Annotated in this window: 63 protein-coding genes (2 of these 63 only partly in view); 51 read left to right on the top strand and 12 right to left on the bottom strand. The window is 43.2% G+C overall.

The features are described 5' to 3' along the window. Positions 1–517 carry the beginning of a molybdopterin molybdotransferase MoeA gene (locus YH65_RS09960; protein WP_046551733.1) on the bottom strand. The gene continues 701 nt to the left of window position 1, outside the view, so the window shows 517 of its 1,218 coding nt (coding positions 1–517); the start codon lies at positions 515–517; its stop codon lies off the left edge, out of view. A 107-nt stretch (positions 518–624) separates the two neighbouring features. Between YH65_RS09960 and YH65_RS09955 the strand changes: the two genes are divergently transcribed. The 10 genes from YH65_RS09955 to YH65_RS09910 all read left to right on the top strand — a co-directional run bounded on the left by YH65_RS09955 (position 625) and on the right by YH65_RS09910 (position 8,418). After that, complete coding sequence (locus tag YH65_RS09955; protein WP_046551732.1) at positions 625–1,050, top strand: hypothetical protein; 426 nt, start codon at positions 625–627, stop codon at positions 1,048–1,050. Further along, a complete protein-coding gene (locus tag YH65_RS09950) occupies positions 1,034–1,702 on the top strand; it encodes a 16S rRNA (uracil(1498)-N(3))-methyltransferase (protein WP_046551731.1) in 669 nt (222 codons plus the stop codon). Before YH65_RS09955 ends, YH65_RS09950 begins: the two co-directional genes overlap by 17 nt. A 252-nt stretch (positions 1,703–1,954) precedes the next feature. Then, positions 1,955–2,155 (top strand): 50S ribosomal protein L31, encoded by a 201-nt coding sequence (gene rpmE / locus YH65_RS09945; RefSeq protein ID WP_011979913.1) that lies wholly within the window; start codon positions 1,955–1,957, stop codon positions 2,153–2,155. Between the two features lie 88 nt (positions 2,156–2,243). Further along, positions 2,244–3,056 carry a 16S rRNA (cytidine(1402)-2'-O)-methyltransferase gene (gene rsmI, locus YH65_RS09940; RefSeq protein WP_046551730.1) on the top strand — a complete coding sequence of 271 codons (813 nt, stop codon included), beginning with the start codon at positions 2,244–2,246 and terminating at the stop codon, positions 3,054–3,056. Positions 3,057–3,095: 39 nt separating this feature from the next. Further along, positions 3,096–3,782 (top strand): 23S rRNA (guanosine(2251)-2'-O)-methyltransferase RlmB, encoded by a 687-nt coding sequence (gene rlmB / locus YH65_RS09935; RefSeq protein WP_046552155.1) that lies wholly within the window; start codon positions 3,096–3,098, stop codon positions 3,780–3,782. Next, a complete protein-coding gene (locus YH65_RS09930; protein WP_046551729.1) occupies positions 3,769–4,287 on the top strand; it encodes a response regulator in 519 nt (172 codons plus the stop codon). The genes rlmB and YH65_RS09930 overlap by 14 nt, the downstream gene beginning before the upstream one ends. Before the next feature lie 15 nt (positions 4,288–4,302). Beyond that, positions 4,303–5,538, top strand: coding sequence for an LL-diaminopimelate aminotransferase (locus YH65_RS09925; RefSeq protein ID WP_046551728.1), 1,236 nt, complete (start codon positions 4,303–4,305; stop codon positions 5,536–5,538). A gap of 13 nt (positions 5,539–5,551) precedes the next feature. Further along, a complete protein-coding gene (locus YH65_RS09920) occupies positions 5,552–6,829 on the top strand; it encodes a homoserine dehydrogenase (protein ID WP_046551727.1) in 1,278 nt (425 codons plus the stop codon). Between the two features lie 47 nt (positions 6,830–6,876). Beyond that, the gene (locus YH65_RS09915; protein ID WP_046551726.1) at positions 6,877–7,887 is read left to right on the top strand and encodes a hypothetical protein; all 1,011 of its coding nucleotides are present in this window, start codon (positions 6,877–6,879) and stop codon (positions 7,885–7,887) included. 30 nt (positions 7,888–7,917) lie between these two features. After that, positions 7,918–8,418: a YajQ family cyclic di-GMP-binding protein gene (locus YH65_RS09910; RefSeq protein ID WP_046551725.1), complete on the top strand. Its 501-nt coding sequence runs from the start codon at positions 7,918–7,920 to the stop codon at positions 8,416–8,418. A gap of 52 nt (positions 8,419–8,470) precedes the next feature. On the opposite strand, the gene YH65_RS09905 is transcribed toward YH65_RS09910, so the two are convergent. Continuing rightward, positions 8,471–8,716, bottom strand: a complete 246-nt coding sequence (locus tag YH65_RS09905; protein ID WP_046551724.1) for a hypothetical protein — start codon at positions 8,714–8,716, stop codon at positions 8,471–8,473. Between the two features lie 131 nt (positions 8,717–8,847). Between YH65_RS09905 and YH65_RS09900 the strand changes: the two genes are divergently transcribed. The 3 genes from YH65_RS09900 (at position 8,848) to YH65_RS09890 (ending at position 13,382) form a co-directional block, all read left to right on the top strand. After that, positions 8,848–10,959: a molybdopterin oxidoreductase family protein gene (locus YH65_RS09900; protein ID WP_046551723.1), complete on the top strand. Its 2,112-nt coding sequence runs from the start codon at positions 8,848–8,850 to the stop codon at positions 10,957–10,959. 396 nt (positions 10,960–11,355) lie between these two features. Next, positions 11,356–12,957, top strand: coding sequence for an SIR2 family protein (locus YH65_RS09895; protein ID WP_052746179.1), 1,602 nt, complete (start codon positions 11,356–11,358; stop codon positions 12,955–12,957). Then, on the top strand, positions 12,954–13,382 hold the full coding sequence (locus YH65_RS09890) for a nucleoside 2-deoxyribosyltransferase (protein ID WP_046551722.1): 429 nt from the start codon (positions 12,954–12,956) through the stop codon (positions 13,380–13,382). Before YH65_RS09895 ends, YH65_RS09890 begins: the two co-directional genes overlap by 4 nt. 61 nt (positions 13,383–13,443) lie before the next feature. Here the strand turns inward: YH65_RS09890 and YH65_RS09885 are convergent, their stop codons facing one another. Beyond that, positions 13,444–14,418, bottom strand: coding sequence for a 5'-nucleotidase (locus tag YH65_RS09885; RefSeq protein ID WP_046551721.1), 975 nt, complete (start codon positions 14,416–14,418; stop codon positions 13,444–13,446). A gap of 279 nt (positions 14,419–14,697) precedes the next feature. On the opposite strand from YH65_RS09885, the gene YH65_RS09880 reads away from it, so the two are divergent. The 7 genes from YH65_RS09880 (at position 14,698) to purF (ending at position 20,083) form a co-directional block, all read left to right on the top strand. Continuing rightward, complete coding sequence (locus tag YH65_RS09880; protein ID WP_046551720.1) at positions 14,698–15,210, top strand: ORF6N domain-containing protein; 513 nt, start codon at positions 14,698–14,700, stop codon at positions 15,208–15,210. Continuing rightward, positions 15,203–15,544, top strand: a complete 342-nt coding sequence (locus YH65_RS09875) for a YraN family protein (RefSeq protein ID WP_011979924.1) — start codon at positions 15,203–15,205, stop codon at positions 15,542–15,544. Before YH65_RS09880 ends, YH65_RS09875 begins: the two co-directional genes overlap by 8 nt. A gap of 34 nt (positions 15,545–15,578) precedes the next feature. Further along, on the top strand, positions 15,579–16,361 hold the full coding sequence (locus YH65_RS09870) for a phytanoyl-CoA dioxygenase family protein (protein ID WP_046551719.1): 783 nt from the start codon (positions 15,579–15,581) through the stop codon (positions 16,359–16,361). A 119-nt stretch (positions 16,362–16,480) separates the two neighbouring features. Further along, positions 16,481–16,798 (top strand): thioredoxin, encoded by a 318-nt coding sequence (trxA, locus tag YH65_RS09865; RefSeq protein ID WP_011979926.1) that lies wholly within the window; start codon positions 16,481–16,483, stop codon positions 16,796–16,798. Positions 16,799–16,944: 146 nt separating this feature from the next. Further along, the gene (gene trxB, locus YH65_RS09860; RefSeq protein WP_046551718.1) at positions 16,945–17,886 is read left to right on the top strand and encodes a thioredoxin-disulfide reductase; all 942 of its coding nucleotides are present in this window, start codon (positions 16,945–16,947) and stop codon (positions 17,884–17,886) included. A gap of 10 nt (positions 17,887–17,896) precedes the next feature. Continuing rightward, entirely contained in the window at positions 17,897–18,664 is a 768-nt protein-coding gene (gene dapB / locus YH65_RS09855; protein WP_046551717.1) for a 4-hydroxy-tetrahydrodipicolinate reductase, read from the top strand. A gap of 48 nt (positions 18,665–18,712) precedes the next feature. Continuing rightward, positions 18,713–20,083 carry an amidophosphoribosyltransferase gene (gene purF / locus YH65_RS09850; protein WP_046551716.1) on the top strand — a complete coding sequence of 457 codons (1,371 nt, stop codon included), beginning with the start codon at positions 18,713–18,715 and terminating at the stop codon, positions 20,081–20,083. Positions 20,084–20,137: 54 nt separating this feature from the next. Here purF and hisIE read toward each other — a convergent pair whose 3' ends face one another. From hisIE to YH65_RS09825, 5 genes are all read right to left on the bottom strand, one after another. Continuing rightward, a complete protein-coding gene (gene hisIE / locus YH65_RS09845; protein WP_046551715.1) occupies positions 20,138–20,818 on the bottom strand; it encodes a bifunctional phosphoribosyl-AMP cyclohydrolase/phosphoribosyl-ATP diphosphatase HisIE in 681 nt (226 codons plus the stop codon). A 79-nt stretch (positions 20,819–20,897) separates the two neighbouring features. Continuing rightward, positions 20,898–21,986, bottom strand: coding sequence for a prohibitin family protein (locus YH65_RS09840; RefSeq protein ID WP_046551714.1), 1,089 nt, complete (start codon positions 21,984–21,986; stop codon positions 20,898–20,900). 33 nt (positions 21,987–22,019) lie between these two features. Then, on the bottom strand, positions 22,020–22,934 hold the full coding sequence (locus tag YH65_RS09835; protein WP_046551713.1) for a branched-chain amino acid transaminase: 915 nt from the start codon (positions 22,932–22,934) through the stop codon (positions 22,020–22,022). A gap of 74 nt (positions 22,935–23,008) precedes the next feature. Next, a complete protein-coding gene (locus YH65_RS09830; RefSeq protein WP_046551712.1) occupies positions 23,009–23,197 on the bottom strand; it encodes a hypothetical protein in 189 nt (62 codons plus the stop codon). Positions 23,198–23,199: 2 nt separating this feature from the next. Beyond that, positions 23,200–23,583: a hypothetical protein gene (locus tag YH65_RS09825; RefSeq protein WP_046551711.1), complete on the bottom strand. Its 384-nt coding sequence runs from the start codon at positions 23,581–23,583 to the stop codon at positions 23,200–23,202. Between the two features lie 177 nt (positions 23,584–23,760). Here YH65_RS09825 and YH65_RS09820 point away from each other — a divergent pair, with 177 nt between their 5' ends. The 11 genes from YH65_RS09820 to YH65_RS09775 all read left to right on the top strand — a co-directional run bounded on the left by YH65_RS09820 (position 23,761) and on the right by YH65_RS09775 (position 34,603). Continuing rightward, entirely contained in the window at positions 23,761–24,126 is a 366-nt protein-coding gene (locus YH65_RS09820; RefSeq protein ID WP_046551710.1) for a hypothetical protein, read from the top strand. 189 nt (positions 24,127–24,315) lie between these two features. Next, positions 24,316–24,666, top strand: coding sequence for a hypothetical protein (locus YH65_RS09815; RefSeq protein ID WP_046551709.1), 351 nt, complete (start codon positions 24,316–24,318; stop codon positions 24,664–24,666). A gap of 131 nt (positions 24,667–24,797) precedes the next feature. Next, positions 24,798–25,469, top strand: a complete 672-nt coding sequence (locus tag YH65_RS09810; protein WP_046551708.1) for a c-type cytochrome — start codon at positions 24,798–24,800, stop codon at positions 25,467–25,469. Further along, on the top strand, positions 25,459–26,904 hold the full coding sequence (locus YH65_RS09805) for a cbb3-type cytochrome c oxidase subunit I (RefSeq protein ID WP_046551707.1): 1,446 nt from the start codon (positions 25,459–25,461) through the stop codon (positions 26,902–26,904). Before YH65_RS09810 ends, YH65_RS09805 begins: the two co-directional genes overlap by 11 nt. A 51-nt stretch (positions 26,905–26,955) precedes the next feature. Beyond that, positions 26,956–27,117, top strand: a complete 162-nt coding sequence (locus YH65_RS11505) for a hypothetical protein (protein ID WP_154806496.1) — start codon at positions 26,956–26,958, stop codon at positions 27,115–27,117. A gap of 116 nt (positions 27,118–27,233) precedes the next feature. Further along, positions 27,234–28,988, top strand: a complete 1,755-nt coding sequence (locus YH65_RS09800) for a nitrite reductase (protein ID WP_046551706.1) — start codon at positions 27,234–27,236, stop codon at positions 28,986–28,988. A gap of 83 nt (positions 28,989–29,071) precedes the next feature. Then, on the top strand, positions 29,072–30,193 hold the full coding sequence (locus YH65_RS09795; protein WP_046551705.1) for a multiheme c-type cytochrome: 1,122 nt from the start codon (positions 29,072–29,074) through the stop codon (positions 30,191–30,193). Between the two features lie 29 nt (positions 30,194–30,222). Next, positions 30,223–31,548 carry an NAD-binding protein gene (locus YH65_RS09790; protein ID WP_046551704.1) on the top strand — a complete coding sequence of 442 codons (1,326 nt, stop codon included), beginning with the start codon at positions 30,223–30,225 and terminating at the stop codon, positions 31,546–31,548. Then, positions 31,530–32,984: a TrkH family potassium uptake protein gene (locus YH65_RS09785; protein WP_046551703.1), complete on the top strand. Its 1,455-nt coding sequence runs from the start codon at positions 31,530–31,532 to the stop codon at positions 32,982–32,984. The genes YH65_RS09790 and YH65_RS09785 overlap by 19 nt, the downstream gene beginning before the upstream one ends. Before the next feature lie 98 nt (positions 32,985–33,082). Then, positions 33,083–34,183 (top strand): cytochrome D1 domain-containing protein, encoded by a 1,101-nt coding sequence (locus tag YH65_RS09780; RefSeq protein ID WP_046551702.1) that lies wholly within the window; start codon positions 33,083–33,085, stop codon positions 34,181–34,183. Then, a complete protein-coding gene (locus YH65_RS09775) occupies positions 34,184–34,603 on the top strand; it encodes a thioredoxin family protein (RefSeq protein ID WP_052746178.1) in 420 nt (139 codons plus the stop codon). Here the strand turns inward: YH65_RS09775 and YH65_RS09770 are convergent. Together YH65_RS09770 and YH65_RS09765 are read right to left on the bottom strand one after the other, a co-directional pair. Further along, positions 34,598–35,539, bottom strand: a complete 942-nt coding sequence (locus YH65_RS09770; protein ID WP_245609196.1) for a glycosyl transferase — start codon at positions 35,537–35,539, stop codon at positions 34,598–34,600. The two genes, YH65_RS09775 and YH65_RS09770, sit on opposite strands and share 6 nt — an antisense overlap. Further along, positions 35,505–36,518 carry a ribonucleotide-diphosphate reductase subunit beta gene (locus YH65_RS09765; RefSeq protein WP_046551700.1) on the bottom strand — a complete coding sequence of 338 codons (1,014 nt, stop codon included), beginning with the start codon at positions 36,516–36,518 and terminating at the stop codon, positions 35,505–35,507. Before YH65_RS09765 ends, YH65_RS09770 begins: the two co-directional genes overlap by 35 nt. Positions 36,519–36,641: 123 nt before the next feature. On the opposite strand from YH65_RS09765, the gene YH65_RS09760 reads away from it, so the two are divergent. The 12 genes from YH65_RS09760 (at position 36,642) to YH65_RS09710 (ending at position 47,962) form a co-directional block, all read left to right on the top strand. Continuing rightward, on the top strand, positions 36,642–37,673 hold the full coding sequence (locus tag YH65_RS09760) for a type I glyceraldehyde-3-phosphate dehydrogenase (protein WP_046551699.1): 1,032 nt from the start codon (positions 36,642–36,644) through the stop codon (positions 37,671–37,673). Positions 37,674–37,815: 142 nt separating this feature from the next. Further along, the gene (locus YH65_RS09755) at positions 37,816–39,912 is read left to right on the top strand and encodes a ribonucleoside triphosphate reductase (RefSeq protein ID WP_046551698.1); all 2,097 of its coding nucleotides are present in this window, start codon (positions 37,816–37,818) and stop codon (positions 39,910–39,912) included. Beyond that, positions 39,912–40,244 (top strand): prenylated flavin chaperone LpdD, encoded by a 333-nt coding sequence (lpdD, locus tag YH65_RS09750; protein ID WP_046551697.1) that lies wholly within the window; start codon positions 39,912–39,914, stop codon positions 40,242–40,244. Before YH65_RS09755 ends, lpdD begins: the two co-directional genes overlap by 1 nt. Continuing rightward, positions 40,241–40,414, top strand: coding sequence for an anaerobic ribonucleoside-triphosphate reductase (gene nrdD / locus YH65_RS11500; RefSeq protein WP_046551696.1), 174 nt, complete (start codon positions 40,241–40,243; stop codon positions 40,412–40,414). Before lpdD ends, nrdD begins: the two co-directional genes overlap by 4 nt. Then, positions 40,383–41,081 carry an anaerobic ribonucleoside-triphosphate reductase activating protein gene (locus YH65_RS09740; protein ID WP_425427556.1) on the top strand — a complete coding sequence of 233 codons (699 nt, stop codon included), beginning with the start codon at positions 40,383–40,385 and terminating at the stop codon, positions 41,079–41,081. The genes nrdD and YH65_RS09740 overlap by 32 nt, the downstream gene beginning before the upstream one ends. A gap of 205 nt (positions 41,082–41,286) precedes the next feature. Next, the gene (locus YH65_RS09735; RefSeq protein WP_046551694.1) at positions 41,287–43,170 is read left to right on the top strand and encodes a proton-conducting transporter transmembrane domain-containing protein; all 1,884 of its coding nucleotides are present in this window, start codon (positions 41,287–41,289) and stop codon (positions 43,168–43,170) included. Continuing rightward, a complete protein-coding gene (locus YH65_RS11675) occupies positions 43,167–43,307 on the top strand; it encodes a hypothetical protein (RefSeq protein WP_245609195.1) in 141 nt (46 codons plus the stop codon). Before YH65_RS09735 ends, YH65_RS11675 begins: the two co-directional genes overlap by 4 nt. Beyond that, positions 43,307–44,086 carry a respiratory chain complex I subunit 1 family protein gene (locus tag YH65_RS09730; protein ID WP_245609194.1) on the top strand — a complete coding sequence of 260 codons (780 nt, stop codon included), beginning with the start codon at positions 43,307–43,309 and terminating at the stop codon, positions 44,084–44,086. The genes YH65_RS11675 and YH65_RS09730 overlap by 1 nt, the downstream gene beginning before the upstream one ends. A 3-nt stretch (positions 44,087–44,089) precedes the next feature. After that, entirely contained in the window at positions 44,090–44,683 is a 594-nt protein-coding gene (locus YH65_RS09725; protein WP_046551693.1) for a hydrogenase, read from the top strand. After that, complete coding sequence (locus YH65_RS09720; protein WP_084722067.1) at positions 44,680–46,095, top strand: proton-conducting transporter transmembrane domain-containing protein; 1,416 nt, start codon at positions 44,680–44,682, stop codon at positions 46,093–46,095. Before YH65_RS09725 ends, YH65_RS09720 begins: the two co-directional genes overlap by 4 nt. After that, the gene (locus YH65_RS09715) at positions 46,092–47,459 is read left to right on the top strand and encodes a hydrogenase large subunit (RefSeq protein WP_046551692.1); all 1,368 of its coding nucleotides are present in this window, start codon (positions 46,092–46,094) and stop codon (positions 47,457–47,459) included. Before YH65_RS09720 ends, YH65_RS09715 begins: the two co-directional genes overlap by 4 nt. Beyond that, positions 47,456–47,962, top strand: coding sequence for an NADH-quinone oxidoreductase subunit B family protein (locus tag YH65_RS09710; RefSeq protein ID WP_046551691.1), 507 nt, complete (start codon positions 47,456–47,458; stop codon positions 47,960–47,962). The genes YH65_RS09715 and YH65_RS09710 overlap by 4 nt, the downstream gene beginning before the upstream one ends. Positions 47,963–47,967: 5 nt before the next feature. On the opposite strand, the gene YH65_RS09705 is transcribed toward YH65_RS09710, so the two are convergent. Further along, on the bottom strand, positions 47,968–49,368 hold the full coding sequence (locus YH65_RS09705; protein WP_179944234.1) for a chloride channel protein: 1,401 nt from the start codon (positions 49,366–49,368) through the stop codon (positions 47,968–47,970). A 161-nt stretch (positions 49,369–49,529) separates the two neighbouring features. On the opposite strand from YH65_RS09705, the gene YH65_RS09700 reads away from it, so the two are divergent. Further along, positions 49,530–50,345 carry an SDR family oxidoreductase gene (locus YH65_RS09700; protein WP_084722103.1) on the top strand — a complete coding sequence of 272 codons (816 nt, stop codon included), beginning with the start codon at positions 49,530–49,532 and terminating at the stop codon, positions 50,343–50,345. 13 nt (positions 50,346–50,358) lie between these two features. Then, the gene (locus YH65_RS09695) at positions 50,359–51,273 is read left to right on the top strand and encodes a helix-turn-helix transcriptional regulator (RefSeq protein WP_046551690.1); all 915 of its coding nucleotides are present in this window, start codon (positions 50,359–50,361) and stop codon (positions 51,271–51,273) included. Positions 51,274–51,279: 6 nt separating this feature from the next. Here YH65_RS09695 and YH65_RS09690 read toward each other — a convergent pair whose 3' ends face one another. After that, positions 51,280–51,615, bottom strand: coding sequence for a c-type cytochrome (locus tag YH65_RS09690; RefSeq protein ID WP_046551689.1), 336 nt, complete (start codon positions 51,613–51,615; stop codon positions 51,280–51,282). Between the two features lie 253 nt (positions 51,616–51,868). On the opposite strand from YH65_RS09690, the gene YH65_RS09685 reads away from it, so the two are divergent. The 6 genes from YH65_RS09685 to YH65_RS09660 form a co-directional block, all read left to right on the top strand. Then, complete coding sequence (locus tag YH65_RS09685) at positions 51,869–52,681, top strand: SDR family oxidoreductase (protein ID WP_046551688.1); 813 nt, start codon at positions 51,869–51,871, stop codon at positions 52,679–52,681. 13 nt (positions 52,682–52,694) lie between these two features. Further along, positions 52,695–53,777: a cytochrome-c peroxidase gene (locus YH65_RS09680; protein ID WP_046551687.1), complete on the top strand. Its 1,083-nt coding sequence runs from the start codon at positions 52,695–52,697 to the stop codon at positions 53,775–53,777. A 128-nt stretch (positions 53,778–53,905) separates the two neighbouring features. After that, entirely contained in the window at positions 53,906–54,490 is a 585-nt protein-coding gene (locus YH65_RS09675; RefSeq protein ID WP_046551686.1) for a TetR/AcrR family transcriptional regulator, read from the top strand. After that, positions 54,487–55,734, top strand: coding sequence for a TolC family protein (locus tag YH65_RS09670; RefSeq protein ID WP_046551685.1), 1,248 nt, complete (start codon positions 54,487–54,489; stop codon positions 55,732–55,734). Before YH65_RS09675 ends, YH65_RS09670 begins: the two co-directional genes overlap by 4 nt. A gap of 78 nt (positions 55,735–55,812) precedes the next feature. After that, a complete protein-coding gene (locus YH65_RS09665) occupies positions 55,813–56,532 on the top strand; it encodes an efflux RND transporter periplasmic adaptor subunit (protein WP_046551684.1) in 720 nt (239 codons plus the stop codon). A gap of 9 nt (positions 56,533–56,541) precedes the next feature. After that, on the top strand, positions 56,542–56,689 hold the 5' portion of the coding sequence (locus tag YH65_RS09660) for an efflux RND transporter permease subunit (RefSeq protein WP_046551683.1). 2,903 nt of this gene lie beyond the right edge of the window; the window shows 148 of its 3,051 coding nt (coding positions 1–148); it begins with the start codon at positions 56,542–56,544; its stop codon lies beyond the right edge, outside the window.

Raw genomic sequence — 56,689 nt, 5'->3', positions numbered from 1 at the left:
CGACCCGCACCTTTCGTTTGACCTTGATATGGCTCATCCCCTGGGAAGCAAGCATGGCAACAGTATAGGCCGTCACCTTTTCGCCTTTTTCAAGAAAGACCGTGCCGCTTTTAATATCTTCCCCCGCCCAGCGTATAAAGGCGTCTTTCTTGATGGATACAGGAAGAATGATCTTGTCCTCATAGACCTGAACCTCTTCTATGGGAACGATGGCGTTACACCCTTTGGGAATGGGAGCACCTGTCATGATCTTCATGGCCGAACCCTCATGCAGTTCATTCCTCGGGTCGTCTCCTGCATAGATATGTTCGGTGCAGGGTACGGAAGTGCCGGCATCACTCTGCTTGACCGCATAGCCGTCCATGGCAGAGTTGTCAAAACGCGGTAGGTCAAACTGTGCGATCAAGTCTTCTCCAATGACACGGCCTACTGCCTCTTCAATGGGGATCCATTCGTCATCAACAACAGGGGTGTTTTGATAGACGATATCCAAGGCTTCGGAAATGCTAATAGCCATTAGTTTACCTTTATATGATAAGATTGTTTCTACTTGGAGTGATTATATCAAAATAGGGTATAATCCACTTTTAATTTACGGGTGACATGGCCCCAACAGGAGTTTTTATGGTAGAACAGGTCATTATTTCGCACAGTATACTGGTCAAGATATTTCTGGTTTTTTTGCTTGCAGGATTTTTTATTCCGAAAATGACGGCAAAAGATCCTTTGAAGTTCAGGAAGGCCAGCTTCATCTATACGATGATCTTCCAGGCGCTCGCTTCAATGATCGCATTTACCGGTCTGGTGGCAATGGTAATGGGTGATTATGGATTCAGTTTGAGTATCGTTCTTATGATCCTCATCTGGGGTGCGATGATGTTCATCGAGATCAAAAAGTACAAAGTGATCAAAGTGACAGATGTTCAGGACCCGGCGAAACATGCGTTGCTCAAGAGCCTTTTCATCAAAATTTCATCGGTACAGGTCCTTCTTGTCGTTGCTATGGTCGTACTTAAAATAATGGAAGCCAAGGGTGCAGTATCTTTATAACGAAGAGGCCGGAAGACCACAGCTGATACTGGAGGGTGATGCACACCGTTACCTGTTTAAAGTACGCCGTCACAAGGCTGATGATATCCTTTACCTGCGTAACCTCAAAGATGGCCTGCTCTACCGCTATACGGTCACACATATAGACAAACGCTCCGCGATCCTCGCGTTGCAGGAGAGCAGTCTACTTGAAGTCAAGGCATCAAAGCCACTGCATATCGGATGGTGTGTTATCGACCCCAAAAATATTGAGAAAGTACTGCCATCACTGAATGAAATGGGAGTGGAGAAGATCACTTTTATCTACTGCAAACGTTCCCAAAAAAGTTTCAAGCCTGACTTCAAACGTCTGGAAAAGATACTCCTGAATTCATCACAGCAGTCGGGAAGATCAGTTATGATGCAACTTGAGCTGGCTGAAGACCTGGAAAGTTTTCTTAAAGAGTATCCTCAGAGCAAAATGCTGAACTTCTCTGAAAACAATTTTATTTCAGAGGGTGAAGTGGAGACGATAGTGATAGGCTGTGAAGGCGGATTTCATGAGGGTGAAGTTGCACTTTTTGCCCCGGAGAATATCGTTGGGTTCGATACACCGCTTATCTTGAAGAGTGAAAGTGCTGTCTGTGCGGTGGCATCAAAACTGCTTTTATGATTCTTTAAAATTTTTTCGATATAATTCTGCCCTAAAGTTGTCTCGGCAAAGACCGTTGCAGCGACCCCTGTGAATACAGCGGAAGAACCGGGATCCGGTTAGAACAGGTTAGTTGCCTGTCATTAAAAGGACGCAATCGAGCAAAGCTCTCATTTGCTACGCTAACGCTGAGTTTGCTTCAGCAGCAGGCTCAAGCAACTAGTTGCTTTGTTTTTTACGCCTTACTTAAAAAAACTATGAAAAGGTCTCAAAATGAGAAAAGGTATTCACCCTGAATATATGGAATGTAAAGTAACTTGTGCTTGCGGGAACAAGTTTGAAGTAAGATCAAACAAGCCCGAAATGAGCATCGATATCTGTAACGAGTGTCACCCGTTCTTCACAGGTTCTGAGAAGATCCTTGATGCTGCAGGTAGAGTTGACAAATTTAAGAAAAAATACAACCTCGGTTAATTTTTCTTATGTACCGCTCCGCGATCTGCGGGGCACAAAACCCACGTTCACAGAACGTCTCTTTCTTTCAAACTTTTAAAGTAATACAATGCTCACATTTATTCCAACACCTATCGGAAATCCACAGGATATCACACTTCGCGCGATGAAGCTTTTTGAAAAAGCCGAACTTTTCCTGTGTGAAGATACACGCCAGACCAAACGGCTTTTGAAACTGCTTGAAGAGCGGTTCGGTATGGTGTATCCCGATGCCCAGTTCCACTCTTTCAATGAGCATAACGGAGAAGAAAGACTTGCACAGTTTGGTGATATCTTGGAGAGTAAAGAGGTAGTGTATGTCTCCGATGCAGGTATGCCTGTCATCTCTGATCCGGGGCAGATACTGGTAGCCTATTGCCAGCAGAACGGGATAGCATATGATGTACTTCCCGGCGCCTCTGCGGTTACGACTGCCTATGCAGCTTCGGGTTTTGAAGAGGGAAAGTTCCTCTTTTACGCTTTTTTGCCACACAAGGGAAAAGAGCGGAATACCGCATTGAGTGAAGCGATGAACAACGGATACAATACCGTACTCTATGAAGCCCCACACCGTTTGGCAAAACTGCTTGACGAGATCGTGGAGATGGATGCAGAACGTGAACTTTTTCTGGCAAAAGAGATCAGTAAAAAGTATCAGCATTACTATAGAGGCAATGCCAAATCCCTCAGAGATGACTTTCAAGAGATGACGATACGCGGTGAATGGGTCGTGGTCATCAAAGCAAAAAAAAGCCTGCACAAGTCTCTCAGTTTCGATGAGGTTCTCACGCTTGATCTACCACCGAAGGTCAAGGCAAAACTGCTGGCACAGCTCAGTGACAGACCTGTTAAAGAGTGGTATGAAACCTTAATTAAACATTAGAAAACCACCCTCAAGTAAAAATTGGATAAAATCTATCCTATGATTATTTATGGAAAGCAGGTGTGCCTCTATGCACTGGAGAAGCACCCCGATACAGTCAGCACTGTTTATGTCGCTAAAAAAGGGATCTTGCCGCAAAAGCTTTTTCACCAGTTCCACGACAAGATAAAGTTCCTCGAAGAGAAATGGGCACAATCCATGAGCAAAGGCGGAAATCATCAGGGTTTGCTTCTGGAGATCTCCGAGCTTGAACAGCCTTTCCTTTCAGACGTGAAACGGGAGGATTTCATTGTGATCCTTGACGGACTTACTGATGTAGGGAATATCGGTGCCATTGTGCGCAGTGCTTATGCGCTGGGAGCAGATGCCGTGATAGCAACGGGGGTCAAACAGTTGAATTTTGAAGCGATAGCCCGGACCAGCTCCGGAGCGCTGCTGGATATGCCTTTTCTGCTGATACCGAACATCCTCGATGTCTGCAATGAGCTTCATCAGGTGGGCTTCAAGCTTTACGGTGCGGCTATGGAAGGTGAAGCAGTACAGTCAATGGAGTTCGAGCGCAAACGCGCATTAATACTGGGCAGTGAAGGCAAAGGGCTTTCCAAAAAGGCACAGGGAAAGATAGACCATCTCATTTCAATAGAGATGAAACATGCATTCGACTCGCTGAATGTCAGTGCGGCAGCAGCAATTTTAATACACAGGATGGGTTATGCAGTTAAATGATTTGCTTGAAGAGAACAGCATAAAAACGATCAGCCAGAGAACGAAGATCTCTGAAGAGAATCTGGAGTACCTGTTGAACAATGATTTTAGCACTATTAAAAAAGTCAAGACTTTGGGATTCATCTCGATCCTGGAGAGAGAATACGGCATTGATCTGAACAAACTCAGAGAAGATGCCCTGGACTATTATGATCAGCATCGTACAGAAGAGAGTGTGACGATGGGACTGCCAATCATGGAAGAGAAGAGAGGAAGATCGAAATGGCTTTGGCTGATCGTTCCTCTTCTGCTGGGATATGCGTCATGGTTCTTTTTTATGAAATACGACCGGTCACAACTCAAAGAGCTACTGCCTTTCAATGAAGCCAAGAGTGTGAAGACGAGCATTTCCAAAAACAAGGTAGAGGATATTGAAGAACTCAGTATCCAAAATGTACTTGCCGCAGATAAGAATGAGACAGGTACGGCACAAAACGATCATGAAATAGACAGTTCAGAAAATTAAGTAAGAGAGAAAAACATGTTTGAAGAAATACAGTTTGAAAAGATAAACAGATTGCCCAAATACCTCTTTGCGGAGATCAATGATCTGAAAATGGACCTCAGACGCAAAGGGCAGGATATCATCGATTTTTCTATGGGAAATCCTGATGCAGATACACCGCAGCCGATCATAGACAAGCTCTGCGAAGTGGCGAACCGCTCCAAGACACACGGCTACAGTGCCAGTAAAGGAATCTACAAACTCCGTTTGGCAATGAGTGACTGGTATAAAAGAAAATACAATGCAGACCTTGATCCTGATACAGAGATCGTTGCGACCATGGGAAGCAAAGAGGGATATGTGCACCTTGTGCAGGCGATCTCCAATCCCGGAGATGTGGCTATCGTGCCTGACCCTACCTATCCTATCCACTCGCAGGCATTCATACTGGCAGGTGCGAATGTTGAGAAGATGAAGCTGGTCTTTGATGAAGAGACCTTTGAAGTGGACGAGGAGCGTTTCCTTTCCGATCTGGAAGAGGCATTGGACAACTCCGTGCCGCAGGCCAAGTTCCTAGTAGTGAATTTCCCGCACAACCCGACAACGGCGACGGTAACGCCGCAGTTCTATGAAAAGCTGGTCGCTCTGGCAAAAAAGAAACGTTTTTATATTATTTCCGATATCGCCTATGCCGATATCACCTTTGACGGGTACAAGACACCCTCCATTATGGAAGTTGAGGGTGCCAAAGATGTGGCTGTGGAAGCCTATACGATGTCAAAATCCTACAATATGGCGGGATGGCGGGTTGGTTTCGTGGTCGGGAACAAGAAGCTTATCGGTGCACTGCAGGCGATCAAGTCCTGGCTGGATTACGGTATGTTCACGCCTATTCAAGTCGCTGCGACCGTCGCACTCAATGAACATCATGATGTACCTGAGAACCAGATCATCCCTCTTTATGAGAAAAGGCGTGACGTGATGATCAAAGCCTTTACCAATGCAGGCTGGCCACTGGCAAAACCGAATGCTTCTATGTTCATCTGGGGAAAGATCCCTGAAGTGGCACGGGATATGGGTTCCCTTGAATTCTCCAAACAGTTGCTGCTCCATGCCGGTGTGGCTGTGAGTCCCGGTATCGGATTTGGAAAGTACGGTGACGAATATGTGCGTATTGCATTGATCGAAAATGAAAAGCGTATCCGTCAGGCGGCAAAAAATATCAAGAAGTTCCTGAAAGAACTTGAGGATAAAAAGAAAAAAATTCAATAAAAGAAGTTGAAATATGGTTAAAATAGGAATTTTGGGCGTAGGCACTGTGGGTGAAAGTGTTGCGAAGATACTTGAAGAGAACGGTGACATTATCGAAGCAAGAGCCGGCAAAAAGATCGTCGTCAAGTCAGGTGTGGTTAGAGACCTGAGCAAGAAGAGAGAAGTCGATATCGTATTGAGCGACAATCCTTCGGATGTGGTGGATGATCCCGAGATCGATATCGTTGTGGAATTGATGGGGGGAGTGGAAGAACCCTATGCACTGGTTAAAAGAGCATTGGAAAACGGTAAAGCGGTGGTGACGGCGAACAAAGCCCTCCTTGCCTACCATCGTTACGAGCTTCAGGAGATCGCAGGAGACATCCCTTTGATGTACGAAGCGAGTACTGCCGGGGGTATCCCGGTGATTGGTGCTCTGAGAACCGGTCTTTCTGCCAACCATATCGAATCTATTCAGGGGATCATGAACGGTACCTGTAACTATATGCTCACCAAAATGATCAACGAAGGCGCACAGTATGACGAGATCCTCAAAGAGGCACAGGACCTGGGGTATGCTGAAGCGGACCCGACCTTCGACGTAGGCGGCTTCGACGCTTCGCACAAACTGCTGATCCTCGCTTCCATTGCGTATGGCCTGGATGCCAAGCCGGAAGATATCCTCATAGAAGGTATCGAGAACATCACGCAGACAGATGTAGCCTTTGCCAAAGAATTCGGTTACGAGATTAAACTGCTTGGCATTGCCAAAAAAGTGCAAGATGAAAACGGTGAAAGCGGTGTGGAGCTGCGTGTGCATGCAACGATGATACCACAGGAGAGCATGATTGCCAAAGTGGACGGTGTGATGAATGCTGTGACCGTTGTCGGTGACCGTGTGGGTGAAACGATGTATTACGGGCCGGGAGCCGGCGGCGATGCCACCGCTTCCGCGGTCATTGCCGACATCGTCGACATCGTGCGAGGGAACCAGGGGCCTATGCTCGGATATAAAAAAGGGTTGGAGAGTGGCCTCAGACTCTTGAGCAAAGATGAGATCGTAACACAGTACTACATCCGACTGGAGGTGGATGACCAGAGCGGTGTGTTGGCTGCCATTACCTCCACCTTGGGTGAATTCGGTATCTCCATAGAGTCCATGCTGCAGAAACCGACCCACAACGAAGAGATCGCAAAACTTCTTTTCACAACGCACAAGACACAGGAGAGCAAGATGCAGGATGCGATCAAAGCGCTTGGCAAACTCGATGTGGTACATGGTGAGATTGCGATGATGAGGATTGAGAAGTAAAATAAAATAGTACTCTGTAGCTTTAAAGTGAAAGAAAGGTTTATGTTGTGGCAATTTTTAAATGCAGTGGATGTGGACATATTCAGGAAACATCCAATGACTATATAGGTAGGCGTGCACAATGTCCAAAATGTCAAGAACAGACTATTGTCCAAAATACAGTAAACTATATCAAAAAGCTAACAGAAAAATATCTCTTGCAAAGTAAACAGTTAACTGAACTAAAAAAAGAACTTCAAAATATAAATGGTTTACAGAATCAAGTTGATATACTTGAGGTATATGATGCTTTACCTATTGATAATTTAGATATTCACAATACAGATCTCTTTTCACAAAAAGAGCATTATGCTCCTATAATTAAGTGGTTTAAGAATAAAAATATCACAGCTGAAATTGATTCTGGGATGATGGATACTACAGGATTTTTTGATGAAATTGCTATTGGTATTGGAGATGATTTTAATACAATCGGTCCAATCATTAGTCAAATAAAATATATACAAAGTAAAAAATATGATACAGTCAAACTAGCACTATCTAAAAAGAGTGATAAAGAGATTCAGGCAATCGTAAAATTTTGTAACATGCTATATACATATTCTTTTGTTACACGATATCATTTTCAAAAAAAAGAAAAAGTAATTTATATGACCTTGCAGGAAATTCCTAAAATAAAAAGTTTTTTTAATGGTCTGTGGATGGAATGGTTTGTTTTGATAAAGATTCTAAATCTGTTTTTAGAAAAAAATATAACACCGGCGATAGCAAGAAGTGTGAATATAATTTTTCCAAATAATGACAAAAATGAATTAGATATTTTTTTCATTAATAATCATAATGATCCTGTATGTATAGAGTGTAAAACAGGTGAATTCAGACAGGATTTAAACAAATATTTTTCATTAAGAAAAAAACTTGATATCAAAAAAGAAAATTTTATTCTTTGTATATTTGGGTTAAGTGATGAACAGGCTAAAGGATTAACAAGTATGTATGAAATAACACTTGTAAATGAATTGTCACTTATCTCTTATTTAAAGAATCAATTGGTATGATCATTAAAGTATACAAAAAGGAAAACTAAAATGGCAAAAGAGCACTATTTCGATATATCTGCCAAGCTGGACATGATGGAAATGAAAAATGCTATCGAGCAGGCAAAAAAAGAGGTGAGTACACGTTTCGATTTCAAGGGAATAATGACCGAGATAGAGTTGAATGAAAAAGCGAAAGTACTGAATCTCTCCAGTTCCAGTGACAGTAAGATAGATGCACTCAAAGATATCGTGATGAGCAAGATGATAAAGCGTGGGCTTTCCACCAAGTCACTTGATGAGGTAAAAACAGAAGGGATCAGCGGCGGAAATGTGAAGGTGGTTTACCGTATCGTTGACAGCATTGAAAAAGATGAGGCAAAGAAGATCGTCAAGGCGATTAAGGATGCCAAGTTGAAGGTTACGCCTTCCATTCAGGGTGATGAGATACGTGTCAGTGGAAAAAAGATCGATGATCTTCAGGCTGTGATCGCCTTGGTCAAGCAAATGGAGGATCTCAAAGCACCATTGACTTTTGGGAACTTCAAGTAGGGTGCGCAATTGCGCACCATTTTTCTGCACTCCAAATCAGTTGAACGGCTGATTAGCCACAGTGTCCCCCGCCGCAGCATCCTGAGTGGGCTTTTGGTGTGTCTGCTACGAAGATATCGAAATGCTGTCCGTCCTCTTCGAGTCTGAAGTTGTGTTTGTTGCAAAATTCTTCATTCATATGCTTTACCATGTCCATGGCTTCTATGAGGGCATCGTCTTTATTGTCGAACGATATATTGTTCGTGAAATCGCTTTTTTGGAAACATCCACACTCTTTTTCTACAGTAATTGTAAACATGTTTATCCTTTTTGATATAATAGTTCCCAACAATAACCCAAAGGGCTTAAATAAACGTTAATTTAAGTCTAAATAGGATAAATTTAATCTTATTTATTAAAAAAGAAGCATTTTGACTGTAAAGGCGTACGATGACAAAGAAATATGAACGGGAAGAGATAGAGAGTGTCTGTACCTATTGTGGTGTCGGGTGCGACATTACCGGTGTGGTGGAGAACAACAAGATCGTCAAGATATTTGCACAGAAGGATGGGGTGGTTTCTGAAGGAAAACTCTGTATTAAAGGCAAGTACGGGTATGACTTTGTCGATGCAAAGGACCGGATACGTGAACCGCGTATCAAAAAGACTTTTTTGGAAAAAAATCCTCATATCCAGAAGCAGTTTTCTTCAAAACTTTCCGAATTCGATACCAATTATATGACCTGCGATCTGGATACGGCAACCACGATCGCTGCCATGAAACTTTCTGAGATCAAAGAGAAGTACGGCAGTGACAGTTTCTGTGCTATAGGAGGTGCGAGAACATCATGTGAATCTGCTTATGCCTTCCAGAAGTTCTGTCGTGAGACCATGGACTCTCCGCATGTGGACAACTGTGCGAGAGTCTGTCATTCTCCAAGCCTCAAAGGGATGAGGGCAACCATAGGGGAGGGGGCTGCGACCAATCCTTACAACGATATCTATGAGTGTGAATATATGATCGTGATCGGTTCCAACACGATGGAAGCACATCCGATCATCGCGAACCGTATTGTCGATATGGCAAAAAAACACAATAATCTGGCTGTCATTGATGTGCGTGAAACAAAATTGGCACGCTTGGCCAAACACAACTGCGTCATTCCTTATGAAGCGAATCTTCTTATACTCAATATGATGGCTTATGTGATCATCGATGAAGAGCTGTACGACGAAAGTTTCATCAATAACCGCACCAAAGGTTTTGAGGAATTCAAAGAGAAGATACTGAATGATCCGTATGCCGATCCCTCTTTCTTTAAAGAGGTCGAAGGGTATGAGTATCTTGCAAAAACGATCCCCAATATCGCAAGAGAGTATGCGGTCAAAAAATCGATGATTTTCTGGGGTCTGGGTATCACCGAGCATCTGGACGGTTCCTATGCTGTTATGGCGATCACCCACCTGGCGCTGATGACGGGAAATGTGGGAAAGACCGGTGCAGGACTTATGCCGCTTCGTGGACAGAATAATGTACAGGGTGCCTGCGATATGGGATGTCTGCCATACTTTGCACCGGATTATCAGAAGCCAAAAGTAGAAGGACTGATGACACCGCAGCTTGTGGATGCGATGATAGAAGGACGTATTAAGGGGCTGCTCAACATGGGAGAGGATATCACCCATATCCACCCCAATGTCAACAAGACCGAAAAGGCGATCGGAGAGCTTGAGTTCCTGATGGTACAGGAGCTTTTCATGAACGATATTGCCCAGCGTGCCGACATGGTCATCGGTGTGCGTTCGGCCTACGAGAAGACAGGTGTCTATGTCAATGCAATGCGCCGTCTGCACCTCTCACAGCCACTGGTTAAATCTGATCTTCCTGATGACTGGGAAGTGCTTACACAAATGGCACAGAAACTTGGGGACAGAGAGAACTTCAACTTCAAAACATCCGAAGATGTCTGGAACGAGGTAAGGGAAGTGGCACCACGCAGATTCAGCGGTGCAGACTACTACAGGCTGGCACGTCACAGAAAAAGAGGGATGCAGTGGCCGATCTACCATGAGGATACCCCCGTACTTCATCTGCTTGATTTCCGTACGGATGACGGACTTGGAAAGTATGTCTACAAGCAGTATGAACCAAGGGGCATGGTCCAGGAGATCATGGAAAAGAGATTTTATAATGACTCTCTTGAAGGGTATTACCTGACAACGGGCCGTACACTGGCACACTACAACAATGCCGCCCAGACCAAAAGAAGCTCCAAGCTCGACACTAAGTATGATGAGGATGTGCTGCTCGCATCACTTGAAGATGAGGAGAGGTTCGGAGATAAAGTGATCCTCAAAAGCGAATATGGAGAAAGTGAGGCACTGACGGTAAAATATACCGAAAAGGTAAAGGCAAAGACACTTTTCTGCACCTTTCACCATGCCAAAAGCCGTATCAATGCGCTTTTTGGGGATGAGTGTGATGAGCTTATTATGACAGCAAGATTCAAATCGGTTAAGGTGGATGTGATCCCTGTAGGGGATGAGATCGCTTGCGGATAATCTGAAAGGTCACAGTTTGTGACCTTATAAAACCTCCTATATAGAACATTTTATAAGGTTTTTTATAGAAGGGTATATGTTTATGACTCGCAAATGTCGCTACAGCGGATAACCTTATAAAATATGTTAGATTATGAGGTTTTTATTTTTCATTATGTCCTATGTAATTTGCTGATATCATACTGAATGATAATTTGTACGCCCATCAGAACAGGAAAATAAAATTAAACTCCCAGAAGAATTGATAGAGCTTTATACACAAACTATACATATCGTAGATGGATTTATGAAGTGGCTCACTTTTTATGCAATGGATACAGTCTAATATCAGAATAAGTGATCAAAAGAAAATACTTAGTATAGTCTTTCCCTAAAGATAAAAGGATTCAAAGAATTATGGAACATATATTAAAAGAAAATAATAAAGCGATTGTTCACTTAAGACAACAGTTTAAGAATAAAAATCTTGGGCTTGTGTTCGGGGCAGGAGCCTCTATGAATTTAGGTTTTCCATCATGGGTAAAGCTTATTAAAGATATTGCAGAACATCCCATGGTTGATGGTATAACACTATATGAATCTCTAAAAGAATCCGTTCCCCAATCAAGTATAACAGATATATTATTCCAGCATTTTAAACTAAAAAGAATAAAGGAATTTGAGGGAGAAGATGAATATTTTATAAAAAAAAGATTACTGTCGGATTGGCGAGGTATTATTTATTTGTCTCTATATCGTGATGCTCTTGAAAGTAGAAAAGATAAGATAGCTTCACATCCTTATCTTAATGATTTTATTCCTATGATTCAAAACTCAGAAATAACGATAAATTATAATTTTGATGATACGTTAGAGTTTATACTTTCCGAGCATCATCAAGGAGACATGCAGAAACCATATCAAGTCTTATGGGAATCCCATAGTCAATACAAGATAGACTCTCCTGTCATATACCATCCTAATGGTTTTTTGCCAGAAGATGAAAATAGCCAACAAAGTGAAGAATTAATATTTTCAGACGAATCATTCTCTGACCAATTACTAGATAGCATGTCAGGGAAATCCAATATGATTTTAAATCAATTTACTAAGAAAACTTGTATATTAGTTGGCTTATCACTAGAGGATGCAACGCTCAAACATTTATTACGGCAAAGTGCTATTTTGTCACCGGGTAATTATCATTATTACATACGATATACAAATGAAGATTTAAGTAATGAGGAGAAGGAAGCAATATTCAATTCTAATTTCACTACATATAACTTAGTTACATTGTTTTTTAACGATAGTGGAATTAGTAAATTTGCTAAACTAATTACACAAGAATCAGAAGAATTCCAATCATTTGCCAGAGAATTAGGGATACCTGTTAAGTTTATAAATTATTTTGTAGGCTCTGTTGCTGTTGGAAAGTCTTCTATACTATCACATTTTGGTAGTTTTCATATTTTAGAGGAATGGATAGATAAACGACCACCAGAGCTAGTAAAACCATTTAGTGATTTAGATATAGAGGAAAAGAAACAGGTTGAAGAATGGATTAACGGACAATTTTGCAAAAAAAATAAATGGTTAACTGAGCAAAAGGAAGGTTTCTTCTTGGTAGACAGGAGCCCTTTAGACCCCATTAGTTTTACCACCGATAAGGAGGAAGAAAAGAAACGAGCAGAAAGTATGTTGAAGGGGATTAGCAATGGAGAAGGACTAATGGTAGTTCCTGGTAATGTTGTTTTCTTAGAGAGTGATGTAAAAGAACAAAAAGGCAGATTGCTTGCAAAAAGAAAAGCTTCATGGACAGAAGAATTTTTGAGTGAGTTGAATATAAAAACTAAAAAACTCTACGCAGAGAATTACTCAACATGTATAGTAAATAGCCGAAGCTCTCTACATGACACAATTAAAAATACAGCTAAAGTACTTTTCTGCGATGACTACAATGAAAAAAATCTTCATAATAACTTAGAAAAATTAGCAAAAGACGGGATTAGTTTATGAAAAAAAAAATATATTTAGCAGCACCATTATTTAATGAGCAGGAAAGAATATACAATAAGTCTATAAAAAATTTATTGACCTCTCGTTATGAAGTTTATTTACCTCAAGAAGATGGACTATTACTTAAAAACTTACTTGATCAAGGAGTAGCATTAAGTATTGCGGAAAGAAAGATTTTTTCTGCAGATATTGCAGCTATGGAAAATTGTGATATATTGCTCGCCATTTTAGATGGTGCCCATATTGATGAAGGTGTTGCATTTGAAATTGGATACATGTATGCTTTAGATAAAAAATGTATAGGGATACAAACTGATATAAGAAGGCAACTACCATCAGGGAATAATCCTATGATTAGTATGTCATTAGATAAAATTTTTGACAATGCAGAAGATGTTGTACATTGGCTGGAAGGTCTAGCCTAGCTACCAATTTAAAGCTGTGACAAAACTATTATGAATTTAGGGTTCAGTTCAAGAAAAATTGTTAATGTTTTTTCTTTTTCTTAATCATTTTCGTAAGTGGTGAACCACTTGGGTATAGGACTTTAGCAGATGGTACATCTCCTGCTGCAGGATCCAAATGAGAGTCTTGATCATCGAAAAATATGTGGGGTTTAAATGCTTTTAAAAAACGGCTTTTTTGCAAACCTCCTAGAAAAAATGCTTCATCAACATATACATTCCAGCTTCTAAGTGTTTTGATAACTCTCATTTCGGCAGGACTATTCCGTGCTGTCATGATAGCGATTTTAATAGGGGAAAACTCTATTCTTCCAGGTAATCGCTCTTGAACTTTTGCCAACTTCATTAAAAGTTTAGCATGTGGTCCTTTTCTCAGAGGTATATCTTGTGACTTATCCTCATTCTCATGGAAAGCAGGCAACCCCTTAGTCTGATTTACTATTTCACTATCTTCACTAAAAATTACTGCATCTGCATCAAATGCAAAACGAACTTGATCCTCTGCTAGATGCTTATTTATTTTTGGTGGAGCTTTTACAATTGCAGAGGCACATACATTACTATCAATAACCCTTTGTGCATCCTTTTCACTTGTTGTTAAAAATAAATCTACATAAAAGGCATCCAAGTAATCTACATTTGATTCCCCTGCAGTAAAAGCCGATCTGGATATCTTCAATTTTCTTCTTCGTATTTCATTCAGAACTCTATACCCTGTTTCTGGACTATTTCTTGACATAACCACAACCTCTACTATAGGAGGTTCACCTTCTTTTTGATATTTATTCAAATTTAATAATGCTTTAACAAGGGGCATACCAGTACCATCGTCAAGTGGATCATTTTCATGCTTGAGCATATAATTTCTATATTTTTCAATAGCTGTATCGGGATCTTTTTTTATTTTTTTACGAAAATTGCTATCTGCTTTTGAAAGATCGAATAATGCGGTTGCAGATATCCCAATTACAAGAGATTCTGATAGATCGAGAGGCATTTGATTCCTTTAGTACGATATTTTAATATTAATAGTATAGCAAGAATGTCTTATTTATAAAACCTCATAAAATATATAATTTTATAAGGTTTTCTCTTTTCATTTCAGACGTTTAGAATGAAATTCTTAGTCAGAGATTATTAAAAAGATGTCATGACCGTAGGGAATCTACACTTGCAAATATAATTGTAATGCTTGAAAAGTATTACAATATGACATATTTTTAACCCCTTCCTCTTTTTCCCTCTATACTTCTAATATAAACTGGCAGGAGTACCCATGAATGAACTCACTATACCTATACATGATAAAATATACACACTACGTGGAAAGCAGATCATGCTTGATGAAGATTTAGCGGAATTGTATCAGATAGAAACAAGAATTTTAAATCAGGCTGTTAAGCGTAACATAGAAAGATTTCCAGAAGATTTTATGTTTCAACTTACAGAAGAAGAGTATGGAAACTTGAAATCACAATTTGTGATATCAAGTTTGGAAAAGCATGGAGGTAGACGAAAATTACCATTTGTTTTTACCGAAAACGGTGTTTATATGCTCTCTGCGGTACTTAAAAGTCAAGTAGCTATAGATGTGAGTATAGAGATTATGCGTACCTTTACGAAACTCAGAGAATTTACTTTACACTACAATGCTTTGGGTAAAAAAATTATAGAACTTGAACGTAAAAATGATAAACAGTTCAAAAAAGTATTTGATATCTTAGATACTCTTATGAACGATACACAAAGAACAGATGAAAAAGTTATGGGATTTATAAAAGATGCGTGAACTCCCCAAAATTTTTGGTGATAAAAGTGAGGATCTGGCTACCCTGTTCCTGGAGCAGGAAGGCTTTATTGTCATCGAACGGAATTACTTCGCCAGAAAACTAGGTGAGATCGACATCATCGCCCAGAAAGATGAGGTACTGCATTTCATTGAAGTGAAGTCGGGGAAAGCGGACTTTGACCCTGTCTATAATGTGACGCCTGACAAGCTCAGAAAAGTGATTAACTCTGCACACTACTATATGAAAAGTAAAAAGATCGATGTTTCTTTTTCCGTAGATGCACTCATTATCCGTGGTGATGAAGTTGAATTCATTGAGAATGTTACGCTATAATCATTGCAAATAATAAATATTTAAAGAGTGAATGATGAGATTGACAGAAGAAGTGCTTCAGAATTTTGAAGCAAATGGCTTTTTGCTATTGCCCCAATTTGCAGACCATGAGCTCTGTGATACGATACGAGATATTGCTCTGGCACACCTGAAGCATAAAGTACCACCGATCGAAACAGAATTGGAGTATGTCGGCAAGACCAAAGAGGAGCGTAAGCTTATCTCGGACGGGAAAGCACATCTCTTTGAAGGACAGGTGACGGTTCGCCGCCTCAGACAGGTATATCACCGCGATATTGTATTCAAGCACTGGATGGAGAATGAAAAGATACGTCCGGTTCTGAAGCAGATACTCGGAGAAAATCCGACCATTACCATTGCCCATCATAATTCCATTATGACTAAAATGCCGCATACCTCTACCGAGACCAGATGGCATCAGGATTTCCGCTACTGGCACTTTGAAAATGACAATCTTGTGAGTGTATGGCTGGCTCTTGATGAAGAGAATGGAGAGAATGGCGTGCTTGAATTTATTCCGGGGAGCCATAAAATGGATTTTGCTCCGTCACAATTCGATGAGAAAGACTACTTCTCCGACAGTTGTGAAGAGAACCGGAAGGCCATTACGGGGAAAGTGTGTTACCCGCTGCAGAAAGGGGATGTAGTCCTTTTTCACTGCAAATTGTTACATAGAGCCAACAGGAACAGTACGGATGAACCGAAGATATCCTTTGTCTATACCGTCAAAGGGTGCAGCAATAAAGCGATAGAAGGCACACGCTCTTCGGAATTTGAAGAAGTACCGCTGGATTAAAAAATGTTCCCAAAGGTAATTTGGCTCAAAAAGTTGACAAAATAATAAATATAAGCTATAACCCATTAATGAATTTAAGATATAATCTTTCAATCAAACCAAAATAAAAGGATTTAAACATGGCAAAATATGTAGAATTGACAAGCGAAAACTTTGACGCGACAGTAGCTGAAGGTGTAACAATGGTAGACTTCTGGGCTCCATGGTGCGGACCTTGTAGAATGATCGCTCCTGTTGTTGAGGAATTGGCAGAAGAGTACGAAGGCAAGGCGACTATCGCTAAAGTGAACACTGACGAGCAGCAGGAACTTGCTGTTAAATACGGTATCAGATCTATCCCTGCGATCCTTTTCTTCAAGAACGGTGAAGTAGCGGACCAAATGGTAGGTGCCGCTTCCAAAGATGCATTTGCAGAAAAAATCAACGCACTGCTGTAAGCTGTGCTGTAACTGCAGGAGGTTTTCCTCCTGTACTCCCTCTTAAACCAAACCAAACTCCTTTTAAAAATTATTAACCAAGTATTTAAAGTGTATAATTTCAGTAATTATTTGTTTAAAAATTTTAACTTTTTCAAGGATTCAGTATGTTAGATTGTGCAATTATCGGTGGTGGGCCTGCTGGGCTTACGGCAGGACTCTATGCGACCAGAGGCGGGCTGAAGAATGTAACCATGTTCGAAATGGGAATGCCGGGCGGACAGATCACGCAGAGTTCGGAGATAGAGAACTATCCGGGATTTTTCGAGCATGACAAAACAGGTATGGATTTTATGGATACCTGGCAGAAACAGTGTTTTCATTTTGGTCTCAAGCATGAAATGAAAAAAGTAGAACGCATAGCAAAAACAGGTGAACATTTTACCATTATACTTGAGGGCGGAGAGCAGGTAGAAGCAAAAACGACTGTTGTCTGTACGGGGTCAGTACCTAAACGTGCGGGATTCAAAGGTGAAGATGAGTTTTTTGGTAAAGGTGTGAGTACCTGTGCAACCTGCGACGGATTCTTTTATAAAGACAAACCTGTTACCGTACTGGGTGGGGGGGATACCGCGCTGGAAGAGGCACTATATCTTTCCAACATCTGTTCTGATGTCTATGTAGTACACAGAAGAGATGCATTCAGGGCAGCACCTCCAACGATGGAGAGAGTCGAGAAAAAAGAGAATATTCATCTTGTGACCGATTCTGTTATTGAAGAGGCGTATGGTGATGCGATGGGACTTCAGGGTGTAAAGATCAAGAATATAAAAACAGATGAGATCACAGATATGAAGAATACAGGACTCTTTGTGTTTGTCGGGCATGATGTACGAAATGAAGTACTGCAAGATGAGAACGGCGGATTCATCTGTGAAATGAACGACTGGGGTCAGGTAATTGTTGATCTGAGTATGAGGACATCGGTAGAAGGGCTTTATGCCGCAGGCGATCTTCGTGTCGAGGCACCAAAGCAGGTCGTGGTTGCAGCCGGTGACGGTGCGACAGCTGCATTGCAGGTAATTTCATATATTCAAGAACAGGCATAAGGATAACAGTATGACAAAAGTAGGAATCGTCGGTAGTACAGGAAGAATGGGTGCGCATCTGATCAAGAATGTGCTTGAAGAAGAGGGGCTGGAGCTTGCTGCGCTGCATGTGTTCGATGAGCTGACGGTAGATGTCCCCGATGAAGTGCTCATCACCAATTCCATGAGTGAAGTACTTAAGGCCTCTAATGTCGTGATAGACTTCTCGGCCCCTGTCGCCACACAGGAGCTTTGTGAAGAAGCGCTGAAGAATCCTACGGCGCTTGTCATTGCAACGACCGGCTTTACGGCACATCAGCAAAATCTTCTGACTGAAGCGGCCAAAGAGATGCCGGTACTCTACTCTTCCAATATGTCTGCGGGCATCGCTCTTTTAAAGCAGCTGGTTGAGCAGGTTTCAGCGACGTTGAAAGATTTCGACATAGAGATCGTAGAGCAGCATCATAGACACAAAGTAGATGCACCAAGCGGTACGGCACTGACACTGGGCGAATTCGCTGCCAAAGGGCGTGGACTTGAGCTTGATGATGTAAGAGTGTCCGGTAGGGACGGTCAGATCGGTGCAAGAACCAAGGATGAGATTGCGGTAATGGCACTGCGCGGCGGTGACATCGTAGGGCGGCATACGGTCGGTTTCTACAATGATGGTGAATTCCTCGAGCTCAACCATACGGCAACCAGTAGGGAGACTTTTTCCAAAGGTGCCATCAGAGCGGCAAAATGGCTGGTAGACCAGAAGAATGGTCTTTACTCCATCAATGATTGTTTAGGAATCTAAAATGATACATTACTATAACTATTCACTAAACTCAGAAGGAGCTTTATAATGTGTGCAATTGTCGGTGTGTTCGGTGCGAAAAAAGCTTCTACGGTAGCCTATTACTCTCTCTTTGCGATGCAGCATCGCGGGCAGGAAGCTACGGGTATCTCCACGGCGAACGGTGAGCGTATCTTCATGTACAAAAAACGCGGTATGGTGGCAGACGTTTTTTCACAGGAGACACTCGACAGTATGGAAGGTGGATGTGCTGTAGGGCATAACCGTTATTCTACTGCCGGAAGTGAATCTGCCGGTGATTCCCAGCCTGTATTTGCCAAATATAAACTCGGTGAGATCTCAGTCGTGCATAACGGAAACCTTGTTAATAAAAACGAAGTGCGTAACAGACTGATTGATCGTGGAGCTATTTTCCAGACCGATATGGATACTGAGAATATCATTCACCTTATTGCCAAAAGCCAAAATGATGCGCTGGTCGACCGTATCAAAGATATGATATATAAAATAGAGGGTGCCTACTGTCTGGCCATTCAGAGCCGCTCCAAAATGTTCGTGATCCGTGATAGATTCGGTATTCGTCCTCTCAGCCTTGGCAAGCTCAAAGACGGTGGATGGATAGTCGCTTCCGAAACCTGTGCTTTTGATCTTGTCGGTGCAGAGTTCGTACGTGATGTCAAGCCCGGTGAGATGCTGATCTTCGAAGAGGGGAAAGAACCTCTTTCCGAGCAGATATTTGAACCTGATTATCACCCTTGTGCTTTTGAATATATCTATTTTGCAAGACCGGACTCTATTATCGATGGTAAGAATGTTTATGAAATGCGTTTGAGAATGGGTAGAAAACTGGCCGAAGAGACACCGGCAGACATTGACCTGGTTCTGCCGGTACCCGATTCGGGTGTGGCTGCCGCCAGAGGATATGCAGACGGACTGGGCGTGCCTTTTGAGATGGGTATCGTACGGAACCACTATGTTGGGCGAACGTTCATTGAGCCTACACAGGAGATCCGTGACCTTAAAGTGAAGATGAAACTCTCTCCTATCAAACATTTGATTCGTGGGAAAAGAGTAGCGATCATTGATGATTCACTGGTAAGAGGTACGACTTCCAAGCAGATCGTCAGAATGCTGAAAGAGGCAGGTGCCAAAGAAGTACATATGCGCATCGCGGCACCGGAGATCAAATACCCCTGCCGATACGGTATCGATACGCCGACGAAGCAGGAGCTTGTTTCTACCAAATATACTCCTGAAGAGATCGCTAAAAATATGGGTGCCGATTCACTTGGTTTTTTGTCCATAGAGGGATTGAAAGAGTCTCTCGGAAAAGATAGAAACTATTCACTTGTCAGTTTTGACGGGGATTATTTTGCGGGGGGAAGTGCCGAGAGTCCAGGGTGTGCCGGAGGGTGTTAATTACAGTGTAGGTTGGGGTGTCCTCACCCCGACCTACAACAACGGATGAATCCGTTATTTTTTTCTATTCTTTTTCTCTTCTATTCCTGACATTCCGAAACGTCTTGCCAATTCCTGTTTTACTCTGTCCGGAGAGATCTCTCTGTATCCGAGTCCTACAAGGGTATGGTAGAGCAGGTCGGCAGTTTCGTAGATAACCTGTTCATCACTCTCTTCATCGATAGCGACACAGACTTCATCCGCCTCTTCACGTATCTTGCTGAGCATGAGATCTTTGTCATCCAGAAGTTTTTTTGTCCATGATTTCTGTTCTGCTGAGGCATTTTTTCGTTCAAGAATGGTATGGTAAAGGGTATCGATCACACCGTAAATGGCATCGGTATCGACCTCTTTGTCCAGAATGACCTTCTCTTGCAAGACAGAGGTAAAGAAACAGCTTTTACGTCCTGTATGACAGGCAACACCGTTCTGTTTTATCTTGAGTATCACGGTATCTGCATCACAGTCAAGAAGTACATCTTTAACTTCCTGTGTATGCCCGGAACTTTCACCTTTTTTCCAGATCCGCTGTTTAGAGCGACTGAAATAGTGTGCATACCCTGTAGAGAGGGTGAGTTCATAGGCTTCTTTATTCATGTAGGCAAGCATAAGGACATCGTTTGTCTGTGCATCCTGTGCAATAGCGGGGATAAGGGGGTTTTTGTTCCAGTCTATGGTCATGATAAATTTCTCCATGTGTAGGGGGTGTGCCATTGCACACCGATGATGTCCGTTCTTCTTATCTGCGGTGTGCAATGGCACACCCTACGAGATATTATTGAGCAGCCGAGATGGCTTTTTGCTCTTTGCCTTTGGCATCTACCCAGATGTTCGGTACCGCACCGCCGGGTGTCAGGAAGATCTGAGCATCTTTGTTGACCTTGAGTGCTTCATTGAATTTTCCCTGTGTCTTGATCTGCTCGAGCTGCAGAAGATCAGATGTGAGTGAATTTGAAATGAGTTTGTTCGCTTTGGCCTGTTCTTCAGCTTCAATACGGATCTTGTCCGCTTCACCCTGTGCTTCGATACGGTTCTTCTCCGCTTCACCGCGTGCGATCTCCGCTTTACGCTGTGCTTCCTGTTTCGCTTTTTCTTTCATCTGCTCGGCAATGGTCACTTCCTGCTTGGCGATCTGTACACGCTCGATCTGTTCTTTGATCTTTGTGGGGAGATTGATGGTCCTGAGCTCTACAGAAGTAAGGATGACCGGTTTCTCGGGAAGCTCCTGTACACTCTGCTTGATCTTTGTTTCAATAGCCGCAGCGATCTCATTACGCATTTCGGGAAGCTGTTCTGCCGTGTACTGTCCTACGACATCACGTACCACTTCACGTACTTTGGAGTTGATGATCTTCTCTTCCCAACTCGTACCCCATTTTTCAATGGTCTTTGGTGCTGTTTCGGCACGCAGCCTGTACTGCACGGCCAGATCGATATTGACGGTCAGTCCACGTCTGTCAAGCACGGTTATGGCAGGGTTCCGTTTAAGCCCGCCTTCATAATTTCTGTATCCTTCACCCAGTGCGCCTGTAGAGATATCAGAGTAGGTGATGAGCCTGATACGGGTATTGACCGGTACGATCTTCTGTAGGATGGGTATATAGAAATGTAGTCCCGGCTGTAAAGGAGTGTCCTCGAATTTACCGGTATTGATCTTGATGCCGACCTCACCGGAATTGATAATGGTAAAAGGTTTGAGGGCAAAAAGGCCAAAAGCAATGGCAATGACAATGAGTATCCATGAGGCACCTTTTCCCATACCTCCCATGGGGTTTTGGAAACTATTGTTCCCGTTTCCCTGATTGTTATTATTGCTGTTATTGGGTTTTTTCTTTTTGAAATAGTCGTTCATGTCTGCAGGCATTGCATTCCTTTTTGTTTTTGATGTATTTATATGTTAAATATAAGTCAAATAGTGTTTGTATTTTTCATTTCTGCCAAAAACAACATCAAAATAGGCACTTTGAAGCTGCTCTGTCATGGGCCCTCTTGCTCCATTGCCGACAACTCTGTGATCAAGTGAGTTGATCGGCGTTACTTCGGCTGCGGTTCCGGTAAAGAATGCTTCATCGCAGATATAGATCTCATCCCGGGTAATATTTCTGCGCTCTATTGGTATATTGGCATCTTTTGCGAGCTCTAAAATAGTATCCTGGGTGATAGATTCCAGGGAATTATCGTTCGGAGGCGAAATTAAAACACCATCTCTTACGATAAAAAGACACTCACCTGTTCCCTCTGCTGCAAAACCGTTCTCGTCAAGCATGAGTGCTTCCTCAAAACCATTTTCAATAGCTTCATATTTGGCCATTTGACTATTGAGGTAGTTTGCTGCTGCCTTGGCTTTGCCAAAAGTAGAACGGTTCGGATTGCGTGTAATAGACGAGGTGCAGACCTTAATACCATTTTCAAGGCCTTCATCACCGAGGTAAGCCCCCCATTCCCAGGCAGCAACCGCCGTTCTGACAGGAGCTTTGACATGATGTACCCCCATTTGTCCATATCCCAGGAATATAAGAGGTCTCATATATACATTTCCGGTAAATCCATTACTTCTCAGTACTTCAATATGTGCCTGCCTTACTGTTTCATAATCCATATTTGGTTTGATAGCAACAATCTTGGCAGAATTGAAAAGTCTTTTGCAGTGATCATCCAGTCTGAAAATGGCTAAGCCATCTTCAGTCTGGTATGCTCTGGTTCCCTCAAAAACAGCATTTCCATAGTGTACTGTATGTGTGAGAATATGCACTTTGGCATCTTTCCAGTCTATCAATTCTCCATCCATCCAGATATATTTTGCTTCATTCATTGTTATACTCCAAGACACCCGATACGGATGTAAAATTAATGGATTATTTTAGCTAAATTGTTGTTAATATGTGGTTATGCATACTTAAGGAAAAGGCCTATGCAGAGGGAAAGGAAAACAGTGAGAAGTATCTGGAGAACATTATGAGTTCTGTCCGAGAATGCCATTTTCTCCTGCAGCCAGTCGGAGATCTTCATAGCGGGGAAGGCCATGAAGACCAGCATGACAATGGAAAAGACCAGTGTTAAGACAAGATCCTGCATAATTATATCCCGTAGTAATGATGTATGAACGTTGTCTCTTCTTTACTTTGAAGAGGCAGCGTATGGACTGTTGTACCGTTATTGTCCAGTATGACCAGTGTATCATTTTTAAGTTTTAAATGCTTTTTGCCCCACTCTTTTTCCAGGCGCTCGAACTCTTTGAAGATGGTCATATTGTTGGGTTTTTCTTTGAATTTCGGGTCTTCTTTGTTGATGATCTGCAAGCCGCCAAAACGTTTTTCGAGTGCATAGGGGCTGAACTGTTGTACGGTTTTGTAGACCCGTGTATTTTTCGGGCTGGGTTTGCTCTCTATCAGGGCATTGATGCCGATCAGGAGAAAAGCCAGGAAAAATGCGGGTAGAAGATATTTTCGCATGTTCTGCATGGTGGGCCTTTTGAAATATTCAGCTATAAACTTGCTGTAATAGTAATGAAAATGATTTCTGCAAGTATAGATGTTTTTGTTTAAAGCAGGCTTGATGAATATCAATTAGGACAAGGGGAAACTGTGTTACCATATATTTATCAATTTAAATTACGCTAAACAGAGGCAAATAATATTATGAAAAACTTTTTCTATCTCGAAGGTGCCTACCTTATATTAGGCGGCATCATTCTTCTCATCACTCTTTTTGTCGGTACGCGGCCGTTCATGGCAAAAGGTGCATGGAAGAGAGGGCTTTTGTGGGTATCACTGGTGATCGCCATCATGGTAGGGCTGCATTACAAGATCACCACGAGCAGAATGGAAGCGGTCCAAACTGCTTTCGAGAATGGGCAGACCGTTATCTGTGAAAGCAGAATGCAACGTAAAGTGGCACAGTCGGTGTATATTACAAAGGAAAACGACTGGAGACTTGAAGGTGACAACTTTGTCTCACCCAATTACGCAAGACCTTTCTTTGCTGCGAGATGTATCGTTGAATAACGATGCATCCATAACTTTTTCTTCCGAAGCATAACTATAATTACTACTTAATCAAGAAATAAATTTCCTTGATTTTTCTCCTTTTTCTTGATATATGTCAAGCTCTTCTAACCTCTAAACTGTCATAATACACCTATGCTCTAGGGTTTTGACCCCTTTAGTAAATAGATATTTCAACAGGAGACATGAATGGAGCAGTTAATCGTTCGTCCGGAGATCGCGTTGGATCAGTTCTTACCGATCTTCATTGAATCGACACTGGTACTTCTTTTTGGTATAGGGTATGCAGCGATCATCACCCTTGCCAAAATGGGGTACTTTTCCAAAAAGTGGATGCCTGTAGGGTATCTATTTTGGGCATTACAAACTTACTTCCTGTACGACTTCGCGATGCTCATCCAGAGTAACCATTTCACCGTAAAAGTGCTGATGGTAACGATGGTAGCGTATTTCTTTATCCCGCATCTTTATTTTTATCTGATAAGTGCAGCGGATGAGCGATATGAAGAAGCAGACGATACGGTGCAGGATACAAAATAAATAAGTATGTTTTGTGAACAAAATATCAATGCGGCCAGCTGCATGAGCCAACTGCTGAAGTTGGCTCAGCGTTAGCGTAGCTTTGTTGGACTTTGTTCAAAAAGCGTCTTATAAATAAAAAAGGAGGACACATGGCTAACAAAAATGTTTCGGTATGGACGAGTATTCCATTCTGGCGTCGTTCAGCGGCATGGGTAACAGGATTTGCAACGATTTTGCTTATCTGGCTTTCGTTCGATACGCTTGGACAGATCAGTATGGGTACAGATGCAGACCTTAAGAACGGGGTAGACAAGAGAGTACCGGCAGCAACGGTTATCAATTATAAAATTGATTACAAAATGAGTAAAAAAAGAGGGCATGAGGTACCGGTGATCGGTGAAAAACAGCCATTCTTCGGTAAAGAGTGGAGTCAAAAGGATGCAGCAGCATTGCTACACCTTGGTAAACTGACTTCTCAGGCAAAGAACTGTATGAATTGTCATACACTTTTAGGTAACGGTGCTTATTTTGCTCCGGATCTTACAAAAGCATGGTTGGATCCTGCATGGCAGAAAGGCGGACCGCTTCAGGGTATGACAGGAAAGAGTACAGTCGAGGAAGCAATGGCTGAATTCCTTCAGCATCCTTCACAGTATCCTACACATGCACGTATGATGCCAAATCTCGGTATTACCGCAGATGAAGCAAAAGGATTGGTAGCTTTCCTCAAGCATATGAGTAGTATCGACACCAACGGTTTCCCAAGAAACTTCTCGAAAACTGTTGATCAATTCAAAGCAGGAGGCACAAATGCTCACTAGTATTAAAACAAATGAATTTGCGGGTGATAAAGGTAAAGAATTAGGAATGATGTATTTCAGAGTAGCGATCATACTCTTTGGTGCACAGCTTCTTATGGGTCTTATCGCTGCGATACAATTCCTGGTTCCGGGGTTCTTGTTTGAACTGTTTGACTTTAACGTTGCCAGAATGGTACACATCAATGCACTGGTCGTCTGGATGCTTTATGCAATGATCGGATCGGTCTATTTCATGCTTTCTGATGAAACAGGTGAACAGTTGGTGCATGCCGGACTTGGCAAACTCGCATTCTGGGTTCTAACAGCTGCTGTAACAGTGGTTGTACTTGTATATATCTTTATTCAGGTCGGTGCCGGTACTGAAGCATCTATCTGGCTGATCAACGAAGGTAGAGAGTATGTTGAAGCACCAAGATGGGCCGATATCGGTATCGTCGTAGTTGTACTTATCTTTTACTGGAATGTTTTTGCAACCTTTATGAAGGGACAGAAAACAGGGATCATGACAGTGATGGTCGCTGACTTGCTTGCGCTTGCCGGTCTTTATGTTGCAGGTATGTTCTTCACAGATAACATTTCTATGGACCAATTCTGGTGGTGGTGGGTTATACACCTTTGGGTTGAAGCGACTTGGGAAGTATTTGTAGGAGTTCTTGCAGCGTATTCACTTATCAAGATCATCGGTGCTAAACGAGAGATCGTTGAAATGTGGCTATGGATCGAAGTTCTTATGTTATTTGGTTCTGGTATCCTTGGTATGGGTCACCATTACTTCTGGATCGGTACACCTGAGTACTGGTGGGAAATTGGTGCGCTATTCTCAGCACTGGAACCAGTTCCATTGGTAGCAATGTTTGTTCACGTACTCTACGACTGGGGTAAAGAACAGGGTATAGCAAAAGCAGAAGGTCATAAAGGGGCTGTTGCAAATAATGGACCGGCTATTGCATGGATCGTAACAAACGCGTTTGGTAACTTTTTGGGTGCAGGTGTTTGGGGATTCTTCCACACATTGCCACAGGTAAATATCTATACACACGGTACACAGTTTACAGCGGCTCACGGTCACCTGGCATTCTTCGGGGCTTATGCTACGATCCTTATCGGGATGATGTACCTGGGTGTTCAGTATGCGTATGGTATTGAGAGATTAAAGGCAACCTTTAAATCTAAAATGGGGATTTTCCTTATTGTGTTTGGTGTACTGGGAATGACTGTAGCCTTGACGATTGCCGGTTATGAGCAGGTACTTGTAGAAAGAGCTGAGCTTGGTGCCGGATGGACTGCATTCTTTGCTGCGCAGGAGTTGCCTTGGTTTGTTCAGGCTATGGTCTGGAGAGCGATTATGGGTGTGGTGACATTCGTAGGATTCATCTACCTTGTGTGGGATCTTCTTACCATTGGTAAAGAGCAAAAAGCAGCACAGGCTGCCTAAATACAAAAAGGTACGGATCTTCCGTACCAACTAAAAAAGAAGGAGAGAGAAATGGGAATGTTATTTGAACCGTTTACTGATGTCGTACCAAGTTTTTTTGGCTGGCTCAATCAGGGACCTCTGACACTGACGATCTTTTTACATACGATAATTATTTTACCGATGTTCTGGATCTATTTCAGTGAGAAAAAGAGATTGCAGCAGGAAAAGTAAATCCTGCAATATTGTGAAGGGCTATGGGTTAGCTCTTCGTAAAACGTATTGTAAAACATAGGTAAAATGATCCATTTTATCTATGTTACATTGATGTTTTTAAAAAAGGAGAACAAATGAAATTAAACAGAATTTTAGGATTGGCTGCAGCAACAAGTTTTGTAGCAACACTGGCTATTGCAGGTACATCCAATATGGATTTTGCCAAGATGTATGAGAAAGAGTGTCAGGGATGTCACGGTCCAATCCACCAGGGTGGTGTCGGTTCCGACCTTAGACCTAAAGCACTTAAAAAGAAGAATGCAGAGAATTTAGCTGCAACTATCTTGCATGGTAGAGAAAATACAGCAATGCCTGCGTGGAGTGCTAAATTCTCAAAAGACGATGCAGCGGGAATGGTTAACTGGCTGATGGACTGGAAGAACACTGTCGAGCTCAAACTTGATCTTGAGAAAGTGCAGCAGACTTGGATTAAATTGGCAGATGTCGATGCATTGGCTAAAAAGTATCCTGTAGACAAGAACGGTAATCTTAAATATAAAGGCGGAGATGTCAAAAATGTAAAAGACATTACTTTTGCGACAGAGAGAGATGCTTCTTTGGTTGACTTTATCGATTCTACAACAGGTAAAGTACTTTCCAGACATAAAGCAGGCTTCGCGGTACACGTAACAGTGACTAACAAAGCAGAGCCTAGATATGCCTACTCCATCTCACGTTCAGGTAGATTGACAATGTTCGATATCGGTGCACCGGGTCAGCCGGCTGTCGCCTCTGTACAGGTCGGACAGGAGTCAAGAGGCCTTGCTGTATCTCCGGATGGTAAATATGTCATAGCGGGTAACTACAATCCAGGTGGTGCCGTACTGTGTGATGCACATACACTTAAGCCTCTAAAAGCCTATGATACCAGCCGTGTGATCGATCCTGACGGACAGATCGGACCATCAAGAGTTGCCGGTATCGCCGATACACCGTATGGGCCATACTTCGCTGTGGCATTGAAAGATGCAGGTCATACCTATATTATTGATTACTCTAAGCCTGACTTCCCAATCGTGGGTGATATTCCAAACATCGGTAAGATCCTCCATGACTGTTTCCTGAATGAGAATAAAGGTGAAGATTTCGGTAGATACTTCCAGATCGCTTCACAGGGTTCAGATCTTATGGGTATCGTTGACTTTAAAACCAAAGCTTTGGCAGCCAAAGTACATACCGGTAAAAAATCCAAGCCGCACCCAGGTCAGGGTTCAAGCTGGTTCAACAAGAAACTCGGCAAGCAGCTCAATGCAACGAACTCTATGAACTTCGGTTCAGTGGTCATCTGGGAATCTCCAGGCTGGAACATTGTGAAGAAGGTAAAAACAGCAGGTGGTGGCCTCTTCGTCGGTACGGGAGAAGATACACCATGGATCTGGTCTGACTGTGTTCTTGGCAAGCCAGACAAGTACAACGAAGTGCACCTGATCAACAAAGAGACACTTGAGACTGACAGAATCATCAAAGTCGGTAAAGCAAAGGGTCAGCTGATCGATGCGAAAAGCGGAAAAGTCCTTCAGGAATGGGATGCGACACAGTATGAAAAAATACCTGTGAACGAAGTAGCTTCCAAGATGAGTAACGAGAAGCTTATGCCTCCTGTAGCAGAAGGAAAACATGGTGCCAAGGTTAAAGACCCTGTGCAGCCAAGACTCCTTCACGCTGAGCCTGCGAACCATGGTAAGTGGACAATGATCTCTGAGTGGACCACCGGTAGAATCGGTATCTACGAATCAGAAACAGGTAAGTTCATCAAGTACATCGAAAACTTGACTACACCTACCTTTACATACTCTGTTGAGCATAGACAACACGTACCGGGTGCTTAATCCAACTCTTACTCTCTCCTTCGGGAGAGGGTAATTTATTGAGATGATCCAAGGATCATCTCAATAAATTACCAGGATCACAGATGGAACGGACAGCGCTAATCAGGCTTCTGATTTTATTTCTCACACTTTTTTCTTTTTCTGCCGCCAAATATATGGACAACCATTCCTGTAAAGAGTGTCATGAGAATATCTATGATGAATTTCAAAGCTCACAGCATTCCAAAAGCTATTTCAATGATGAACTGCACCGCAAGGTAGCCGATACTGCCGACAGTAAAAAATATGCCTGTGCCACCTGCCATATGCCCATGGCGGACAATATGGATGATCTTCTAAGCGGCAAAGCAAGACCCGATAAAGCCAACAAGACCCATACTGATGCTATTTCATGCTATTTCTGTCATACGATAGCCTATGTCAAGAAGGCACATCAGTTCAATATCAATACCAAAGCAAGACAGGCGGAGCACTACAAGCCTACGCTGTACGGCAGACTGGTCCATCCCGATGCGAGTGACAAACACTCTTCTGCATCGAATCCGGTCTATGCCAAGAAGGTCTGTATGGGGTGCCATTCGCATAAACTGAACGATAACAATGTTACTATTTTTAAAGCCATGGATGACACACAGAACAGTCTGGGGTGTATCCGTTGCCATATGCCGGAGGTAGAGGGTGGTGCAGAGAAGATGGACAAGCGTGCCAGAGGACAGCATGCCAGCCACAAATTCCTTGGTATTCATGACAAGGCATTCAGAAAAACAGGTGTCGATATTACACTTACAGTGAAAAATAAAAAGCTGGAAGTGATGCTGGACAATAAAATGGAGCATCCGTTGATCATACAGCCTGCACGTGCAAAGTTTTTAAAGATAAAGGTCATGCGAAAAGGCAAAATGATCTGGCGAAACTACAAGCAAGACCCTGCCGAAGATGCACAGGGGTATTTTTCCTACAGTTTTAAAAAAGACGGTAAAAAAATAATCGTCCCTGCTACAGCGACAGAGGGCAGTGTACACAATCTTAATGCCAAAGAGACAAAAATACTGACGTATGACATCCCTTCTCTACAGAAAGGTGATGTCGTAACTGTTTCACTCTATGTACAGCTGGCCAAAAGTGACTGTGCTAAAGCGATAGATCTTAAAGACAAAAGTCTGATGGAACCAGAGCTTATTAAACAAGAGACTTTAAAGTTTTAAGAGAGTATGCTTTTTAAAAGGATGCCAAGATGGATATTATGATAGCCGGATCGGGAACGGTAGGGTACGGTCTTGCCCAGACACTTTCCTACCAGCACAATGTTATGGTCATAGACAAAGATATCTCCAAGCTCAACAAACTGGATGAAGATGTAGATGTCATGGTCGTCCATGGTGATATTGAGAACCCGAAAACCTACCAGATGCTCAACCTTGAGAAAATAGACCTGTTCATAGCTGTTACGGATTCGGATGAAGCCAATCTGCTCTCTACGCTTATTGTGGAAGATGTTGTTGAGATAAACAAAAAGATCATCAGGCTGAAAAATGATGGTTTTCTCAAAAGCCGTGTGCTTGAAAAGCTTTCAATAGACTATGCGGTATTCCCGGATATCACGACAGCTAACAAGGTCAAAGCACTCTTTACTTTCCCCAAAGCGAACAATGTCAAAATGTTCCACCAGACAAAACACAAACTTATTTCCATACGGGTACAGTACGATGCGCAAATGCTTTATCGTGTTAATGAGTTTATGAGTGATGCTGTAGCTATAGTAGGGATTGAGAGAGAAAAGAGATTTTTTGTTCCCAGCAAAGAGGAACGCATTGAAAAAGGGGATCTTGTCTATCTGTTTGGTGATATGGATGCCATTGAAAAGATCTCGGCTAAACTGGATGAAAAGATGCCTTCTTCCATTAAAAAGATCGTCATTTTCGGTGCCAATACCCTGGCCCAGAAGATTGCGAAGGCATTGTTGGACAAAAAACTGGATATCAAGATGATCGAAAAGGATATTTCCCATTGCCGTGCCGCTTCGGAACTGTTGCAGCATAGGGTAACGATCATCAATTCGGCTTATGAGGACCAGCGTTTGTTTGAAGAGGAGGGGCTTAAAAATGCCGATATGATCATCGCTGCGAGCCATGATGATGAAAAAAACATCGTCAAATGTATTGAAGCAAAAGAATACGGTATAGAAAAAGTCGTGGCGGTCAATAACGATAAAGCCTATTACAACCTCATGCACAAAATGGGTGTTGTGGTTGTCAGAGGCAGCAAGGCCGGGGCCCATTATGCGATCCTTGAGAAGATTTCTTCAAGTTCTATCGTTACGCAGAGGCACTATTGCGGAGGAAACGGGATACTGTTCATGCGAAAGATCTACCCCAATTCCGAGCTCATTGGCAAAAAGCCAAGAGAAGTGAAGATAGGCACATCAGTGCTTCTGCTCTCAAGAGAAGAGAAACTTTATGCCCTCTCGGACATTACTCAGTTTGAACAGGGAGATATTATCGCGGTTTTTGGCGAATATGACTATAAGGAAGAGATACAGCAGTGGATATACACGCTTTAAAAAATATTTTCAAATTCGTCTCTGTCATCGGTATAGCGTTGAGTTTCTTTCTGTTTACGGCTATTGTCGTGGGATGGGCCTACCAGGAAAATATGAACAGGTTCTTTGCTTTCGATCTTGCCTTGCTCGTTTTGAACGGAACCATTTATCTGCTGCTAAGAGAACACAGAATGAAGCTGAGTATCAAAGGCGGCATACTCTCGGTCAATCTGATATGGATCCTTCTGGGGGTAGCGGGTGCGATCCCTTTTCTGCTTTACACCGACATCACGCCTGCTGCTGCCTTTTTTGAGTCGGTCAGCGGATTCACCACCACAGGGGCTACGGTCTTTTCAGACATTGAATCGTTGCCAAAATCGATACTCTACCTCAGAAGCCTGATGCACTGGCTTGGGGGTATGGGAATCATCGTACTGGGGGTAGGGCTTTTCTCTCTGATCAACCCAAGTGGTTCCATGACACTGTTCAAAGCTGAATCAACAGGGATAAAGATGGAGAAGATCACGCCAAAGGTCAAAGATACCGCCATAAGATTGTGGGGTATCTACGTACTCTTTACTGTGGTGGATACCATTGCCCTGAAATGGGCAGGTATGAGCGGTTTCGATGCGATAAACCATGCATTTTCAACTATCTCTACGGGAGGCTTTTCTACGAAAAATGCTTCACTGGGGTATTATGATTCCAATACGATTGTATGGATCACGACCTTTTTCATGATCCTTTCAGGGATCAACTTCCTGGCTCACCTGAAACTCTTTTCCACCGGTAAAGCAGAGGGGTATAAAAGAGAAGAGGTGCTTTGGTATCTGGCTATATTTATTGTGCTTTCACTGCTCTTGAGCAGTGTTGATATCTTTGTGGACTATGACAGTTATTTTCATGCCCTGACACATGCCTCTTTTACGGTTGCGTCCGTACTGACCACAACAGGGTTTGCCACGCTTGACTATGAACAATGGGGGCATATGGCGATCGCGGTGATTTTTATAGCCATGCTGATAGGCGGAAACGCCGGATCGACGGCAGGGGGTGTGAAAGTGATACGTTACATTGTATTGTTCAAGAATATTTCTGTACAGTTTAAGAGAACATTGCATCCCAACGCAGTACTGAGTGTTTTCATAGACCATCAGAAGGTTTCGTCCCAGATCATCTCGTCCACGACAGGGTTTATTTTTCTTTTTGTGATGACCAATATGTTACTGACACTCTATCTGTTTGCAGGAGGATTTGATGCCATGACTTCCGTATCGACCGCTTTGGCATGTGTAGGGAATATCGGGCCGGGATTTGCCCTGACTGGGCCAGCACATAATTACGGGTTCTTCTCGGATATTGATAAAATAGTTCTTTCTATGGGGATGATCATTGGCAGGCTTGAATTTTATACGGTATTCTTACTCTTCAGCCGAACTTTCTGGAAAAAATTTTAATGTTTTCTCGTACCTTTCCCTAAATTGACATTTATCAACAGAGTTGTTATATATTTTTCAGTACAATAGAACCAATTTTGTAAGATAAGGATAAATATATGAAATATCTCCTCTCTGTGCTCCTTCTGGTAACAACCTTTTTTTCAGCATCGCTAAATGCAAAGGAAAAGTATTTTGTCGTAGAGCGTGAAAGTGAATCGGTTGCCGTTATTGAGGATGGCCTGGCCAGAAGACATATGGAACATATGCATAACATGAATCACGGGATCATCAAGTTTGATGGTGACGATGCCTACCTGATCAGTCGTGATGGCTATATTGTGAAATTTGATCCTAAAACGGAAAAAGTGGAAGCAGAATACAAAACGAGCAAGTCCGCTATCGGTTTTGTTATCGGGAAGAATTATGTTGCCGTAGCCAACTACGATGACAAATCGGTTGATATTCTGACGCGTGATCTCAAACCTATAGACAAGATCGTGACCGGTTCAAAGAATGTGGGTATCAAGATATACAAGGATATGATCATCTTTGCACAGATGGATAACGACAAGGTCACTGTGCTTAAAGATGAAAATGCAGGAAAAGGGACACCGAAATTCAAGATATTCAAAGAATTCAAAGTAGGAAAGATGCCTTTTGATGCGATGATAAAGGACAATACGTATATTGTCGGCTTCTTCCTGAGTAAAGCATTTGGTGTGATCGACCTGGACAAGATGACATATTCCGAGATAAAAGTGACGGCCGAAGACAATAAACCTGTGCTGAAAGTACCGCATTTCGGTTTCTGGTCACTCAGTGATGATAAAACATTCATTCCTGCCGTAGGCGATAATGCCGTGATGGTCTATGACAACCATTTTAACTTTATCAAAAATATCGAAACACAGGGTTTGCCTGTATTTACCTCGCTCAGCCCGGATAAAAAATATCTGGCAGTGACCTATTCTGGAAAAGATTTCCCGACGATCCAGATTATCGATACCAAAACATTGAAGGTTATAAAAACATTTACGTTTAAAGGGAAGGTGTTGCATGTGAGATGGTCTCAGGAGTATCCGCACCTTTATGTCTCCGTGAATGATGCCAACCAGGTCAATGTGATCGATACGGATGAGTGGTTCCTTCAAAGAGAGATTTACCAGGTGAAACATCCTTCGGGAATATTCCTCTATCAGACGGATAACAAAAAATAAGTGTTGTCAAAACAGCCTGTCGTATCTCTGCTCTTTTTACTCTTCCCGCTTATTGTTTCGGCCGATTTCGTACATTGGCTGGGAGCGTATGACACGGCACACCAAAAAGCACTGAAAGAGCAAAAATCTCTTCTTGTTCTCGTAGTTAAACAAAACTCGGCACTCTCCGACAAAATTATTCAAACTGCTTTTATGAACAAGCCTTATGTCGATACGATCAATGAGAAGATGGTTGCAGTTATTGTAATCTATGAAGGAAACAAGAGCTACCCTGTAGAGATGTATTATACGACTGTATTTCCGACACTGTTCTTTGTTGACAGTGAGAAGGAACTTTTTTGGAGAGAACCGCTTTATGGAGAAGAGATAACGCCTGATCTACTGGAGAAAACCGTAGGGTGCGTAAGCACGCACCTATAGCCTGATCTGGCTTTTCAGTTCCAGCATACCCTCTTCAATTGTGTTTATCTTTCCAGCTAAAAACAAAATGACAGCGGCATTGAGCCTCGCCAGTTTTATCAGTTCGTCACCCGGGTTCTGTATGAGTTCAAGAGATCTCTCGAGGGTGATCGGTTCTCTGGATTTTGAATAGGCAATGCCGAATGCTCCGGGATCGACTTTCATTTCTGTCACTTCATCATTCTCCACAATGGTGATGCTGCACTTGCTGAAGATCTCCGGTGTACCTTCATTCCCTTTGATGATGATCAGTTTCTTGTAACGGTCTTTATAAAGTGCGATATACTTTTCGATGAAGGGTTTGTGGAAGGCACCGATGATGGCCGTATTGCTTTGGGAGATACCCAGCAGTTTTTCGATGGTATTGAAAGAGCTTCTTAACCCCAGTTTTGCCCTGATATCACTAAATTCGTAGAGTTCCGGAAAATAGTCTTTTCTGTCGTAGAAACGGACATTGGCGGGCAGGGTGACATTGTCACATATCTCTTTGAGCGTGATGCCGCCTTTGGCTGGCTGAAGCAGTCCGCCGTGCAGAGAGAGAATCACATTGAACTTTTGCAGATACTGTGCTGTCAATGGAAGCAGGTAGGGATTCTTTACTTTCCCGTCATAAGGGTAGCCGAACTCGATGGAGTTGGGAAGGGGGTCATGTTTAATGAACTCGTCGAAGACCTCTATGGCCCCGGCAAATTCATCGATGCTCTCACCTTTGACCCTCCAGCCCAGCATGAATGCTGCGATCTGTTCAGGGATAACTTCTTTTTTCAGGAAAGCCTGTATAACGGTTTTCATCTCCTCTTTGCTGAGATCACGGTTGCGTTTGGGACCGGTGCCGACACACTTAAGATAAGGGAGGAACTCTTTAGAAGTCATTGAGGTCGATGCTTGATTTGGCATAGTTGGAGACGTTGCTCTCGAAGAAGTTACTTTTGACTTCGTTCATCTCCAGGTGTTTGGTGACCAGTTTCTGAAGATAGGTCGTTGCACTCTCGTCAAAAATGGGATCGAGTCCGATTTTTTTGAGGCGGTCGTTGGCATAATTGTAAACAGTCTGCTCCATCAACTCATGCGTTATCCCCATAATAGGGAACTGGTCAAGAAGATAGTGCCCGTACTCCAGTTCGATCTTGACGGCATCTTCTATCATCTTATAGGCTGCATCGATGGTGGATGTTGCGATATTGTTCTCTTTCTGGATGGTCTTGAAGATATTTGCAAAGAGCGGTAGGTGGGTGTTGAGCTCGTCTCTTGCGATGAATTTGATCATATCCCGTGCACCGGGTACTTTGTCCCCCAGCAGGTAGATGTAGGAGAAACCGAGCAGGAAGTAGATCCCCTCGAGGTTCACGCTTGCCATAGCAGAGAGTAGCATCTTGTCCGCGGAACCCCCGTCGATATATTTGGCGAACTGTTCGGCGACCTGCAGGTTCTTTTTGTTGAGTGCGGCGTCATACTTGTAAAGGTTGAAGACTTCTTCGGAGTTCCCGCAGGCATCGAGCAGTACCGCATAGGATTTGGAGTGGTTGACTTCCTGCATGATCTGCAGCGAGATGACCGATTTGACCAGACGGTTGTTCGCCAGCCGTCTGAAGTCACTGAGGTACTCCTCCTGTGCGGAGTCGTTGAAACTCAGCTGTGCAAAGGTCATTTTGTAGATGGACTGCTCATTATCCGTAAGCGCTTCGAAATTTTTCTTTTCCGTACTGGTATTGACTTCGGAAGGAAACCAGGTATTGGCATTCATCAGATCATAAATATTGCTGTCCCATCGGTATTTGGAACGGTTGAAGTCGACGAAACCCGTCGGGGAGCCGCCATAGATCTTCTCATCGAGTATCTCTTCACCCTGCGGGTTGTAGTAGTGCTTGACATCCATATATCTATTCTCCAGTCATATAAATATACCATTTTACCTTTTTAATTTTCTAAATGTGTTGATAATTGTCAATTTTGATACTTGTCAATGGTAAGTGTATGGATTTTGACTATAATCGATGGCATGAAAAAAGATCAAAAGATACGCATCTTCATTAACGGGTTCGGACGTATAGGCAGAAGTGCAGCACGTATTCTGCTTGAAGATGACAGTTTTGAACTGGTCGGTATCAATGATCTTTACAATTATGAACAGATGGCCTATCTTTTAAAGTATGATTCCCTTTACGGTACATTGAAGCATACTGTCAGCCTGAATAACGGAACACTTCTTATCGATGGGTCTCCCGTGAAGCTTTTTTGCGAGAGAGACCCTGCGAGAATGGATCTTCACTCTTTGAATGTGGATGTTGTTCTGCAGTGCAGCGGTATGTTTCTGACAACACACTCCAATCTGCCATTGATCGGGAACGGAGCCAAAAGGGTGATCGTCTCTGCACCCATGACGGATGATACCCCGACCTATATATTCGGTGTGAACCATCGGGAGTACAGGCAGGAGTCCATCATCTCCAACTCCAGTTGTTCGGCCAATGCCATTGTCCCCCTTTTTAAGATCATAGACGGTCATTTTGGGATCGATGCTGCAATGATGAGTATGTACCACAGTTATACGGCATATCAGAATCTGCTTGACGGAAAACACTATTCCAAAGATATACGCAGGACCCGTTCGGCTACACAGAATATCATTCCTCTCCTCAGCAGTGCTGCCGAGGCCACCGGGTACTTTTTTCCGCATCTAAAGGGTCGAATGTATGCAAAAAGCATTCGTGTGCCCATCCCCGGTACCACGCTGTATGCGTTGGATATCAGGATCAAAAAAGAGACGACTGTCGAAGAGGTAAATGAGATACTTTTGCAGGAGGCAGAAACAGCGTATTCCTATATACTGGACGCAACGGCATTTCCCCGATCTTCCGAGGAATATGTACAAAACCCCTACAGTGCTGTAGTGAACCTCCCCTTTACTGCTATTGTGGGAGATGATCTTCTCAGGATCTCCGCCTGGCAGGATAATGAGTATGGCTATGCCAAAAGACTGGTAGATATAGCAAAGCATCTTGGTTATTCAGATGCTTCTGTAGCACAATAGTCAATTAATTTTATTGATCTCCATCAAAAAGTAGCAGTAAAAAACAGACTGTCAAGAAGATATTGAATTTATTGACAATTGTCAAACCATTTTTTTACAGCTTCTATTATAATACCGGCATGTTGTACCAGGAGCAGAACTTATGATAAAAACAATAATAAAAAGAGATGGATCTTCCCAGAAATTTGTACCGTTCAAGATCGAGGATGCCATCAAAAAGGCATTTGACAGTGAAGCCAAAGCATATGACAAGCATGTCTTTACTGAACTGATGGAGAGTATTAAGGACAGAGATGAAATCTCTGTTGAAGAGATCCAGGACCTGATAGAAAAAGTTCTTTACGAGCATCGGCATTTTGAAGTAATGCGATCTTTCATACTCTACCGACATATGCATAAGATACAAAGAGAACAGATACTGGGACTGAATGAGGACACGACCTACATCAATTCTACGCAGACCATTAAAGAGTATATAGACAAAGCGGACTGGAGGATCAATGCCAACTCGAACACGGGCTACTCCAATGCCGGTCTGGTCAACAATACTGCAGGAAAGGTGATCGCCAACTTCTGGCTGGATTCGATCTACTCCAAGGAGGAAGGATATGCGCACCGGGACGGGGATTACCATATCCATGACCTGGACTGTCTGACCGGATATTGTGCCGGATGGAGTCTTCGGGTACTCTTGGATGAAGGCTTCAACGGGGTAAGAGGGAGGGTGGAGAGCCGTGCTCCAAGGCATTTCAGGGAAGCACTGGGACAGATGGCAAATTTTCTGGGTATTTTGCAGAGTGAGTGGGCGGGAGCACAGGCATTCTCCTCTTTCGACACTTATCTGGCACCCTATGTGTTTCGGGACAAGCTCTCCTATGGTGAGATCAAAAAGGCGATAAGAAGTTTTGTGTATAACCTTAATGTACCGGCCCGATGGGGGCAAAGTCCTTTTACCAATATCACCATAGACTGGACAGTGCCTGCCGATCTGAAGGATCAGATACCTACAAGAGAGCAGATCCATCTGTTTCATGATCTGGATGATGAAGTGTTGCTGGAGGCTGCCAAAGGGAGAGATGGGACGATCCGCTCTTTTGAAAGCATGACCTATAAGCATTTTCAGCCCGAAATGAACCTTATCAACAAGGCATTCTATGAAGTAATGACTGAAGGGGACAGGAACGGGCAGCCTTTTACATTTCCCATTCCTACAGTGAACATTACCGAAGAGTTTGACTGGTATGGGGAAAATACCGACATTCTTTTTGAGAACACGGCAAAGATCGGCTCTTCCTATTTTCAGAATTTCATAGGCAGCCAGTATGTAAGGAATGACAAAGGCGAACTCATTCCCAATGAAGAGGCATATAAACCTGGACATGTCAGAAGTATGTGCTGTCGGCTGCAGCTGGATCTTCGTGAGCTTCTCAAAAGAGGGGGCGGACTCTTCGGGAGTGCCGAAATGACGGGAAGTATAGGAGTTGTGACGATCAATATGGCGCGATTGGGATATCTGTATGCGGGAGATGAAGAGAAACTTCTGGCACGGCTTACGAAACTGATGGAGTATGCCTATTCGACACTTGAGAAGAAAAGGATATTCATACAGGAGATGTATGACAGGGGGCTTTACCCCTATACAGCAAGGTATCTGCCCGGATTCAACAACCACTTCTCTACGATCGGTGTCAACGGCATGAATGAAATGATACGAAACTTCACAGCTGACAAACATCATATAGCCGATGCATTTGGAAAAGAGATGGCAATGCGGATCCTGGATTTCATGAGAGAACAGCTGAAGGAGTTTCAGGAACGTTCGGGCAATCTCTATAATTTGGAAGCCACACCGGCCGAGGGGACGACCTACCGCTTCGCCAAAGAAGATGCCAAAAGGTATAACGATATTATCCAGGCGGGAACAAAAGAGAACAACTATTATACCAACTCTTCACAGATCCCTGTATTTTATACGGATGATCCTTTTGAAGCATTGATGCTGCAGGATGACCTTCAGTGTAAATATACAGGAGGGACAGTGCTGCACCTGTATATGAGAGAGAAGATAAGCTCTTCAGAAGCAGCCAGAAAACTGGTGAGAAATGTTATTGGCAACTTTAGGCTGCCTTACATTACGGTGACACCGACATTTTCCATTTGTGACAAGCACGGGTATCTCTCGGGAGAATATGAGTATTGCCCCAAGTGTGATGAAGAGATCCTGCAGAAGGCAAGCTGATGATCCATGCAGGAGAAGGGCGCTACCGGGTGACATTGGAGTTCTTCGAGATAGGCAATGATCGATTGGTCATTATTACGGGTGGAGAGGAGGCGCATATAGGTTCGGCTACATTGATGGACGGAAAGAAAGGCTTACAGACCATAAGTAAGAAAGGGCATAAAGATTATGTCATTTCAGAAAAAATGGCGAGTATTATTTATGATACAATAGAAAAAGACCTGCTGGTAGTTTGCGGCATTCATATTGAGAATGCCAGTAAAGAAGAGATCGATCTATTGATCAGTCATACGCAGAAATGTGTAGATATATTTTTAAAGGAGAAGAAATGAAGCAGCAACAAATACTGGAAAAACATAGAGAAGAACGCAGCAAATGTATTGTTTACACAAGAGTAATGGGTTACCACAGACCTGTAGAGAGTTTTAATATCGGTAAAAAAGGTGAACATCAGGAGCGAAAGTTTTTTCTTGAAAAAAGATCACAAAGCAATGCCGCATAAACCGCTTTATGATATTACGCCCTTTACAGCCCTGGATTACCCTGATCACCTGGCGGCCATCTTTTGGTTTGCCAAGTGCAATATGCGCTGTGTATATTGCTACAATAAAGATATTGTATTTGGGGAAGGAGAGATAAGCCAGGAGGAGGCCATAGCATTCCTCAAAAGCAGAGTAGGGCTTCTTGAAGCGGTGGTCCTCTCCGGAGGTGAAGCCACGCTTTACAGTGATTTGGCGGGTTTCTGTAAAAAGATAAAGCAGTTAGGATTCAAGATCAAGCTTGATACAAATGGATTGAATCCGGAAATGATCCAAGAGTTGGTCGAGGAGAAGTTGATTGATTATATCGCTCTTGATTACAAGGCCCCCAAAGAGAAGTATTTGGAGATCACGAAGGATAAACATTTTGACCGTTTTTCAAAGACACTTAATTTTTTAATACAAAAACAGTTTCCTTTTGAAGTGCGAACAACAGTTCACAGTGACCTGCTAAGAGTAGAAGAGATTAACAGAATCATCAGAGATTTGGTCAAAAGAGGATACAAGGGTACGTATTATCTGCAACCTTTTGTTTTTACAGAGCATACAATCGGAAAAGTGAAAGAAGAGAAAAAACCTTTTGATACATCACAGCTTTGGGATGAGTTGAACGTGGTTTGGAGAAAATAGAGGTTAACATCTCAAGGCTTGATTGTTTTTTCAGTTGTTTGTTGTTGATACGTATCAAAATAATGCAAGATCTTAAACAGAAGTTATCTTAAGGACTTTGGGAGTATAATTCCGTAAATATTTTAGGACTCTTCACAGCCCTCCTGTCCGATGGAACACCCACCGAACTCGTATATCCGTATTTGCAATTTTATGGAGTTGTGTTATGTTTCAGTTTGATACCCTTTCCGTGATTTTTGTTGCACTGATCCTTCTGGGTACGATCCCAAATCTTTTTTATTCGTACGGATACCTTCCCGATATCGAAAGAAAAATACATTATCAGCTGCACTATTTTGCATTCATCCTCTCCATGCTGGGCGTTGTTGTCTCTGCCAATGCCCTTGTCTTTTTGCTTTTCTGGGAATTGATGAGTCTGACAAGCTGGCAGCTGATCCTGACGGAAGCGAAAGAGAAAAAGACCATTGAAGCGGCCAAGTTCTATTTTATTATGACCCATTTCGGTTTTGTATTTCTGCTGCTCTTCTTCCTGATAGTCACTGACGGTGACCTTGAAATAGGTTTTGCCGCCATGCATGGGATCGCTTCGGCATTCGCGTACCCGACACTGCTTTTCTTCTTTTTGATCCTTGGTTTCCTGAGTAAGGCCGGGGCGGTTCCTCTGCATGTCTGGCTGCCTTATGCTCATCCGGAAGCCCCTTCCCCGGTTTCGGCACTCATGAGCGGTGTGATGCTGAAAGTGGCCATTTACGGGATGTTCCGGTTTTTGTTCGATGTACTTTATCCCTGGCCGCTGGAGTGGGGGATAGTCATTTTGGTCATTGGTGCGCTCTCTTCGCTTGTAGGGGTACTGTATGCCCTGAGCGAACATGATATCAAAGCGCTTCTGGCGAACCATTCCATAGAAAATATCGGTATTATACTCATGGGTTTCGGGATGGGAATGATCTTTGACAGTATGCACTTGAAGGTTTTGAGTTCTTTCGCTTTTATTGCGGCACTTTTCCATACCTTCAACCATATGAGTTTCAAATCGTTACTCTTTATGGGAGCGGGTTCTGTGCTGCATCAGACACATACAAAGAACATAGAAAAATACGGCGGCCTCATTAAATCCATGCCTATAACGGCTCTGACCTTTTTGCTTGCGTCTATTTCCATTTCTGCTTTGCCGCCAACGAACGGGTTTTTAAGCGAATGGATGATCTTCCAGTCCATGCTCGGCTCAAGCCATCTTGGCAATATGTCCCTAAAACTGGCGATTCCCTTTGCCATTTTTGCTCTTGCCATGACGGGTGGTCTGGCGATCGCCTGCTTTGTCAAAGCCTATGGCATTACCTTTCTTGGCCTGCACAGAAGTACCAATGCAAAACATGCCCATGAGGTTAATTTTCTGATGCGGTCCGGCTTGATACTTATGGCACTGGTGGTTATCTCACTGATGCTCTTTACACCGTTCTATATAGCATGGTTCGACAAAGGGCTTGTAGCACTGGGACATCTTTCAGTGTACGACAAGATCTTCCCTGAAGGAGTGCTGCATATGCACTCAGTAAGCATGCACGGCGGTGTGGTCTCTCCGCTTATCCTGCTGGCGGCGCTGATAGGCGTAACGGCACTGCTGATGTTTGCATATAAAACACTGAAGGTCAAAGAGCGGGTACACCATACCTGGGGATGCGGATACAGAACATCGGCAAAGACACAATACACAGCTACAGGATTTGCAGGCCCTATCCGACGATTTTTCAACTGGCTGTATAAACCGGAGGAGCATTTCTGCAAAGAGACGCTGGCAGGGCATGAGAGCAAATTCAGCAGTTCCCATTACGAAGTCCATGTCAAGCCTCTGTTTGAAACGTCACTCTACAACTCTGTCTCCAAAGTGGCCAATGCGATCAGCTACTGGGTCTATCGTCTGTCACATTTTGAGCAGACACGCTATGCCGCGATGATTTTCAACCTGATGCTGATAGTGCTTTTCAGCTACAGGATTTTTGCACATACTTTTTCATGGGCGACTTTTGTGCTTGAAGGTATCGTCATGATTATTTCGATCAAAGTACTGATCATAGGAGATAAAAAATGATCACCTATCTGTTGACGATCGTTCTGCTGCTTCTTTTGGCACCTTTACTGCTTTCTTTCATCAAGGCGGTCAAGATGCTGCTGCTCTTTAAAAAACCGTTTCTGTTTTTCAGGGCTACAGGAATTTCTCAAAACTGATGCAGAAAGAGACGATCATTTCCGAAGAGACAAGTGCGATGACACGTTATGCGCCGTTCCTGGTCCTCTCTCCGCTGCTTGTCGTACTCTTTTTTCTGCCGCCTGTAGTTCATGGGGCCTTTTATGTGAGTTTTATGGATGCCTTCACTATTACGGGGCTCATATCGCTTTCAACCTTTTTCCTGATGCTTCTGGGACTGGACAGCGCAAGTGCTTTTGGCGGTATGGGCAGTTCGAGAGAAGCGTTCATTGCCGCGCTTGTGGAACCGGCTATGGTTTTGACCATCTTCAGTGTTTCCATGATGGCAGGGGATCTGGGGGTAGGGCAGGCAGGTGTCAATCTTGCAGCACATTTCCCCAAGGAACATATGGCAAGCTTTTTGTTTGCAGGTATCAGTTTTTTCATACTGCTTCTGGCTGAAAATGGCCGTATACCCATCGACAACCCTGAAACACACCTGGAGCTTACCATGGTACATGAAGCGATGATACTCGATCTGACAGGTGTCTATCTTGCGATCATCGAGAGTGCATCTTCCGTAAAATTTATCATTTTTTCTTCACTTTTTGTATCACTTTTTCTGCCGCTGGGGTTGGAGTATAGTGCGCCTATAGCCGTGTTGTTCTTTGTCGCGAAACTCTTCCTTGTTGCATTTGCCGTAGCGCTTATAGAAGTGAACACAGCAAAACTCAGGCTCTTCAAGGTTCCCAACCTGCTTGGCATTGCGATCGTGTTCGCTTTTTTGTCTTTGATCACTTTTTATGTACTGGGGGCTTGAATTATGGTTGATTTTCTGATCGGATTGTTTTTGGCTTCTCTTATCACGGCCCTCTTTGCCACAAGGCTGTATCGGTTGCTTTTGTGGTATTCTCTCAATTCGCTGATGCTGGGGTTACTGGCACTTTTCATAGGGAAAGAGCTGGATGACAAAGCGATGCTGATCACCGGTGTGGCGACGATCCTTATCAAAGCAGTGGGGATACCATACTTCTTTAAAAATATGAGTCAGAAATTTCACTTTGTACGTCAGGTCACCCCGGAAATCAAGGTGCAGTATGCCATTATGCTTATTCCGGCGATCCTGGTCTTTACCTTTTACCTTGCAGATCCGATCACCCATATGATGAGTGGCAATGCCAATTACGTTGCGATCAGCATTTCCTCGCTTTTCCTATCTCTTCTGCTTATGATGGAGCACAGAAATGTCGCACCGAAGATCATAGGTTTCCTCAGCATGGAGAATGCACTGTTTCTGCTGGGGATCACGGCGACAGACGGGATGCCGATGCTGGTGGAGCTTGGCATCTTCTTCGACCTGCTGATGGCGATCGTGGTCATTAACCTGCTTTTCCATAAAGAGGAGACTACATTATGATGCTGACTCTGCTTATTCTTCCTGCGATCATTATGTTCATCGTCAGCTTTTTCAAACATAAAAAAGCGAAATTCCTTCTGGCGATCACCTCTTTGATGATTCTCCTGCCGATCGTGGAACTTTTTCTTCTCCCCAAACCCTACAGTATCTGGGACAGTTATCTGGTGGCGGACAAACTCGATACCTACATTCTTCTGGTCTCGTCGATCGTTGGGATCGGTGTGACATCGGCACTTTTGACACTGGACAAACATGTCAGGGTATCTGCCAAAGCCTACAACCGTTTCTACCGCTTCTTTGCACTTTTCTGGGTAGGACTTATCTTCTCCATTTTGGCAAATCATATGGGGATCTATTGGATCGGTCTGGAACTTGCGACACTCTCCACCGTCTATATGATAAAGACCAATCATACCAAAGCGGCGCACAAAGAGGCATGGAACTACATGATCGTCGGTGCCATTGCGATCTCCCTGCTTCTTTTTGGTATTATTCTGATGTATGCCAGTGCCAAGCCTGTTTTGGGTGAAGATGCCATGCGTTTTGATCTGCTGGTAAAATATGCAGGCGATATTCCGTCTCCGTTCCTGTTTGAAATGGGTTTTGCCATTGCAACAGTAGGTATGTTCGTCAAGATGGGATTTTTCCCGATGAACCTCTGGCTGGCCAATATTGAAAGAGCTTCCTTCTATCCTGTAGCAGCACTCTTCAGCGGTATTCTGGAATCTGCAGTGATCATAGGTTTCTTCCGCTTCAGTGAAGTTGCCAGACAGGTCAACTATTCCCACCTCTTCGTTTTTGTATTTGTCTATACATTGCTGACGATCTTCATCGTTTCCTTCCTGATCTTCAGAGCCAAAGATTTTATGCGGCTTTTCTCCCTATCGGGTATAGAGCATATGGCACTGATCGCACTTTTCTGGGTGAGTGGCGGTACATTTGCCGCATTGCTGCATTTTGGAGCGCATGCTTTTTTGAAACCGGCACTTTTTCTTTCGACCGGTGTGCTTGAATCTCAGGGGAAATATCGGATCGCCGGGGCTTTGCGCGGATACAGCGGAAAAAAAGGTACCATTTTCTGGTTTCTGGTCTCTCTTTTTCTTCTGGCGATCATCTCGCTTCCCCCGAGTCCGATGTTCTTCAGCGAACTGTACGGATTTGCTGCCATGATAGACAATGCCAAACAGAGCGATCATATGTTGGCCATGATCGGTGCGGTATTACTGTTGCTGATATTGCTGTCGGTGATCTTTTACCGTTTTGTTGCGATCTACCAGTCCATGAAGTATGAGGGAGAAGAGAGTGAAAAGAGAGTCTATACCAGCGAACTTCTCGCATTGATCATTTTTGCTGTTTCCCTTGTTGCGCTTCTGCTGCCGGGATCGTTGGCATATCTAAGGAGTATTGCATGAGACTCATTGCCCGCTATGCAAAAGAGAGGGAAGGTACCTTTGAGATTGTCACGGTCTTTGAAAGCAAGACCCAAAGAGAAATGATCTCTAAAGAGAACCCTGTGATCAGGACTTTGGCAAAAAAGCATCCTTCAGCGATCTGGTTCGAGCGAAAAATGAGTGATGATTTTGGTATCATCATCGAGGATGCCTTCGACAAACGGCCACTGGTGCATCAGGAGCGTTTCCCCAAAGCCATACATCCTATGCAAAAGTCTTTCCAAAAGAATACGCTGGACTTTGCAGAATTTATACCCTACAAGTATGAAGCGATACAGGGTGACGGCGTTTTTCAGGTCTCTGTCGGACCTATCCATGCCGGGATCATCGAACCGGGTCATTTCCATTTTTCCCAGGCGGGAGAGGATATGCTGCATCAGGAGGTGCGACACTTTTACAAATACCGTGCAATAGAGAAGATGCTGGAAGGTAAAACACTGTTGGAAGCCAAACCTGTTATCGAACGTATTAGTGGGAACGAATCCATTGCCTACCAGACAGCCTGGCGTGATATCGTCTGTCAGGCAGCCGGTACGGAACTTCCGCTCTCCCTGAGAAAACGGCATGCTTTTCTGCTGGAAATGGAACGCATTATCCACCATTTGACCGATCTGGGGTTCATCCCCAACGATGCCGGGTTCGGTGCCGCACTGGCATTTGCCTCCAAACTGTCTGAAGATGCCAGACGGCAATTGCAAAAGGTAACGGGACACCGTTTCGGTTTTGATGCAATAGGGTTTGAGAACAAAGTACTCGATATAAGCTCTTTGCATGATTATCTTGAAGGACTGCAAAAAGATATTGTATTTTTTGAAACCTGGATCATGGATATTCCCTCACTGTGGGACCGGTTCGATACGACGGGGATCCTTCAAAAGGCTGATGCGCTCAAATACGATACGGTCGGTGTCGTGGCGAGGGCTTCCGGGTTCCCCCTTGACAGACGGTTGGAACCGTTCTATCTGGAGCATGGTTTTGAAATTCAAACAGAACAGAGCGGTGATGTGGCTGCACGATTCAAAGTCAGGCTGCAAGAGGTCAAAAATTCGATTGTCATGATGCAACACTTTCTGGAAGAGGATGATACACATATTGTCACAGGAAAGATCAATGACGGTGACTATACGGCTTTTGCGGAAAGTTCTCTGGGTGAACTGTTCATGAACATAGAGATCAAAGAGGGGATCATCGAGAGATTTTTTGTCAGAGATCCCAGTTTTATGAACTGGCAGACGCTTCATCTGATGATGCCGAACAATATCATTGCGGATTTTCCGCTTATCAATAAAAGTTGTGATCTCAGCTATGCAGGAAACGATCTATGATACAGTTTTGGAATAAAAGAGTCAAAGAGGGTATTTTAACAGAGAATACAGCCCTGGATAAAGAGTTGGAGGCGATTAAAAGAAAAATTAAAGAGAATGTTAAAAAGAAATTTGCAGGCTCTCTGGCTATCAGGATGGTAGACAGCGGAAGCTGCAATGCCTGTGAAGCCGAATGTAATGCACTTTCCAACCCCTACTATGACCTGGAGAGACTGGGCATTTACTTCGTTGCCAGTCCCAGGCATGCAGATGTCATGCTGCTCAGTGGTCTGATGACTTTCAATATGACACCACATGTGCTTGAGGCCTACAAGCAGATGCCTGAACCAAAATGGGTGATCACGCTGGGTGCCTGCCCGGTGATGGAAGCTCCCTTTGAAAAAACCTTTGCCGTAAAGGCACCTGCTGCCGATCATCTGCCCGTAGCACACCATATACCGGGCTGTCCTCCGGAACCGCTGGAGATCATAAAGGGTATATTGGATTTTTTGAAGAAGATTTGAGATCCCTAATTCTTCTTTTTCTGTTTTTTCTCTTTGAGCAGTTCACGTTTTGCCTGCAGCCTCTTTTTGAGTTTATTGAATTTGCTTTTTTCCGTATCTTCAAGTTCTGTATTGATGTTCTCAACCTCTTCACCTATTTTTACCGAGAGCATTTCGGATTTTTTCATTGCAAGTATCTGTGAGGAGAAGATACTTCGGTGTCCGGAGATCAGGAAAGAGATCACAGCCCCGAGTGCCGCATAGTGGGCGATATCGATCCCAAAAAGTTCAACAGCCATAATGGTTGAAGCAATAGGGGTATTGGTCGTAGCCGAAAGGACACTGACGAAGCCAAGTGCGGAAAAGATAACGACATGTTCCGGAGCGATCAGTGATCCAAAAGCATGACCGCTTGTCGCACCGATATAAAAAATGGGGGTGATGATCCCTCCGCTGCCTCCTGCACCCAGTGAAAGAGAGGTAAAAAGGGTTTTCAGCAGAAATGTGTACCAGTGAATATCGAGAAGATAGGTGGAGTTTGGATTGACCGTATGGTTGATGGTATCGAGTCCCAGGCCGATATACTCCTCTCCGAATATCAGTGTGAGTATTACGATCACTACCCCTCCGCCAAAGGCTTTGAGATAGATGTTGAGTTTGATATTTTTGATCACTTTCGCCGTGTGGGATACTGACGTGATGACAATATCGGATACAAAACCGAAAAAGAGTGCGGCGATGACCACCTTGATGATCAGAACGAAATCCAGTGAGATATCCTGATAAAAGTGCAGGTTGTAATAGGTATATTTGATCCCCAGGAACTGTGCCGTCGTAAAAGCGGCAAATCCGGCAATGAATGAAGGAAGCAGGACATCGTAGAGTATGACACCGATGATCAGCACTTCCACACCGAAGATCGCTCCGGCAACAGGGGTCCCGAACACTGTGGCAAATCCTGCACTGATACCGCAGATAACCAGTTTTTTACGATCCTGTTTGCTGAACTTGAAGAGTTCTGAGAGGGCGGAGGCGACACCGGCGCCTATCTGTGCACCGGGTCCCTCTTTACCTACGGAAGCACCGGCAAAGATGCTGATAACTGTTGCCAGAAGTTTGACGGGAATGACGGAAACATCTATTTTCCCGTCACTTTTGTGTACGGCAGAGATCACTTTTTCGGTTCCGTGTCCTTCAGCACTCGGTGCAAAGGTTTTTACCAGCCATACGGTGAATACAAGCGCAAAGGGCAGAAGGTAATAGTAGTTGAACGGTAAAAAGGAGCGTGAAGTGTCTGAATATTCCAGAATATTCAGAAAGAGTGTTACGACCGCACCAATGATCACTCCTACTACAGAAGACAAAAATACCCATTTGGCTACACTGAAAAAAATGACTGTCTGTTCCGTAATATGTTTTCGTATCATTTAAAAGTCCGAAATCTGGATTTTGGTCGTAGTGGTAATTATTATGCCACAAACAATGTAAATAGCAGTAGTGTCAGGTATGTTTTTTATGAATTCTATTGGTTTTATCGGGGTTGATGTTTATCAATGCGATTTCACAGCATTTTAACTATACTGTTTTTATGAAAAAGAGAGACATAACTGTATTGGTCACCGGTAGCAGCAGCGGTATGGGAAGAGCGTCAGTGCTTGCACTGGCAAAGCAGGGGTTCATTGTCTATGCAGCTTCCCGTACACCGGAAAAACTTTTTGATATTCAATCAGAATCCATACGTCCCGTGCACCTGGATATTACCGATATGCAAAGTATAAAAGAGACGATCGGTTTCATAGAACGGATAGATGTACTGGTGAACAATGCAGGATACGGACTGGTCTCTACAGTTGAAGATGTGAGAGAAGAGGAGATGTTCGATCAGTTCAATGTCAATGTCTTTGGCATCTTGCGTGTGTGTAAAGCGGTTATTCCGAAGATGCGAAAACAGGAATCAGGGGTCATTATCAATATCAGCTCTTTTCTCGGAAAGATCGGTCTGCCGTTGTTCACTTTTTACAATGCAAGCAAATATGCCGTGGAGGGGATTACTGATTCTCTGCGTTATGAGTTGAAAGATTTCAACATACGTGTACATGCCATTATGCCCGGTTTTTTCGATACGAATTTTGCACGGGATAACTTGGTGACCAATGCCAAGACCTTTGAAGAGGATTCACCTTATGCCAAAATGGTCTCAACACTTGCTCCGACCATCGTCGCACAGATCAATGAGGGAAACAGTACCGAAGAGGTTTCGGAAATGATCCTGGAGATCATAGAAAATGTAGATTTCCCTGCACGCAGAACGGCAGGAGACAAAGCCAAAAAATTTATCCCCATGAAAAAAGAGTTGAGTGATGAAGATTTTGAGCGCAGGGTAAGAGCCTATTATAACCTTTAAAAAGTGCAGTTAGATGGAAAGTTTCTTTTTTAATATTACGGAGCGACGCTACAAGGTCACAGAACTTTTTAGAGATAAAAAGGCATCGATGCGTAGGGTAGATATCTCCAACGGGATCGTTTTTATTGAAAGCAGAACCTATGCAAAAAGAGAAGCACTGAGGCTTAAGAACCTGGACCGAATGGTGATGATAGTGATGGTCAATGAGGGAGAACTTTTCATAGAGGACCATCTTTCAGACAAGGAAGAGCATGTCAGCGAGGGAAATATTGCCATTTACTGCTCATCAAAACAGGATATCTCTTTTCATATCCCAGAGCACGAAAAGTCAGATATTTTTGTATTGTTCATAGCCGATTTTTTTCTGAAACGCTATTTGAGTGGGAACAGACAGGAACCCATAGACTTTCTTTATGGAAAAATACAGCAGGACCTCTCTTTGGAGCATATCAATACCCTGCCCATAGATGCATTAACACTCTACAGTGTAGAGAAGATATTGAATATCACAGAGCATGATACCATGCAGAGTATACGTGCAGAACAACGTGTCATAGAATTCATGATACACCGTTTTTCGCTGCTTGATATTTTTGATGAGGTCAGTGATGAAGCATTGGCACTGGCTTCCAAAGCAAAGTCCGTATTATTGAGTGACTTCGTCGATCCGCCTACAGTGGAAGTGTTGGCCCATCTCTGTGCTACCAATACTTCAAAACTTAAAACGGTGTTCAAAAAAGTCTACAAGACCACCATACACAGCTATGTACAAAAGCTGCGCCTGGAAGAGGCAAATCTGTTATTGAAAGAAGAAGACCTTACGATAGGAGAGATAGCCAAAAGGGTAGGGTACAGACACCAGGGACATTTTTCAAAACTTTTTTTTGCAAGTTACGGTGTGTACCCTAAAGAGTTGATCAAAGGCTAAACCGGATTATTTCTTTTTTTTGATCATCCATTTTTTGAAGGGTTGTAAAGAAGAGATGTAATCCGCGACATTTTTGAACTCCTGATCTTCCAAAGGAAGTGTCGGCATAGCATTGGCAGAGTAACCAAACTTTTTGTATAAAGAATAAGGGTCTTTCGCATAAGCTGTAATTTCTTCTTTATGTCTGGTATAAGAGACTAAATTCATATCTGGTCCCAAAGCCTTTCCTCCATTAACAGTATGACATATGGCGCAATTGGCAGCAAAAACAGCTTTTCCTTTCTCTACATCTGCAAAAAGTGATGTACCCAGTAAAAATATAAGTAATAGTGTTTTTTTCATGAAAAACCTTTCTTTTTTATTTTAATAGGATAAAAATACTCCTAATTAAAAACTTATGCGAAATATAGCTCAAGGAAATACATAAAAAATTGATCTGGATCAATAATAGGATAAAATTACTCCTATTTAAATGATTATTTATCAAAAAAACCTTTTTGTGCTAAAAGAAAATTCTTTTTGTGCTAAAAACAGCTTGATTCTTCGTCTCTCTTCCTATATACTGAAATTATAAAAATTATAAAAAGGATACAAAATGTCAAAAGTAGTGTTGATTACAGGAGCGAGTTCCGGTATGGGTAAAAGAACATCGGAGTTTCTTGCACAGAACGGCTATATTGTCTATGCAGGGAGCAGAAAAGCAGAGAGTATGGAAGCAAAAGAAAATTTGAAACCAGTGTATCTGGATGTGACCGATACCGAGTCGATTCAGCAGGCAGTTGAGACCATCATTCAAAATGAAGGAAAGATAGATGTACTTGTCAACAATGCAGGGTATGGCCTGCTTTCAACAGTTGAAGATGGAACCGATGAAGAGATGTTCGACCAGTTTAATGTCAATGTTTTTGGACTGATTAAAGCGACCAGAGCAGTATTGCCTCACATGAGAGCAGCCAAGTCAGGAGTCATCATTGATATCTCTTCATTTTTGGGTAAAATGGGATTACCGCTCCTGGCACATTACAATGCAAGTAAATATGCTGTAGAGGGAATCGTAGACTCATTACGTTTTGAGACATTACCGTACAATGTCAGAGTACACTCTATTCAGTCCGGGCTTTTCGGTACGAGTTTTGTCAAAGAGGGCCTGGTTGCGAATGCAGCCACAACGTCTGAAGAGTCACCGTATAAAGAACTGGTGGCATATTTTGTACCGATCGTGGCAACGGCGATCGATGACGGACCTGATCCGCAGCCTATTGCTGATGCGGTCAAGATGATTATTGAAGATGAAAATGCAGATATTTTTGTACCTGTGGGTGCAGAAGCAGAAACCTTTGTGCCTCTGAGAAGAGAGTTGAACGATAAAGCATTTGAACAGAAAGTAAAAGAGACTTTCGGTATTTAATAAAGGATACGTTATGAAGAAACTTATGCACCCTGTTACTATTACCCTGTTGGTAATAACCATTATATTTTCCTTACCATTTTTTATTAAAAAGGTAACCCCTGCATTGATAGATGCACAGTTGAGGGATCGCGCACTTTCAACGACCTTTAAGCCGATTCCTAAAAGTTATGATGCACTTTTGAAAGTGGTGGATAATCCGGAAAACCCAATGAGTAAAGAGAAGATCGCTTTAGGGAAGGAACTTTTTAATGACACACTGTTGTCTGATGATAAAACAGTTTCCTGTGCTTCCTGTCATATGCTGAGTGAAGGCGGAGATGACAATCTGCCCACAGCAATCGGTGTACGCGGACAGCCAAACCCCCACCATTTGAATTCTCCAACGGTTCTGAATGCCGCATTGGCAAAAGCACAGTTTTGGGACGGACGTGCCAAAGATGTTGAGGAACAGGCAGGCGGGCCTATACAGGCACCGTTCGAGATGCATATGACACCACAGGAGGTGGAAAGCAGATTGAACAGCCATCCTGAATATCTCGCAAAGTTTAAACAGGTCTTCAATGAGGGCAATATCACCTTCGAGCAGGTACGCAAAGCCATCGGTGCCTATGAACGTACTTTGCTTACGCGAGGTGCCTACGACCGTTTTCTTGAAGGTGATGACACTGCCATTTCAGCGCAGGCAAAACGTGGCATGACACTCTTTCTTACCAAAGGGTGCAAGGGATGTCACTCGGGGATGTCTGTCGGTGGACAGAGCATGCAGAAATTCCCTCTCAGACGCTATGTTTCCGAATACATCGGACTGTGGTTTGAACCCGATATCCGCCTGAGAGAGAGCCCCTTTCCTTTCATTAACGAAGGTGGATTCCTGGGGAAGGATGGTGAACAGAAGTTCCGTGTACCGATCCTGAGAAATGTTACAAGAACCGCACCCTATTTTCATAATGGCTCTGTTGACAAACTGGAAGAGGCGGTACGTATCATGAGCAAGTATCAGCTTGGAAATGAATTTACCCCTGAACAGATAGAGGATGTCATAGCATTTTTGAAAACTCTTGAGGGTGATCCTGTTGCCTACGATATAAAATAATCCCCTATGAACATAGATGAAATACCGGCGTTGGTTGGTATTTCAATGAGTCAGAAAGCAGATTTATTTTCTTTTAAGAAGCTTGTTACTATAATTTAATTGACCGACGGTCAGTCAAAAGGAAAATAATGGCAATTATAGTCAATAAAGAAGAAAAACGCAGAAACATAGCGCTCTCCTGCCGGGAATTGCTTCTGAAGCACGGCATTGGCGAGCTGACCATTTCACAGATCGCCAAAACTGCCGGTGTGGGCAAGGGAACGATCTACGAGTATTTTGAGAACAAGGAAGATATCGTTTTTGAGATCATCCGGACGTTTATCATTGAGCATGAAAAGAGACTTAGTGAGGTTAGCCGGTCAGATTTGTCTACTAGAGAAAAGCTGTTTCATTTTTTCTATCTGCTGTTCGAAAATGAAATAGCACGTAAACATCTGAATATCTACAAAGAGTTTCTTGCTATTTCACTGATGCAGGAAACGAAAGAGATGCTCTCCTTCAGTGAAACATGCAGGGAAGATTTCATCAATATCTTGAACAATATCCTTGAGGCAGGGGTACGTTCAGGAGAATTGAATGCCCAAATGTCTGCTTCAGCAAGCTCACTGATGCTTTTTGCAACAGGATTGGTCGTAGATTCACGTTTGAAAAGCCTGGATGTGAAAGAGGAGATCGATCGTTTGCTAAATATGATTATCAAGGAGAACCAATGAAAGTATTACTGCTGTTATGCCTGCCGCTGTTTGTGCTGGCACAGAGTTACGGTTTGAAGAACTTTATTGAGAGTGCAGGTAAGACCAACGGAATGATCCAGGCTAAAAAGTTGACTATCAAATCAAAAGAGCAGGAGGTGGAAGCAGCAAAAAGTGCCTACTGGCCGACGGTGGATGTTGGGGCTGACTACAGTTTTCAGTCACCCAAATATATCGTCAGTCCGGGAGAGACAGGCAATGCTTTTATTTCTGCGAATCTGAATCTTTATGATGGCGGCAGGAAAGATGCCTTGTTGCGAAGCAAGGGTTTTGAACATAAAGCTTCCCTGTTCGAAAAAACCGCGTTTGAAAAGAGCATTACCCTTGAAATAGCACGTCATTACTATGGCATTCAAAGTCTCAAAGCAACACTACATGCCCTACAGGAGCGTGCCAAAGAACTCAAGGCACAGATAGAGCGTGTCAAAAAGTTCAAACTGACAGGCCTGGCGACACAGGAAGAGGTCGACAAGCTTCAGTCTGTCTATGAGGGGAATCAGTATACTATTGAAAATACGAAACTGGCCATTGAGACCAGTGAAGAGAACCTGAAGCTGATCAGCGGACTGCCGGCGTGGCATTTGAGACGCAATTATTTTCTGGAACCTAAAAATGTGCATTTTGAGTGGTTCGAGACGATCAAGATCCTTCAGGCAAATGCCAATGCCATAGGCGAAAATGCCAAAGCGATCGATGCGGGCTATATGCCGCAGGTCAATCTTTCCGATACGTATCACAAATCACATTTTGACGATCTTGTCCCTATGCCGGGCGGCGGCGGGGAAGCCTTTTTGATCGACCACCAGAATAAAGTGGGGGTTTCTGTGAATATGAGACTGTTTGATATGGGGAAAATGAGCAAGGAGAGTGAAGCGGTGAAGTACCAGAAACTGGCACTGCTTTCACGGCTGGATCAGGCAAAAAAAGAGCAGCGTATGAACTTCAACCTTGCCAGACAGACCCTACGTACAACCAGAGAGAAGATGAAGAGTGCCAAAAGTGCACTCAAGGCAGCGGCAAGTACCTACAAAGTGCTCAAACAGAAATTTGAAGTGGGGTTGGTAGACGACATTGCCTACCTTGACGCGCTTGCAGCCAAAACACTGGCAGAGTCACGATACAAAGAATCGGTGTACGATTACGAAGTGAAGAAATCGATCTATTACTATTATGCGGGGAAAGACCCCAAGGAGTTCATACGATGACAAGAATTACAAGCGTTAAAATGCAATGCAATCAATCACTAAATGATTTATGTGAAATTCAGTACAGGGAGGCACTCAATGCCGAGTCTTAAAAGAATACTACTGAGTTTGATGCTGTTGGCACTGAGCCTTCAGGCAGAAGAGATCTATGCGACATTCAATGTGGAGGCTGCACAGCATGCGGACCTGGCGTTCACTACCACCGGAACGGTGGAAAAGGTGAATGTCGATGTGGCTTCGGTGGTTAAAAAAGAAGATATTCTCGCCGAGCTGGATAATTCAGACCTCAAAGCGGCACTAGATATTTCAACGATCGCGATGAAGTATGCCAAAAGAGACTATGAACGACAGGTAAAGGTCAAGAAATTGGTCGATGCCTCAAGATTCGATACATACGCATTTAAGTACGAGCACAGTAAAGCACAGGTGGCATACCAACAGGCCCTGCTGGACAAGACGCAGCTCAAAGCGCCTTTTGACGGTGTGATCTATGAAAAAAGCGTGGAAGTGGGAGATGTGGTCTCCGGCGCCATGATACGAACCGTGATGAAGATACAAAGCCTGAAAAAAAGAAAACTGGTACTTGCCGTTGACCAGAAATACTGGAAAGTGCTCAAACCCGGCCTGACGTTCAGGTACAGCGTAGACGGGGACAACACTGTGTATACCGGAAAGATCAGCAAGGTCTATCCCTATGCGAACGATGCCAACAGAAAAATAAAAGCGGAGATAGAAGCGGAAGGCTTTACACCAGGACTTTTTGGGGACGGGTATATTCTTCTTCCCGATGCGAAGTAGGACAGGCAGATGTATAAATTAGCCATAAACAGGCCCATCGCGACACTGATGTATGTTGTTACACTAGTGATCTTCGGATGGCTGAGTTTCAAAAGTATGCCCGCAGCTCTTTACCCCAATGTTGATTTCCCTATGGTTACCATCAAGACCATCTATC

It is taken from the genome of Sulfurovum lithotrophicum (genome assembly GCF_000987835.1).
Classification (GTDB): Bacteria; Campylobacterota; Campylobacteria; order Campylobacterales; family Sulfurovaceae; genus Sulfurovum; species Sulfurovum lithotrophicum.
The sequence above is the reverse complement of the archived record's forward strand: the minus strand, read 5'-3'. Positions and strand labels throughout refer to the sequence as shown.

What these genes read in the sequence shown, in the direction of transcription:
- YH65_RS09955 (WP_046551732.1), top strand. Translation starts at nt 625, where the DNA reads ATGGTAGAACAGGTCATTATTTCGCACAGTATACTGGTCAAGATATTT.
- rpmE (WP_011979913.1), top strand. Translation starts at nt 1,955, where the DNA reads ATGAGAAAAGGTATTCACCCTGAATATATGGAATGTAAAGTAACTTGT.
- rsmI (WP_046551730.1), top strand. Translation starts at nt 2,244, where the DNA reads ATGCTCACATTTATTCCAACACCTATCGGAAATCCACAGGATATCACA.
- rlmB (WP_046552155.1), top strand. Translation starts at nt 3,096, where the DNA reads ATGATTATTTATGGAAAGCAGGTGTGCCTCTATGCACTGGAGAAGCAC.
- YH65_RS09930 (WP_046551729.1), top strand. Translation starts at nt 3,769, where the DNA reads ATGCAGTTAAATGATTTGCTTGAAGAGAACAGCATAAAAACGATCAGC.
- YH65_RS09925 (WP_046551728.1), top strand. Translation starts at nt 4,303, where the DNA reads ATGTTTGAAGAAATACAGTTTGAAAAGATAAACAGATTGCCCAAATAC.
- YH65_RS09920 (WP_046551727.1), top strand. Translation starts at nt 5,552, where the DNA reads ATGGTTAAAATAGGAATTTTGGGCGTAGGCACTGTGGGTGAAAGTGTT.
- YH65_RS09910 (WP_046551725.1), top strand. Translation starts at nt 7,918, where the DNA reads ATGGCAAAAGAGCACTATTTCGATATATCTGCCAAGCTGGACATGATG.
- YH65_RS09905 (WP_046551724.1), bottom strand. Translation starts at nt 8,716, where the DNA reads ATGTTTACAATTACTGTAGAAAAAGAGTGTGGATGTTTCCAAAAAAGC.
- YH65_RS09900 (WP_046551723.1), top strand. Translation starts at nt 8,848, where the DNA reads ATGACAAAGAAATATGAACGGGAAGAGATAGAGAGTGTCTGTACCTAT.
- YH65_RS09895 (WP_052746179.1), top strand. Translation starts at nt 11,356, where the DNA reads ATGGAACATATATTAAAAGAAAATAATAAAGCGATTGTTCACTTAAGA.
- YH65_RS09890 (WP_046551722.1), top strand. Translation starts at nt 12,954, where the DNA reads ATGAAAAAAAAAATATATTTAGCAGCACCATTATTTAATGAGCAGGAA.
- YH65_RS09885 (WP_046551721.1), bottom strand. Translation starts at nt 14,418, where the DNA reads ATGCCTCTCGATCTATCAGAATCTCTTGTAATTGGGATATCTGCAACC.
- YH65_RS09880 (WP_046551720.1), top strand. Translation starts at nt 14,698, where the DNA reads ATGAATGAACTCACTATACCTATACATGATAAAATATACACACTACGT.
- YH65_RS09875 (WP_011979924.1), top strand. Translation starts at nt 15,203, where the DNA reads ATGCGTGAACTCCCCAAAATTTTTGGTGATAAAAGTGAGGATCTGGCT.
- YH65_RS09870 (WP_046551719.1), top strand. Translation starts at nt 15,579, where the DNA reads ATGAGATTGACAGAAGAAGTGCTTCAGAATTTTGAAGCAAATGGCTTT.
- trxA (WP_011979926.1), top strand. Translation starts at nt 16,481, where the DNA reads ATGGCAAAATATGTAGAATTGACAAGCGAAAACTTTGACGCGACAGTA.
- trxB (WP_046551718.1), top strand. Translation starts at nt 16,945, where the DNA reads ATGTTAGATTGTGCAATTATCGGTGGTGGGCCTGCTGGGCTTACGGCA.
- dapB (WP_046551717.1), top strand. Translation starts at nt 17,897, where the DNA reads ATGACAAAAGTAGGAATCGTCGGTAGTACAGGAAGAATGGGTGCGCAT.
- purF (WP_046551716.1), top strand. Translation starts at nt 18,713, where the DNA reads ATGTGTGCAATTGTCGGTGTGTTCGGTGCGAAAAAAGCTTCTACGGTA.
- hisIE (WP_046551715.1), bottom strand. Translation starts at nt 20,818, where the DNA reads ATGGAGAAATTTATCATGACCATAGACTGGAACAAAAACCCCCTTATC.
- YH65_RS09840 (WP_046551714.1), bottom strand. Translation starts at nt 21,986, where the DNA reads ATGCCTGCAGACATGAACGACTATTTCAAAAAGAAAAAACCCAATAAC.
- YH65_RS09835 (WP_046551713.1), bottom strand. Translation starts at nt 22,934, where the DNA reads ATGAATGAAGCAAAATATATCTGGATGGATGGAGAATTGATAGACTGG.
- YH65_RS09830 (WP_046551712.1), bottom strand. Translation starts at nt 23,197, where the DNA reads ATGCAGGATCTTGTCTTAACACTGGTCTTTTCCATTGTCATGCTGGTC.
- YH65_RS09825 (WP_046551711.1), bottom strand. Translation starts at nt 23,583, where the DNA reads ATGCAGAACATGCGAAAATATCTTCTACCCGCATTTTTCCTGGCTTTT.
- YH65_RS09820 (WP_046551710.1), top strand. Translation starts at nt 23,761, where the DNA reads ATGAAAAACTTTTTCTATCTCGAAGGTGCCTACCTTATATTAGGCGGC.
- YH65_RS09815 (WP_046551709.1), top strand. Translation starts at nt 24,316, where the DNA reads ATGGAGCAGTTAATCGTTCGTCCGGAGATCGCGTTGGATCAGTTCTTA.
- YH65_RS09810 (WP_046551708.1), top strand. Translation starts at nt 24,798, where the DNA reads ATGGCTAACAAAAATGTTTCGGTATGGACGAGTATTCCATTCTGGCGT.
- YH65_RS09805 (WP_046551707.1), top strand. Translation starts at nt 25,459, where the DNA reads ATGCTCACTAGTATTAAAACAAATGAATTTGCGGGTGATAAAGGTAAA.
- YH65_RS11505 (WP_154806496.1), top strand. Translation starts at nt 26,956, where the DNA reads ATGGGAATGTTATTTGAACCGTTTACTGATGTCGTACCAAGTTTTTTT.
- YH65_RS09800 (WP_046551706.1), top strand. Translation starts at nt 27,234, where the DNA reads ATGAAATTAAACAGAATTTTAGGATTGGCTGCAGCAACAAGTTTTGTA.
- YH65_RS09795 (WP_046551705.1), top strand. Translation starts at nt 29,072, where the DNA reads ATGGAACGGACAGCGCTAATCAGGCTTCTGATTTTATTTCTCACACTT.
- YH65_RS09790 (WP_046551704.1), top strand. Translation starts at nt 30,223, where the DNA reads ATGGATATTATGATAGCCGGATCGGGAACGGTAGGGTACGGTCTTGCC.
- YH65_RS09780 (WP_046551702.1), top strand. Translation starts at nt 33,083, where the DNA reads ATGAAATATCTCCTCTCTGTGCTCCTTCTGGTAACAACCTTTTTTTCA.
- YH65_RS09770 (WP_245609196.1), bottom strand. Translation starts at nt 35,539, where the DNA reads ATGCCAAATCAAGCATCGACCTCAATGACTTCTAAAGAGTTCCTCCCT.
- YH65_RS09765 (WP_046551700.1), bottom strand. Translation starts at nt 36,518, where the DNA reads ATGGATGTCAAGCACTACTACAACCCGCAGGGTGAAGAGATACTCGAT.
- YH65_RS09760 (WP_046551699.1), top strand. Translation starts at nt 36,642, where the DNA reads ATGAAAAAAGATCAAAAGATACGCATCTTCATTAACGGGTTCGGACGT.
- YH65_RS09755 (WP_046551698.1), top strand. Translation starts at nt 37,816, where the DNA reads ATGATAAAAACAATAATAAAAAGAGATGGATCTTCCCAGAAATTTGTA.
- lpdD (WP_046551697.1), top strand. Translation starts at nt 39,912, where the DNA reads ATGATCCATGCAGGAGAAGGGCGCTACCGGGTGACATTGGAGTTCTTC.
- nrdD (WP_046551696.1), top strand. Translation starts at nt 40,241, where the DNA reads ATGAAGCAGCAACAAATACTGGAAAAACATAGAGAAGAACGCAGCAAA.
- YH65_RS09735 (WP_046551694.1), top strand. Translation starts at nt 41,287, where the DNA reads ATGTTTCAGTTTGATACCCTTTCCGTGATTTTTGTTGCACTGATCCTT.
- YH65_RS11675 (WP_245609195.1), top strand. Translation starts at nt 43,167, where the DNA reads ATGATCACCTATCTGTTGACGATCGTTCTGCTGCTTCTTTTGGCACCT.
- YH65_RS09730 (WP_245609194.1), top strand. Translation starts at nt 43,307, where the DNA reads ATGCAGAAAGAGACGATCATTTCCGAAGAGACAAGTGCGATGACACGT.
- YH65_RS09725 (WP_046551693.1), top strand. Translation starts at nt 44,090, where the DNA reads ATGGTTGATTTTCTGATCGGATTGTTTTTGGCTTCTCTTATCACGGCC.
- YH65_RS09720 (WP_084722067.1), top strand. Translation starts at nt 44,680, where the DNA reads ATGATGCTGACTCTGCTTATTCTTCCTGCGATCATTATGTTCATCGTC.
- YH65_RS09715 (WP_046551692.1), top strand. Translation starts at nt 46,092, where the DNA reads ATGAGACTCATTGCCCGCTATGCAAAAGAGAGGGAAGGTACCTTTGAG.
- YH65_RS09710 (WP_046551691.1), top strand. Translation starts at nt 47,456, where the DNA reads ATGATACAGTTTTGGAATAAAAGAGTCAAAGAGGGTATTTTAACAGAG.
- YH65_RS09705 (WP_179944234.1), bottom strand. Translation starts at nt 49,368, where the DNA reads ATGATACGAAAACATATTACGGAACAGACAGTCATTTTTTTCAGTGTA.
- YH65_RS09700 (WP_084722103.1), top strand. Translation starts at nt 49,530, where the DNA reads ATGAAAAAGAGAGACATAACTGTATTGGTCACCGGTAGCAGCAGCGGT.
- YH65_RS09695 (WP_046551690.1), top strand. Translation starts at nt 50,359, where the DNA reads ATGGAAAGTTTCTTTTTTAATATTACGGAGCGACGCTACAAGGTCACA.
- YH65_RS09690 (WP_046551689.1), bottom strand. Translation starts at nt 51,615, where the DNA reads ATGAAAAAAACACTATTACTTATATTTTTACTGGGTACATCACTTTTT.
- YH65_RS09685 (WP_046551688.1), top strand. Translation starts at nt 51,869, where the DNA reads ATGTCAAAAGTAGTGTTGATTACAGGAGCGAGTTCCGGTATGGGTAAA.
- YH65_RS09680 (WP_046551687.1), top strand. Translation starts at nt 52,695, where the DNA reads ATGAAGAAACTTATGCACCCTGTTACTATTACCCTGTTGGTAATAACC.
- YH65_RS09675 (WP_046551686.1), top strand. Translation starts at nt 53,906, where the DNA reads ATGGCAATTATAGTCAATAAAGAAGAAAAACGCAGAAACATAGCGCTC.
- YH65_RS09670 (WP_046551685.1), top strand. Translation starts at nt 54,487, where the DNA reads ATGAAAGTATTACTGCTGTTATGCCTGCCGCTGTTTGTGCTGGCACAG.
- YH65_RS09665 (WP_046551684.1), top strand. Translation starts at nt 55,813, where the DNA reads ATGCCGAGTCTTAAAAGAATACTACTGAGTTTGATGCTGTTGGCACTG.